Annotated in this window: 60 protein-coding genes (2 of these 60 only partly in view); 42 read left to right on the top strand and 18 right to left on the bottom strand. The window is 68.4% G+C overall.

Features of this window, described 5'->3' with window-relative positions:
- The 3 genes in view from ABT294_RS08330 to ccsB are tightly spaced (each overlapping or abutting the next) and all read left to right on the top strand, a layout consistent with a single transcriptional unit that may run on beyond the window.
- Positions 1–547, top strand: partial view of a cytochrome c biogenesis CcdA family protein gene (locus ABT294_RS08330; protein WP_350804429.1) — the 3' portion only. Its footprint begins 176 nt before the window's first position; the window shows 547 of its 723 coding nt (coding positions 177–723); the start codon falls outside the window, past its left edge; the stop codon is at positions 545–547.
- Positions 548–2113: a cytochrome c biogenesis protein ResB gene (gene resB / locus ABT294_RS08325; protein ID WP_350804428.1), complete on the top strand. Its 1566-nt coding sequence runs from the start codon at positions 548–550 to the stop codon at positions 2111–2113.
- Positions 2103–3158 (top strand): c-type cytochrome biogenesis protein CcsB, encoded by a 1056-nt coding sequence (gene ccsB, locus ABT294_RS08320; RefSeq protein ID WP_350804427.1) that lies wholly within the window; start codon positions 2103–2105, stop codon positions 3156–3158. Before resB ends, ccsB begins: the two co-directional genes overlap by 11 nt.
- A 71-nt stretch (positions 3159–3229) precedes the next feature.
- Here ccsB and ABT294_RS08315 read toward each other — a convergent pair whose 3' ends face one another.
- Complete coding sequence (locus ABT294_RS08315; protein ID WP_350804426.1) at positions 3230–3529, bottom strand: PLD nuclease N-terminal domain-containing protein; 300 nt, start codon at positions 3527–3529, stop codon at positions 3230–3232.
- A 148-nt stretch (positions 3530–3677) separates the two neighbouring features.
- On the opposite strand from ABT294_RS08315, the gene ABT294_RS08310 reads away from it, so the two are divergent.
- Complete coding sequence (locus ABT294_RS08310; protein WP_350804425.1) at positions 3678–4622, top strand: hypothetical protein; 945 nt, start codon at positions 3678–3680, stop codon at positions 4620–4622.
- Between the two features lie 10 nt (positions 4623–4632).
- Entirely contained in the window at positions 4633–4875 is a 243-nt protein-coding gene (locus ABT294_RS08305; protein ID WP_350804424.1) for a hypothetical protein, read from the top strand.
- Positions 4876–4942: 67 nt separating this feature from the next.
- Here the strand turns inward: ABT294_RS08305 and ABT294_RS08300 are convergent, their stop codons facing one another.
- Positions 4943–5164 carry a BldC family transcriptional regulator gene (locus ABT294_RS08300; RefSeq protein WP_181616591.1) on the bottom strand — a complete coding sequence of 74 codons (222 nt, stop codon included), beginning with the start codon at positions 5162–5164 and terminating at the stop codon, positions 4943–4945.
- 255 nt (positions 5165–5419) lie between these two features.
- Here ABT294_RS08300 and ABT294_RS08295 point away from each other — a divergent pair, with 255 nt between their 5' ends.
- Positions 5420–5638, top strand: a complete 219-nt coding sequence (locus ABT294_RS08295) for a DUF4229 domain-containing protein (RefSeq protein WP_350804422.1) — start codon at positions 5420–5422, stop codon at positions 5636–5638.
- On the opposite strand, the gene ABT294_RS08290 is transcribed toward ABT294_RS08295, so the two are convergent.
- Positions 5635–6825: a hypothetical protein gene (locus ABT294_RS08290; protein WP_350804421.1), complete on the bottom strand. Its 1191-nt coding sequence runs from the start codon at positions 6823–6825 to the stop codon at positions 5635–5637. The genes ABT294_RS08295 and ABT294_RS08290 overlap by 4 nt on opposite strands.
- Before the next feature lie 78 nt (positions 6826–6903).
- Between ABT294_RS08290 and ABT294_RS08285 the strand changes: the two genes are divergently transcribed.
- From ABT294_RS08285 to ABT294_RS08205, 17 genes are all read left to right on the top strand, one after another.
- Positions 6904–7620, top strand: coding sequence for a demethylmenaquinone methyltransferase (locus ABT294_RS08285; protein ID WP_350804420.1), 717 nt, complete (start codon positions 6904–6906; stop codon positions 7618–7620).
- A gap of 161 nt (positions 7621–7781) precedes the next feature.
- Positions 7782–9035 carry a geranylgeranyl reductase family protein gene (locus ABT294_RS08280; protein ID WP_350804419.1) on the top strand — a complete coding sequence of 418 codons (1254 nt, stop codon included), beginning with the start codon at positions 7782–7784 and terminating at the stop codon, positions 9033–9035.
- A gap of 76 nt (positions 9036–9111) precedes the next feature.
- Positions 9112–9507, top strand: a complete 396-nt coding sequence (locus ABT294_RS08275) for an NADH-quinone oxidoreductase subunit A (RefSeq protein WP_350804418.1) — start codon at positions 9112–9114, stop codon at positions 9505–9507.
- A 2-nt stretch (positions 9508–9509) separates the two neighbouring features.
- Positions 9510–10061, top strand: a complete 552-nt coding sequence (locus ABT294_RS08270; protein ID WP_350804417.1) for a NuoB/complex I 20 kDa subunit family protein — start codon at positions 9510–9512, stop codon at positions 10059–10061.
- Positions 10058–10735 (top strand): NADH-quinone oxidoreductase subunit C, encoded by a 678-nt coding sequence (locus tag ABT294_RS08265; RefSeq protein ID WP_350804416.1) that lies wholly within the window; start codon positions 10058–10060, stop codon positions 10733–10735. Before ABT294_RS08270 ends, ABT294_RS08265 begins: the two co-directional genes overlap by 4 nt.
- A complete protein-coding gene (locus ABT294_RS08260) occupies positions 10732–12057 on the top strand; it encodes an NADH-quinone oxidoreductase subunit D (protein WP_350804414.1) in 1326 nt (441 codons plus the stop codon). The genes ABT294_RS08265 and ABT294_RS08260 overlap by 4 nt, the downstream gene beginning before the upstream one ends.
- Positions 12054–12710, top strand: a complete 657-nt coding sequence (nuoE, locus tag ABT294_RS08255) for an NADH-quinone oxidoreductase subunit NuoE (protein ID WP_350804413.1) — start codon at positions 12054–12056, stop codon at positions 12708–12710. The genes ABT294_RS08260 and nuoE overlap by 4 nt, the downstream gene beginning before the upstream one ends.
- The gene (gene nuoF, locus ABT294_RS08250; RefSeq protein ID WP_350804412.1) at positions 12707–13996 is read left to right on the top strand and encodes an NADH-quinone oxidoreductase subunit NuoF; all 1290 of its coding nucleotides are present in this window, start codon (positions 12707–12709) and stop codon (positions 13994–13996) included. Before nuoE ends, nuoF begins: the two co-directional genes overlap by 4 nt.
- Positions 13993–16368, top strand: a complete 2376-nt coding sequence (locus ABT294_RS08245) for an NADH-quinone oxidoreductase subunit G (RefSeq protein ID WP_350804411.1) — start codon at positions 13993–13995, stop codon at positions 16366–16368. The genes nuoF and ABT294_RS08245 overlap by 4 nt, the downstream gene beginning before the upstream one ends.
- Positions 16365–17717 (top strand): NADH-quinone oxidoreductase subunit NuoH, encoded by a 1353-nt coding sequence (gene nuoH / locus ABT294_RS08240; protein ID WP_350804410.1) that lies wholly within the window; start codon positions 16365–16367, stop codon positions 17715–17717. Before ABT294_RS08245 ends, nuoH begins: the two co-directional genes overlap by 4 nt.
- Positions 17704–18219 carry an NADH-quinone oxidoreductase subunit NuoI gene (gene nuoI / locus ABT294_RS08235; RefSeq protein ID WP_350804409.1) on the top strand — a complete coding sequence of 172 codons (516 nt, stop codon included), beginning with the start codon at positions 17704–17706 and terminating at the stop codon, positions 18217–18219. The genes nuoH and nuoI overlap by 14 nt, the downstream gene beginning before the upstream one ends.
- Positions 18212–18985: an NADH-quinone oxidoreductase subunit J gene (locus ABT294_RS08230; protein ID WP_350804408.1), complete on the top strand. Its 774-nt coding sequence runs from the start codon at positions 18212–18214 to the stop codon at positions 18983–18985. Before nuoI ends, ABT294_RS08230 begins: the two co-directional genes overlap by 8 nt.
- 47 nt (positions 18986–19032) lie before the next feature.
- Complete coding sequence (gene nuoK, locus ABT294_RS08225; RefSeq protein ID WP_235994921.1) at positions 19033–19278, top strand: NADH-quinone oxidoreductase subunit NuoK; 246 nt, start codon at positions 19033–19035, stop codon at positions 19276–19278.
- Positions 19279–19351: 73 nt separating this feature from the next.
- Positions 19352–21196, top strand: coding sequence for an NADH-quinone oxidoreductase subunit L (gene nuoL / locus ABT294_RS08220; RefSeq protein ID WP_350804593.1), 1845 nt, complete (start codon positions 19352–19354; stop codon positions 21194–21196).
- Positions 21196–22761, top strand: a complete 1566-nt coding sequence (locus ABT294_RS08215) for an NADH-quinone oxidoreductase subunit M (protein WP_350804405.1) — start codon at positions 21196–21198, stop codon at positions 22759–22761. Before nuoL ends, ABT294_RS08215 begins: the two co-directional genes overlap by 1 nt.
- 44 nt (positions 22762–22805) lie before the next feature.
- A complete protein-coding gene (gene nuoN, locus ABT294_RS08210) occupies positions 22806–24341 on the top strand; it encodes an NADH-quinone oxidoreductase subunit NuoN (RefSeq protein ID WP_350804591.1) in 1536 nt (511 codons plus the stop codon).
- A gap of 9 nt (positions 24342–24350) precedes the next feature.
- Positions 24351–25340 carry a polyprenyl synthetase family protein gene (locus ABT294_RS08205; RefSeq protein ID WP_350804404.1) on the top strand — a complete coding sequence of 330 codons (990 nt, stop codon included), beginning with the start codon at positions 24351–24353 and terminating at the stop codon, positions 25338–25340.
- On the opposite strand, the gene rarD is transcribed toward ABT294_RS08205, so the two are convergent.
- Entirely contained in the window at positions 25308–26228 is a 921-nt protein-coding gene (gene rarD / locus ABT294_RS08200) for an EamA family transporter RarD (protein WP_350804402.1), read from the bottom strand. The two genes, ABT294_RS08205 and rarD, sit on opposite strands and share 33 nt — an antisense overlap.
- A 121-nt stretch (positions 26229–26349) precedes the next feature.
- On the opposite strand from rarD, the gene msrA reads away from it, so the two are divergent.
- Both msrA and ABT294_RS08190 read left to right on the top strand, forming a co-directional pair.
- Positions 26350–27012: a peptide-methionine (S)-S-oxide reductase MsrA gene (gene msrA / locus ABT294_RS08195; protein WP_350804401.1), complete on the top strand. Its 663-nt coding sequence runs from the start codon at positions 26350–26352 to the stop codon at positions 27010–27012.
- Between the two features lie 989 nt (positions 27013–28001).
- On the top strand, positions 28002–28493 hold the full coding sequence (locus ABT294_RS08190) for a hypothetical protein (protein WP_350804400.1): 492 nt from the start codon (positions 28002–28004) through the stop codon (positions 28491–28493).
- A gap of 55 nt (positions 28494–28548) precedes the next feature.
- Here the strand turns inward: ABT294_RS08190 and ABT294_RS08185 are convergent, their stop codons facing one another.
- Entirely contained in the window at positions 28549–30360 is a 1812-nt protein-coding gene (locus tag ABT294_RS08185) for a sensor histidine kinase (RefSeq protein ID WP_350804399.1), read from the bottom strand.
- Entirely contained in the window at positions 30357–31043 is a 687-nt protein-coding gene (locus tag ABT294_RS08180; RefSeq protein ID WP_350804398.1) for a response regulator transcription factor, read from the bottom strand. Before ABT294_RS08180 ends, ABT294_RS08185 begins: the two co-directional genes overlap by 4 nt.
- A gap of 90 nt (positions 31044–31133) precedes the next feature.
- On the opposite strand from ABT294_RS08180, the gene ABT294_RS08175 reads away from it, so the two are divergent.
- Positions 31134–31883, top strand: a complete 750-nt coding sequence (locus ABT294_RS08175; RefSeq protein WP_350804397.1) for a L,D-transpeptidase — start codon at positions 31134–31136, stop codon at positions 31881–31883.
- A 30-nt stretch (positions 31884–31913) separates the two neighbouring features.
- Entirely contained in the window at positions 31914–32117 is a 204-nt protein-coding gene (locus ABT294_RS08170) for a hypothetical protein (protein WP_350804396.1), read from the top strand.
- A 286-nt stretch (positions 32118–32403) separates the two neighbouring features.
- Here ABT294_RS08170 and ABT294_RS08165 read toward each other — a convergent pair whose 3' ends face one another.
- The 4 genes from ABT294_RS08165 to ABT294_RS08150 all read right to left on the bottom strand — a co-directional run bounded on the left by ABT294_RS08165 (position 32404) and on the right by ABT294_RS08150 (position 36983).
- Complete coding sequence (locus ABT294_RS08165; protein WP_350804394.1) at positions 32404–33354, bottom strand: DUF5829 family protein; 951 nt, start codon at positions 33352–33354, stop codon at positions 32404–32406.
- 141 nt (positions 33355–33495) lie between these two features.
- The gene (locus ABT294_RS08160; RefSeq protein WP_350804393.1) at positions 33496–34911 is read right to left on the bottom strand and encodes an oxygenase MpaB family protein; all 1416 of its coding nucleotides are present in this window, start codon (positions 34909–34911) and stop codon (positions 33496–33498) included.
- Positions 34908–35645, bottom strand: a complete 738-nt coding sequence (gene uppS / locus ABT294_RS08155) for a polyprenyl diphosphate synthase (RefSeq protein WP_350804392.1) — start codon at positions 35643–35645, stop codon at positions 34908–34910. The genes ABT294_RS08160 and uppS overlap by 4 nt, the downstream gene beginning before the upstream one ends.
- A 384-nt stretch (positions 35646–36029) precedes the next feature.
- Entirely contained in the window at positions 36030–36983 is a 954-nt protein-coding gene (locus tag ABT294_RS08150; protein WP_350804391.1) for an aldo/keto reductase, read from the bottom strand.
- Positions 36984–37322: 339 nt separating this feature from the next.
- On the opposite strand from ABT294_RS08150, the gene ABT294_RS08145 reads away from it, so the two are divergent.
- The 6 genes from ABT294_RS08145 (at position 37323) to ABT294_RS08120 (ending at position 41923) form a co-directional block, all read left to right on the top strand.
- Positions 37323–38495 carry a glutathione-independent formaldehyde dehydrogenase gene (locus ABT294_RS08145; protein ID WP_350804390.1) on the top strand — a complete coding sequence of 391 codons (1173 nt, stop codon included), beginning with the start codon at positions 37323–37325 and terminating at the stop codon, positions 38493–38495.
- A gap of 17 nt (positions 38496–38512) precedes the next feature.
- Positions 38513–39568, top strand: a complete 1056-nt coding sequence (locus ABT294_RS08140) for a Dyp-type peroxidase (protein ID WP_350804389.1) — start codon at positions 38513–38515, stop codon at positions 39566–39568.
- Positions 39565–40362 (top strand): family 1 encapsulin nanocompartment shell protein, encoded by a 798-nt coding sequence (locus ABT294_RS08135; RefSeq protein WP_350804388.1) that lies wholly within the window; start codon positions 39565–39567, stop codon positions 40360–40362. Before ABT294_RS08140 ends, ABT294_RS08135 begins: the two co-directional genes overlap by 4 nt.
- A gap of 75 nt (positions 40363–40437) precedes the next feature.
- A complete protein-coding gene (locus ABT294_RS08130) occupies positions 40438–41064 on the top strand; it encodes a transposase family protein (protein ID WP_350804386.1) in 627 nt (208 codons plus the stop codon).
- Positions 41065–41196: 132 nt separating this feature from the next.
- Entirely contained in the window at positions 41197–41532 is a 336-nt protein-coding gene (locus tag ABT294_RS08125; RefSeq protein WP_350804385.1) for a hypothetical protein, read from the top strand.
- 130 nt (positions 41533–41662) lie between these two features.
- Positions 41663–41923 (top strand): hypothetical protein, encoded by a 261-nt coding sequence (locus tag ABT294_RS08120; RefSeq protein WP_350804384.1) that lies wholly within the window; start codon positions 41663–41665, stop codon positions 41921–41923.
- Between the two features lie 130 nt (positions 41924–42053).
- On the opposite strand, the gene ABT294_RS08115 is transcribed toward ABT294_RS08120, so the two are convergent.
- The 3 genes from ABT294_RS08115 to ABT294_RS08105 form a co-directional block, all read right to left on the bottom strand.
- Entirely contained in the window at positions 42054–42818 is a 765-nt protein-coding gene (locus ABT294_RS08115; RefSeq protein ID WP_350804383.1) for an AfsR/SARP family transcriptional regulator, read from the bottom strand.
- A gap of 187 nt (positions 42819–43005) precedes the next feature.
- On the bottom strand, positions 43006–43269 hold the full coding sequence (locus ABT294_RS08110; protein ID WP_350804381.1) for an IS66 family transposase: 264 nt from the start codon (positions 43267–43269) through the stop codon (positions 43006–43008).
- The gene (locus ABT294_RS08105) at positions 43214–43633 is read right to left on the bottom strand and encodes an ISAs1 family transposase (RefSeq protein ID WP_350804380.1); all 420 of its coding nucleotides are present in this window, start codon (positions 43631–43633) and stop codon (positions 43214–43216) included. The genes ABT294_RS08110 and ABT294_RS08105 overlap by 56 nt, the downstream gene beginning before the upstream one ends.
- A 614-nt stretch (positions 43634–44247) precedes the next feature.
- Between ABT294_RS08105 and ABT294_RS08100 the strand changes: the two genes are divergently transcribed.
- The 6 genes from ABT294_RS08100 to ABT294_RS08075 all read left to right on the top strand — a co-directional run bounded on the left by ABT294_RS08100 (position 44248) and on the right by ABT294_RS08075 (position 48177).
- Entirely contained in the window at positions 44248–44544 is a 297-nt protein-coding gene (locus tag ABT294_RS08100; RefSeq protein WP_350804378.1) for a hypothetical protein, read from the top strand.
- Positions 44545–44620: 76 nt separating this feature from the next.
- Entirely contained in the window at positions 44621–45373 is a 753-nt protein-coding gene (locus tag ABT294_RS08095) for an ATP-binding cassette domain-containing protein (protein ID WP_350804377.1), read from the top strand.
- Positions 45374–45378: 5 nt separating this feature from the next.
- A complete protein-coding gene (locus tag ABT294_RS08090) occupies positions 45379–46632 on the top strand; it encodes a DUF7224 domain-containing protein (RefSeq protein WP_350804375.1) in 1254 nt (417 codons plus the stop codon).
- Entirely contained in the window at positions 46625–47242 is a 618-nt protein-coding gene (locus ABT294_RS08085) for a hypothetical protein (RefSeq protein WP_350804374.1), read from the top strand. Before ABT294_RS08090 ends, ABT294_RS08085 begins: the two co-directional genes overlap by 8 nt.
- Positions 47242–47475, top strand: coding sequence for a group II intron maturase-specific domain-containing protein (locus ABT294_RS08080; protein ID WP_350804590.1), 234 nt, complete (start codon positions 47242–47244; stop codon positions 47473–47475). The genes ABT294_RS08085 and ABT294_RS08080 overlap by 1 nt, the downstream gene beginning before the upstream one ends.
- 402 nt (positions 47476–47877) lie before the next feature.
- The gene (locus ABT294_RS08075) at positions 47878–48177 is read left to right on the top strand and encodes an encapsulin (protein WP_350804373.1); all 300 of its coding nucleotides are present in this window, start codon (positions 47878–47880) and stop codon (positions 48175–48177) included.
- Positions 48178–48228: 51 nt separating this feature from the next.
- Here the strand turns inward: ABT294_RS08075 and ABT294_RS08070 are convergent, their stop codons facing one another.
- The 3 genes from ABT294_RS08070 to ABT294_RS08060 form a co-directional block, all read right to left on the bottom strand.
- Positions 48229–48594: a DoxX family protein gene (locus ABT294_RS08070; RefSeq protein ID WP_350804372.1), complete on the bottom strand. Its 366-nt coding sequence runs from the start codon at positions 48592–48594 to the stop codon at positions 48229–48231.
- An 82-nt stretch (positions 48595–48676) separates the two neighbouring features.
- The gene (gene sigJ, locus ABT294_RS08065) at positions 48677–49561 is read right to left on the bottom strand and encodes an RNA polymerase sigma factor SigJ (protein WP_350804370.1); all 885 of its coding nucleotides are present in this window, start codon (positions 49559–49561) and stop codon (positions 48677–48679) included.
- 196 nt (positions 49562–49757) lie between these two features.
- Positions 49758–50561 (bottom strand): NBR1-Ig-like domain-containing protein, encoded by an 804-nt coding sequence (locus tag ABT294_RS08060; protein WP_350804369.1) that lies wholly within the window; start codon positions 50559–50561, stop codon positions 49758–49760.
- Positions 50562–50893: 332 nt separating this feature from the next.
- Here ABT294_RS08060 and ABT294_RS08055 point away from each other — a divergent pair, with 332 nt between their 5' ends.
- Entirely contained in the window at positions 50894–51238 is a 345-nt protein-coding gene (locus ABT294_RS08055; protein ID WP_350804368.1) for a hypothetical protein, read from the top strand.
- Between the two features lie 78 nt (positions 51239–51316).
- On the opposite strand, the gene ABT294_RS08050 is transcribed toward ABT294_RS08055, so the two are convergent.
- Complete coding sequence (locus tag ABT294_RS08050; protein ID WP_350804367.1) at positions 51317–52123, bottom strand: class I SAM-dependent methyltransferase; 807 nt, start codon at positions 52121–52123, stop codon at positions 51317–51319.
- A 390-nt stretch (positions 52124–52513) separates the two neighbouring features.
- Between ABT294_RS08050 and ABT294_RS08045 the strand changes: the two genes are divergently transcribed.
- Both ABT294_RS08045 and ABT294_RS08040 read left to right on the top strand, forming a co-directional pair.
- Entirely contained in the window at positions 52514–53011 is a 498-nt protein-coding gene (locus ABT294_RS08045; protein WP_350804366.1) for a GNAT family N-acetyltransferase, read from the top strand.
- Between the two features lie 71 nt (positions 53012–53082).
- Positions 53083–54276 (top strand): MFS transporter, encoded by a 1194-nt coding sequence (locus ABT294_RS08040; protein ID WP_350804365.1) that lies wholly within the window; start codon positions 53083–53085, stop codon positions 54274–54276.
- A 28-nt stretch (positions 54277–54304) separates the two neighbouring features.
- On the opposite strand, the gene rplK is transcribed toward ABT294_RS08040, so the two are convergent.
- Positions 54305–54547: the 3' portion of a 50S ribosomal protein L11 gene (gene rplK, locus ABT294_RS08035; protein ID WP_350804364.1), read on the bottom strand. Its footprint extends 183 nt past the window's final position; the window shows 243 of its 426 coding nt (coding positions 184–426); its start codon lies beyond the right edge, outside the window; its stop codon occupies positions 54305–54307.

Raw genomic sequence — 54547 nt, 5'->3', positions numbered from 1 at the left:
GTTCGTGGCCGGGTTCGCGGCCGTGTTCGTGCTCAGCGGCGCGCTGTTCGGCGGGCTCGGCTCGGTCCTGCTGGGCCACGCCGAGGTCATCACCAGGGTGCTCGGCGTGCTGACGATCCTGCTCGGGCTGGCCTTCCTCGGCGTCCTGCCGGGGCTGATGCGCGACGTGCGGATCCACAAGCTGCCGAACGCCGGGCTGGCGGGCGCGCCGCTGCTCGGCGTGGTGTTCGGACTGGGCTGGACCCCGTGCATCGGGCCCACCCTGGCCGTCGTGCTCGCGCTCGGCCTCAACGAGGGCAGCGCCGCGCGCGGCGCCCTGCTCGCGGTGGCGTACGCGCTGGGGCTCGGGCTGCCGTTCGTGGCCGCCGCGCTCGCCTACAGCAAGGCGCTGCGGACCTTCCGCGTCATCCGCCGCCACTCCCAGCTGATCACCAGGATCGGCGGCGGGATGATGGTGGCCGTGGGGGTCCTGCTCGTGACCGGACTCTGGGGAGAGATGATCGCCACCCTTCAGGGGCTCATCGGCACGTACCGGCCGGTGATCTGATTGAGCGTCGACGAACTGCGCAAGGAGCAGACGTCCAAGCCGGTCGGTATGGGCGTGGTGGGCTGGCTGCGCTGGGGCTGGCGCACGCTCACCTCGATGAAGACGGCGCTGATCCTGCTCTTCCTGTTCGCGCTGGCGTCCGTGCCCGGTTCGCTGGTGCCGCAGCGCGGCGTCGAACCCGACAAGGTGGCCCGGCTCTACCAGACCGACCCGACGCTCGCCGAGTGGTACGACCGGTTCCAGCTGTTCGAGGTCTTCACCTCACCCTGGTTCGCCGCGATCTACCTCCTGCTGTTCACCTCGCTGATCGGCTGCATCATCCCGCGCACCGCGACCTACCTGCGCGAGCTGCGCCGCAGGCCCCCCGCCGCGCCGCGCAACCTGTCGCGGCTGCCGCACCACGCGCGGATCGACGGGCCGCTGACGGTCGAGGAGGCCGCGCGCAGGCTGCGCAAGCTCCGCTTCCGCGTCGAGGTCGGCGACGGCTGGGTGGCCGCCGAGAAGGGCTACCTGCGCGAGACCGGCAACCTGTTCTTCCACATCGCGCTGCTCGGGCTGCTGGTCGCCGTCGGCGTCGGCTCGCTGTTCGGTTACCGGGGCAACGTCCTGGTCGTCGAGGGCGACGGGTTCGCGAACACCGTCGCCGCCTACGACCGGTTCATCCCGGGCAGCCAGGTGTCGGCCGAGTCGCTGGAGCCGTTCTCGTTCCAGCTGACCGACTTCAAGGCCACCTACCAGGTGGGGGGCGACCCGAAGAAGAGGGGCCAGGAGCTCGACTACTCCGCCTTTCTGAAGGTCAACGACTCCCCGGGCGCGCCGGCCCGCGACTACGAGCTCAAGGTGAACGAGCCGTTGGAGGTCGACGGCACGCAGACGTACCTGATCGGCCACGGCTACGCGCCCGTCTTCAAGGTCACCGACGGCAAGGGGCAGGTCGCGTTCGACGGGCCGGTGCCCTGCCTGGTCGAGAACAAGCCCACGCTCACCTCGGGCTGCGTGGTCAAGGCGCCTGACGCGCAGCCGTCCCAGCTGGGGTTCCTGCTGCGCTTCCTGCCGACCAGCGCGCGGCTCACCGACGGCAGCTACGCCTCGGCCTTCCCCGGCGAGCTCAACCCCGAGGTGCAGCTCCTCGGGGCCTTCTCCGGCGACCTGGGGCTGCGTTCCGGCGAGCCGCGCTCGGCGTACGAGCTGGCGCCGCCCGAGCTGATGAAGAAACTCAAGCCGCTGATCATGGGTACCAGCGTGCCCAAGCCGCTCGCCGTCGGGCAGTCGCTCGACCTGCCGCAAGGGGCGGGCAAACTGCAGTTCACCGGGGTCAAGGAGTGGATGACGCTCCAGATCGCCTACGACCCGGGGCGGGTCCCCGCCCTGGTCGCCGCCGCGACAGCCGTGATCGCCATCGCGCTGTCGCTGATGATCCGCCGCCGCCGGGTGTGGGTGCGGGTCAAGGACGGCACGGCCGAAGCCGGCGGGCTGACCCGCACCGAGGGCTCCGCGGCGGGCTTCGCCGAGGAGTTCGCCGAGATCGTGAAGGTCCTATCAGCAGGAGCCAAGGATGTCCGCTGAGCAACTGGCCGGGCTGAGCGACCTGTTCGTCGTCGCCGCCGTACTGCTCTACCTCTTCTCCATGATTGCGTTCGCCGCGGAGCTGGCCTTCGGGCGCGCCCGCACCAACACCGCGGCAGGGGCCGCCGTCCCGGCGAGCACGTCCGACGCCGCGGTCTCCGACGGCGCCGCCCTGGACGCGGCCCTGGAGGCCGTGACCACGGAGGCCGCCGTCAAGGTCGGGGCGTCGGTCTCGGCCGGTGCGGCGCGCGGCGCCGGGCTGCCGGCTGAGCCCGGCGGCGTGCCCGCCACCGACGGGCCGCACGAGGTCGAGCCGCCGCGCTGGGTGGCCAGGGCCGGGCAGGTCGCCGTCGCGCTCGGGTGGCTCGGCTGGGCCGCGAACCTCGGCGCCATCGTCACCCGCGGCCTGGCCGTCGACCGGTGGCCGTGGGCCAACATGTACGAGTTCGTGGTCGCGATCTCCTTCGCCGCGGTGACCGCCTTCCTCGCCACCCAGCTCCGCCAGAACGTGCGCTTCCTGGGCCCGTTCGTCATGGTCATGGCCACGCTCGGGCTCGGCTTCGCGGTCAAGGTCCTCTACACGGCGGCCGGGCCCGTGGTGCCGGCACTGAACTCGTACTGGGTGGCGATCCACGTCACGGCGGCGATCCTGTCGAGCGGGCTGTTCACCCTGGCCGCCGTGGCGGGCATCCTCTACCTGCTGCGCGGCGACGGCCTGTCGCGCCTGCCCGCCCGCACGGATCTGGAGCGGGTGGCGCACCGCGCGATCGTGCTCTCCTTCCCCATCTGGACGTTCGCCGTCATCGCGGGCGCCCTCTGGGCCGACAAGGCGTGGGGCCGCTACTGGGGCTGGGACCCCAAGGAGGTCTGGGCCTTCATCACCTGGGTCGTCTACGCCGCCTACCTGCACGCCAGGGCCACCGCCGGCTGGCGCGGGCGGGCCGCCATGATCGTGCAGCTCGTCGCGTTCGGCTGCCTGCTGTTCAACCTGGTCGGCGTGAACATCTTCCTCGGCGGTCTGCACAGCTACGCCGACGTGCCGTAAAGGCGGCCGGCCCGCTGTTCGTCACGGCCACCCGCCAGCAGCGGGGCGGGCGGCCGTCGCGCGGTGCGGAGTCAGTCCTCGCCGCGCATCCGGCGGTCGAGGTCGCGGAGGAAGTCGGGGTCGTCGTCGGGGCCCTTGGGAGCGGGCTGCCTCGACGCGGGCTGCCGCTGCGCCTGCCAGGCTTCGCGCGGGCCGTGGGGACGGCCGTGCATCAGCCAGAAGATGCCACCGAGCAGCGGGACCAGGGCGACGATCAGCAGCCACAGCGTCTTTGGCACGTTCCGCACGTCGTCCTCGGGCGTCGTGATGACGTCGAACACCGAGTAGAGCCAGAAGGCCAGCAGCGCCAGGCCGATTAGCACACCTGCCATGCCCGAACTGTAAGCCATCCGCGACGTGATCGTGTCGGCCTCATGCCCCATTTCAGATGACTGGGATACATCCGCGTCGTACGGTGGAACACAATCCTGCCCGGCCTGGACGTCTCGGGTGTGGGCGCCACGGGCGTTGAGGGGTGCGATGGCGTTTTCTAACGACAAGGGCCGCCATCGGCGGGGTCGTTGGTGGCGGCGCGGGTCGTACCTCTTCTCCCGCCGCAAAGAGGCGCCCCCCGACGCCGACCGCTCGTTCTGGTCCCTGGACCGCGCCAACGGCTCCGGTGCGGCCCCTGAGCGCCGTCCCGAGGGCACGGGCCGCAGGGAGCCCGGACGGCCCCAGGAACGGCTCGCCCGCTGGGAGCGGCCTGAGAAGCCCGAGCGGCTGTCCGCCGCCGTGGCGGAGCGACCGCAGTACACCTGGCAGGACTTCGAACTGGACGACGCGCGGCCCAGGGCGCGGCCCAACCCGCCGGACGCCCCACCGCGGGGCGACGGGTTACGGCACTGCGGGAGGCTGGAGAGCATCCTGCACCGCCAGTGGGACGCCCGGCTGGGTCCCCCCTCCGCCGACGTGGTACGGGCCGTGGAGAGCCTCGCCAGGCTTCCCGAGGGGCTGAAGGAGAAGCTCGCCAACGGGCTGAAGGGCATCTACGTCGGCGCCGGGGGCGTACCGGACCTGGACGACATGGGGTACCTGCGCGGCGCCCCGCTCCCGTCCGGCAGGGCCACCTGGGACGTCTGCGCGGGAGCGTACGGCGAACGCAAGATCGTGGTGGGCGACCGGCCCTCCCCGACGCCGGACGTGATGATGCACGAGGTCGGGCACGCCATCGACGACGTCGACTCCGCATACGGCGATTGGGTCTCGGACTCGCCGGAGTTCGTGAGACTCTACGAACAGGCCATGCCCCTGCTGGTCTCGGCGTTCCACCGGCAGCAGGGTGGGCTGGGGCGCAAGGAGTTCTTCGCCGACGCGTTCGCCGCGATCGCCTCACGCCAGCGTCCGGCGCTCGTCGACATGCTGGGCGGCGACACGCGGATGGCGCTCAACGTCATGCTGTTCTTCAACCGCCGCTACGGAATCTAGGTGATCGGCCATGTACGTCATCCGGCTCGCTGACGGGACCCTGCGCGTGCCGCAGAGCCTGACCAGCGAAGACGGGCGTCTCATCGGCAACGCGTACCTGGAACTGGAACCCGGCCACCCCGACTACGCGAGATGGCTGCCCGAATCGCTGACAGAGGAGGAGCTGGCCGAACGGCAGCGGCGCTGGCAGGCGGAGAACGACGACCTGGAGCGCGAGTTCCTGGCCTTCAAAGCGGACCAGGACGAGGCTTGAGGCACGCGAGCGGTTGAGGTCCCGCCGCGGTGATCCTGGGTTACAGGATCACCGGCTGGACGGAACGTCAGACTCGCGGGGACTCACCCGTCGGCCTGTCGGCCGTAAGAACGTCCTCGCCTCGAAGAAGGGCGTGCACTTCCGACTCGCGGAAGCGCCGGTGCCCTCCGGGGGTGCGGATACTGCTGATGCGGCCTGCCGCAGCCCAGCGCGTAACCGTCTTTGGATCTACCCGGAAGAGGGCGGCAACCTCTCCTGGGGTCAGCAGACGCTCGCTGCTACTCTCCACCAATCTCTCCCCCTCGCATCCCGCTTCCTGCCAGCGGGCGGACAGGTACCAGTGTGTCGAGCGAAGCCTGATTTATCCGTGGTTTTCGACAAAGATCACGGGTTGTTATCAGCTGACTGCCCGATTGTTATATGATAGAGCCTCTTTGGGGCTCTCGTGGGTGTTTCTTTACGAAACTCCCTGACTGGGAACACTAGCAGCGCTCGCGCCTGATGCGAAGAGCGACCGGTGCACTCGGGCGAGTAACCTCGACCTGTGCGTCCTGTTCTCGTTTACACCGCGTCGCGGATCGGGCTGTTTCTCGTGACCCTCGGTGTTCTGTACCTACTTGGCATGCAATACATCCCGGTGCTGATCCTGGTGTCTTTCGTGATCAGCGGGATAGCCAGCTACGTCCTGCTGTCGAAGCAGCGTGACGCCTTGAGCACACGTATCAGCGGCAAGATCAACCACCCGAAGCCGCACGGCGACTAGGGGAGGGGGAACATGCCAATCCGGGCATGGTACTCCCGTCCGAGTCTCGTTGTGTCGCTACCAACGAGTAGTCCGCCGTTGTGCGCCAGAAATGCCTTGACCCCGATCCCGCGCTCTCGTCCGGGATTCCAACTCAGCGCCTTTCCCGTGCGCGGGTGAATGGCGCCGATCCCCTCGCGCGGCACCGCCCCCGGCCCGGCCGAGTCGTGGCCCTGCGGATTGTCCAGCCACCGCTGGTGCCCGCCGACGTAGACCGCCGCGCCGGTGACCGCGACCGAGTAGAGCGAGTCGCCCCCCGTCTTGTTCACCCACGTGGGCTTGACCTGCTGGCTCGTGGCGTACGTCTCGAACCGGGCGGCGCTGTCGCACAGCCGGGCGCCCCCTTTGGGGCCGCCCGTGGTGACGACGACGAAGTAGCTGCTGTCGGGCGCGAAGTCCAGGCCGCGCACGTACGACGGGAACGTTCCCATACAGGCCGGGACGTACGCCTCGGTGCGCCAGCCGGCCACCTTGGCCGTCGCGCCGCCGATGTCGATCAGCCCGACCTGGGGCCTCGACCGGCCGCCGAGCGTGGTGAACGAGCCGTCGACCAGCAGTCGGTCGCGGGAGACCGCGAGCGCGTTGACCTTCACCCTGGGGGTCAGCGGCGCTCCCGGCGTGATCGCGAACCCCGGGTCGGCGGCGCCCGTGGTGGCGTCCAGTCTGGCCAGTGCCGTGCGCGGCCTGGTGAAGTCGCCGCCCGCGTAGAGCCGCGAGCCCTGCCTGGCCAGGCTGGTGACGGTGCCGCCCGAGACGTCGGGCGCGAAGCCCGCGACGGGCGAGCCGTCGGCCAGGCTCAGCCGGGTCAGCGCCCCGGAGAAGTCGCCGCCCGCGTAGACGGAGCCGCCGTCGCCCGAGGCGAGCCCGTACACCGCGCCGTCGAGGTCCGGCGCGAAGTCCGGCAGGACCTGCCCGGTGGCCAGGTCGTAGGCGAACAGGTTGTCGCGGGCGTAGGTGGTCGTGCGGGCGGAGTCGGCGACCTCACTGAACGAGCCGCCGACGACGACGGTGCCGCCGACCAGGGCGATGGCGTTGACGATGCCGTCGAGGACGTGAGGGGTGTTGTCGACCGGATCGGCGGAGACGACGCGGGGGTGCGCGGTCGGCGCCATGGCGATGATCGCCGCAAGGGTGGCATGCGCAAGCATTTGCCAAGTTCTAGCAGACACTACGTAGCAGTACCGCTACTTTCCGTTGATTGTCTGAGATAGCCCTAGGCTTGGGGCATGACGCGCGCTCAGTTGGACAAGCAGCCCGGCGAGGTCGCCGCGATGTTCGATCGCACAGCCCGCCGCTACGACCTGGTGAACGATGTGATCTCGATGGGCCAGGTGCGCTTCTGGCGCAAGGCGGTGGCCGCCGCCGTCGACGCCGGCCCCGGCGAGGTCGTCCTCGACCTGGGGGCGGGCACGGGCACGTCCACCGACTCCTTCACCACGCTCGGCGCGCGCGCGATCGCGTCGGACTTCTCCCTCGGCATGCTCCGCACCGGGGTCCAGCGGCACGGCGGCAACGCGCTGAGCGGCCCGGGTGTCCCGTTCGTCGCGGGTGACGCGATGCGGCTGCCGTTCGCCGACGACGCCTTCGACGCGGTGACGATCTCGGTGGCGCTGCGGAACGTGCACGACACCGGGCAGGCGCTGCGCGAGATGCTGAGGGTGACCAGGCCGGGCGGGCGCCTGGTGATCCTGGAGTTCTCGCACGTCACGTGGGGCGCGTTCGACCTGGTCTACCGCGAGTACCTGATGCGGCTGCTGCCGAAGGTGGCCAAGGTCTTCGGCTCCAACGACGACTCCTACGAGTACCTGGCCGAGTCGATCCGCGACTGGCCCGACCAGCCCACGCTGGCCCGCGAGATCCAGAAGGCGGGCTGGGAGCGGGTGGCCTGGCGCAACCTCACGATGGGCATCGTGGCGATGCACAGGGCGTTCAAGCCAGCGTAGCGGGTTCGCCAGGCCTCTGTTTGGTCAAAGCACATGCCCCCGACTGCCACTATGTACGGGAAAAGGGTTAGACTGCGGGCCGACAAGTTTGTGAAGGGGTTCACAAAGGAACGAAGGCGCGACACCCCGAGGCCTTCGAGCGTGTAGGACAGGACAGTCCAGTGACCGTGCCAACAGCCATACAGGCTGACGCCGACGTCATCGTCGTCGGCGCCGGTCCCGCCGGTTCCGCAACCGCCTTTTACCTCGCTCAGGCCGGCCTCGACGTGCTGCTCCTGGAGAAGACCCGGTTCCCCCGGGAAAAGGTGTGCGGCGACGGCCTGACCCCCCGAGCGGTCAAGCAGTTGCTGCAGATGGGCGTCGACATCGACGCTCCCGGCTGGATCAGGAACAAGGGCCTGCGCGTCGTCGGCGGCGGCCACAGGTTCGAGCTCGACTGGCCGAAGCTCGAACGCTTCCCCGACTTCGGGCTGGTGCGCACCCGCCAGGACTTCGACCAGATCGTCGCGGCCAACGCCGTCAAGAACGGCGTGCGGCTGATGGAGGGCGTCACCGTCACGTCCCCGATCCTGGACGACCGCAGCGGTCACATCGTCGGCGTGACCACCAAGAACGGCCAGGAGTACCGCGCCCGGCTGGTCGTGGCCGCCGACGGCAACAGCACCAGGCTGGCCCTGGGCATGGGGCTGCACAAGCGGGAAGACCGGCCGATGGGCGTGGCCGTGCGCACCTACTTCGAGAGCCCGCGCCACGACGACGACTACCTCGAGACCTGGCTCGAACTGTGGGACGGCGACACGCTGCTGCCCGGCTACGGCTGGGTGTTCGGCGTCGGCGACGGCACCGCCAACGTGGGGCTCGGGCTGCTCAACACCAGCGCCCAGTTCAAGAACATCGACTACCGCGACCTGCTGAAGCGGTGGTGCCGGGCCATGCCGGCCGACTGGGGCTTCACCGAGGAGAACATGACGGGCCCCATCCGGGGCGCCGCGCTCCCCATGGCCTTCAACAGGCAGCCGCACTACACGCGCGGCCTCATGCTCGTCGGCGACTCCGGCGGTTCGATCAACCCGTTCAACGGCGAGGGCATCGCCTACGCCATGGAGACGGGTGAGATCGCGGCCGAGGTCATCGTGAACGCGCTCAGGAACACCACTGCCGCGCAGCGGGAGCGGATCCTGCGCACCTACCCGAGGGTGCTCAAGGACGCCTACGGCGGCTATTTCACCCTGGGCAGATGGTTCGTCGAGGCGATCGGGAAGCCGGGCGTGATGAGCTTCGGGACGAGGCACGGGCTGCCTCACCCCAGGCTGATGCGCTTCGCGCTCAAACTCCTTGGTAACCTCACCGACCGGCGAGGCGATGCGTCGGACCTCATCATCAACGCGCTCTCGAAGGTCGCCCCACCAGCATGAATCCCACACTCACCCGGCAAACTCACAGATCTGGCTGCGCGCCCGCGCGCGTGGCGACTCCAGAGGAGGCGTAGCGATGGACCTGTACGTGCCCATCCTGGTGCTCGCCGTTCTCGCGGGGGGTTTCGCGATCTTCTCGGTCGCCATCGCCCCCTTCACCGGTCCCAAGCGCTGGAACCGCGCCAAGCTTGACGCCTACGAATGCGGCATCGAGCCGACGCCCCAGCCGGTCGGTGGCGGACGGTTCCCGCTCAAATACATGATCACCGCGATGCTCTTCATCGTGTTCGACATCGAGATCATCTTCCTTTACCCGTGGGCCGTCTCCTTCGCGCCGCTCAAGAACGACGCGGGCAGCGTGATCTCCTCGGGTCTCGGGGTGTTCGCGCTCGTCGAGATGCTCCTGTTCATCGTCACCGTGCTCGTCGCGTACGCGTACGTCTGGCGTCGCAAGGGTCTGGACTGGGACTGAAAATGGGACTTGAAGAGAAACTCCCCAGCGGGTTCATCCTCAGCACGGTCGAGCAGGCCGCCGGGTGGGCGCGCAAGAACTCGGTGTGGCCGGCCACGTTCGGGCTCGCCTGCTGCGCCATCGAGCTGATGGCCACCGGTGGCCCGCACTACGACCTGGCGCGCTTCGGCATGGAGCGCGCTTCGGCGTCTCCCCGCCAGGCCGACCTCATGATCGTCGCCGGGCGCGTGTCGCAGAAGATGGCTCCCGTCCTGCGGCAGATCTACGACCAGATGGCCGAGCCCAAGTGGGTCATCTCGATGGGCGTCTGCGCGTCCAGCGGCGGGATGTTCAACAACTACGCCATCGTGCAGGGCGTCGACCACATCGTGCCTGTCGACATCTACCTGCCCGGCTGCCCGCCGCGCCCGGAGATGCTGATCGACGCGATCGTGAAGCTGCACGACAAGATCCAGAACATGAAGTTCGGCGCGCACCGGGCCAAGCAGATCGACGACCTCGAACTGCAGGCGCTGCGCTCGCTGCCGCTGATCGACCAGGGGGTGTCCAAGTGACCTCCGACAACCTCCCCGAGGTTCCCGAGACCCTCGAGGTTCCCGAGACCCCCGTCGCCCGCCACGGCATGTTCGGCGCCAGTGACTCCGGCGACACCTCCGGCTACGGCGGCCTCGTCGTCCGGCGGGCGCCCCAGCTGGCGACGCCGCGCCCCTACGGCGGCTACTTCGACGAGCTCGTCGACACCCTCGGCCTCGACGACGCCATCGAGCGCGTCGTCGTCGACCGGGGCGAGCTGACGCTGCACGTCAAGCGCGAGCGGCTGGTCGAGGTCTGCCAGAAGCTCCGCGACGACCCGGCGCTGCGCTTCGAGCTCTCGCTCGGCGTCTCCGGCGTGCACTACCCGCACCTGGTGGGCGAGGAGCTGCACGCGGTCATCCACCTGTGCTCGATCACGCACAACCGGCGCGTCCGCGTCGAGACGAGCGCGCCCGACGCCGACCCGCACATTCCATCGACCGTCGGGGTTTACCCTGGTCACGACTGGCATGAGCGCGAGACGTACGACTTCTTCGGAATCGTTTTCGACGGGCACCCCGCGCTCACCCGCATCATGATGCCGGACGACTGGGACGGTCACCCGCAGCGCAAGGACTACCCGCTCGGCGGCATCCCGGTCGAGTACCGCGGCGCCACGATCCCCGCGCCCGACCAGAGGAGGTCCTACTCGTGACAACGGGTTATGACGAGGCGACCGAAGGCAAGGTGTACTCGGTCACCGGCGCCGACTGGGACGAGGTCGTCACCGGGGTCCGCGACTCCGAGGAAGAGCGCCTGGTCGTCAACATGGGCCCGCAGCACCCGTCGACGCACGGAGTGCTCAGGCTGGTGCTGACCCTCGACGGCGAGACGGTGACCGAGGCGCGCAGCGTCATCGGCTACCTGCACACCGGCATCGAGAAGAACATGGAGTTCCGGACGTGGACGCAGGGCACCACGTTCGTCACCCGCATGGACTACCTCTCGCCGATCTTCAACGAGACCGCCTACTGCATGGGCGTCGAGAAGCTGCTCGGCATCGAGGACCGCGTCCCTGACAGGGCGCAGGCCATCCGCGTGATGATGATGGAGCTCAACCGCATCTCCTCGCACCTGGTCGCGATGGGCACGTTCGGCATGGAGCTGGGCGCGACCACGCCGTTCCTGTTCGGGTACCGCGATCGCGAGATGATCATGGACCTGTTCGAGTACATCACCGGGCTGCGGATGAACCACGCCTACGTCAGGCCGGGCGGCGTCAGCGTCGACCTGCCCGCGGGCGCGGTCGACAAGGTGGGCGAGTTCCTCAAGGAGATGCCCAAGCGGATCAAGGACATCCGCAAGCTCCTCGACGCGAACCCGGTCTACGTGCGCCGCACCAAGGACGTCGGCTACCTCGACCTCACCGGCTGCATGGCGCTCGGCATCACCGGCCCCATCCTGCGCTCCGCGGGCCTGCCGTGGGACCTTCGCAAGTCGCAGCCCTACTGCGGCTACGAGACCTACGAGTTCGAGGTGGCGACGGAGCGCGGCTGCGACGTGTACTCCCGCTACCTGGTCCGGATGAAGGAGATGGAGGAGTCCCTCAAGATCATCGAGCAGGCCCTGGACCGGATCGCCGGCCCGCTCAAGGGCGACCCGGTGATGATCGAGGACAAGAAGATCGGCTGGCCCGCGCAGCTCGCGCTCGGCCCCGACGGCTTCGGCAACTCCCCCGACCACATCGCGCACATCATGGGCAGCTCCATGGAGGCCCTCATCCACCACTTCAAGCTGGTGACCGAGGGGTTCCGGGTGCCCGCCGGGCAGGCGTACGCCTCGATCGAGTCGCCCAAGGGCGAGCTCGGCGCGCACGTGGTGAGCGACGGCGGCACCCGCCCCTACCGCGTCCACTTCCGCGAGCCGTCCTTCACGAACCTGCAGGGCTTCCCCGCCATGGCGGAGGGCGGGCAGGTCGCCGACGTGATCGCCGCGGTGGCATCTATCGACCCCGTCATGGGAGGTGTGGACCGGTGACCTACTCACCGGAAGTCCGGGAGCGTCTCGAGCGTGACGCCAAGGAGATCATCGGCCGTTACCCCAAGGCGCGGTCGGCCCTGCTGCCGCTGCTGCACCTCGTGCAGTCGGAGGACGGCCACGTCTCCGACGCCGGGCAGGAGTTCTGCGCGGAGATGCTGGGCCTGAGCAAGGCCGAGGTCGTCGGCGTCGCCACGTTCTACACCATGTACAAGCGCAAGCCGGTCGGCGAGTACCACGTCGGCGTGTGCATCAACGCGCTGTGCGCGGTCATGGGCGGCGACCAGATCTGGGACGAGCTGTCGGAGCACGTCGGCGTCGGTCACGATGAGGCGACCCCCGACGGCAAGGTCTCGCTGGAGCGCCTCGAGTGCAACGCGGCCTGCGACTTCGCCCCCGTCATGATGGTCAACTGGGAGTTCTTCGACAACCAGACCCCCGAGTCGGCCAAGCAGCTCGTCGACGACCTGCGTGACGGCAAGGACGTACGGCCGACCCGCGGCCCGAAGAAGCTGTGCACCTTCAAGGAGGCCTCCCGCGTCCTCTCCGGCCTGCCCGACGAGCTGGCGGGTGAAGGCCCGTCGGCCGCGGGCCCCTCGCTGGAGGGCCTCAAGGTCGCCAAGGCCCACGGATGGAAGGCCCCAGAGGCATGAGCACCACCCTTACCCCGGTCCTCACCGCCAACTGGGACCTGCCCAACTCCTTCACCCTCGACGGCTACGGCCCGTACGAGGCGGCCAAGAAGGCGCTCGGCATGGACCCCGACGCCGTGATCCAGGCCGTCAAGGACTCGGGCCTGCGCGGCCGCGGCGGCGCCGGCTTCCCGACCGGCATGAAGTGGGGCTTCATCCCGCAGGGTGACGGCAAGCCGCACTACCTCGTCGTCAACGCCGACGAGTCGGAGCCGGGCACCTGCAAGGACATCCCGCTGATGATGGCCAACCCGCACTCGCTGGTCGAGGGCGTCATCATCACCGCGTACGCGATCCGCGCCAACCACGCCTTCATCTACGTGCGCGGCGAGGTGCTGCACGTCATCCGACGGCTGCACGCGGCCGTGCGGGAGGCGTACGAGAAGGGCTACCTCGGCGCCGACATCTTCGGCTCCGGCTACGACCTCGAACTGGTCGTGCACAGCGGCGCGGGCGCCTACATCTGCGGCGAGGAGACGGCGCTGCTCGACTCGCTGGAGGGCTTCAGAGGTCAACCGCGACTCAAGCCCCCCTTCCCGGCCGTGGCGGGCCTGTACGCCTCGCCGACTGTTGTGAACAACGTGGAATCTGTGGCCAGTGTTCCCTCGATCATCGCCAACGGGGCCGACTGGTTCGCCGGGATGGGCACCGAGAAGTCGAAGGGCTTCGGCATCTTCTCGCTGAGCGGGCACGTCACCCGGCCCGGCCAGTACGAGGCGCCGCTCGGCATCACGCTGCGCGAGCTGCTGTCGATGGCGGGCGGGATCCGCGCGGGGCACCGGATCAAGTTCTGGACCCCCGGCGGCTCGTCCACACCGATCTTCACCGACGAGCACCTGGACGTGCCGCTCGACTTCGAGGCGGTCGGCGCGAAGGGCTCCATGCTCGGCACCCGCGCGCTGCAGATCTTCGACGAGACCACCTGCGTGGTCCGCACGGTGCTGCGCTGGACCGAGTTCTACGCGCACGAGTCGTGCGGCAAGTGCACGCCGTGCCGCGAGGGCACCTACTGGCTCAAGCAGGTGCTCAAGCGGCTCGAAGCCGGACAGGGCACCGAGGACGACCTGGGCACCATCACCGACATCGCCGACAACATCCTGGGCCGTTCGTTCTGCGCCCTCGGCGACGGTGCGACCAGCCCGATCCACTCCTCGGTGAAGTACTTCCGCGACGAGTACCTCAAGCACTTCGAGATCGGCGGCTGCCCGTTCGACGCGAAGAAGTCCACTCTCTGGAGTGACCAGTGACCGTTGTTGAGACCGAAACCACCCTGGTGACCCTGACGATCGACGGGTTCCAGGTGAGCGTGCCCAAGGGCACGCTCATCATCAGGGCCGCCGAGCTGCTGGGCATCCAGATCCCCCGGTTCTGCGACCACCCGCTGCTCGACCCGGCGGCCAACTGCCGCCAGTGCCTGGTCGACATCCCCGACGCCGGCAACGGGCGCGGCTTCCCCAAGCCGCAGCCGTCCTGCGCGATCGAGGTCGCCGAGGGCATGGTGGTGCAGACCCAGCTCACCTCGCCGGTCGCCGAGAAGGCGCAGCGCGGGGCGATGGAGCTGCTGCTGATGAACCACCCGCTCGACTGCCCGGTCTGCGACAAGGGCGGCGAGTGCCCCCTGCAGAACCAGGCCATGTCGAACGGCCAGGGCGAGTCCAGGTTCCAGGAGCAGAAGCGGACCTTCCCCAAGCCGCTGCCGCTGTCGACCCAGGTGCTGCTCGACCGCGAGCGCTGCGTCCAGTGCGCGCGCTGCATCCGCTTCTCCGACCAGATCGCCGGTGACCCGCTCATCGACTTCTTCGAGCGCGGGGCCAAGGAGCAGGTGGGCGTCGCCGACGGGAAGCCGTTCGACTCCTACTTCTCCGGCAACACGGTGCAGATCTGCCCGGTCGGCGCGCTGACCGGCGCCGCCTACCGGTTCCGGGCCCGCCCGTTCGACCTGGTGTCCACGCCAAGCGCGTGCGAGCACTGCGCGTCCGGGTGCAGCATGCGCACCGACCACCGGCGCGGCCGGGTCACCCGCCGCCTGGCGGGCAACGACCCCCTGGTCAACGAGGAGTGGAACTGCGACAAGGGCCGCTGGGCGTTCTCCTACGCCACGCAGCCCGACCGGCTGAAGACGCCGCTGGTCCGCAACGAGGAGGGCGTGCTCGAGCCCGCCTCCTGGCCGGAGGCGCTCAGCGTCGCCGCGCAGGGCCTCGCCGCCGCCCGCGGCAAGGCCGGCGTGCTGGTCGGCGGCAGGGTCACGGTCGAGGACGCGTACGCGTACGCGAAGTTCGCCAGGCTCGCCCTCGGCAGCAACGACATCGACTTCCGCTCCAGGCCGCACTCCGCCGAGGAGGCGCAGTTCCTGGCGCACGCGGTGGCCGGCAGAGGCATCGAGATCTCCTACACCGAGCTGGAGAACGCGCCCGCCGTCCTGCTCGTCGGGTTCGAGCCCGAGGAGGAGTCGCCCATCGTCTTCCTGCGCCTGCGCAAGGCCTGGATGAAGAAGGGCCTCAAGGTCACCGCGATCGCGCCGTTCGCCACCAACGGCCTGGCCAAGATGGGCGGCACGCTCATCCGCACCGCGCCGGGCGCCGAGGCCGACGCGATCGGCGACCTCGTCGGCTCGCTCGCCGAGGGCACGATCGTGCTCGCCGGTGAGCGGCTCGCCACCGTCCCCGGCGCGCTGTCGGCGCTGGTGCGGCTCAGCGCCGCGTCGGGCGCCAGGATCGCCTGGGCCCCGCGCAGGGCAGGGGAGCGGGGCGCCGTCGAGGCGGGCGCGCTGCCCAACCTGCTGCCGATCGGCCGCCCGGTCGACGACGAGACCGCCAGGGCCGAGGTGGCCCGGGTGTGGAACGTCACCTCGCTGCCCGGCACGCCCGGCCGCGACACGGCGGGCATCCTCGCCGCGGCCCGCGACGGAGAGCTCGACGCGCTGGTCGTGGCCGGGGTCGACCCGTACGACCTGCCCGATCCCGCCGCCGCGCTCGACGCGCTGGAGCACACGCCGTTCATCGTCAGCCTGGAGATCCGGGCCAGCGCCGTCACCGACAGGGCCGACGTGGTCCTGCCGGTCGCCGCCGTCCAGGAGAAGGCCGGCACGTTCGTCAACTGGGAGGGCCGCGGTCGCTCCTTCGACGCGCCGCTCAGGGTGCCCGGCCTGCAGAGCGACCTCGCGGTCGTCGGCAGCCTGGCCGACCGCATGGACGTCCACCTGGCCCTGCCCGATGCCAAGGCCGCCCGCCGAGAGCTGAGCAGCCTCGGCTCCTGGCGCGGCACCCGCATCGCCGCGCCCAGCACCGCCACCCGCTCGGTGCCCGCCCCCGCCACGGGCGAGGCCCTGCTGGCGACCTGGCACCTGCTGCTCGACGACGGCCGGCTGCAGGACGGCGAACCATACCTCGCGGGCACCGCCCGCGCCGCCGAGGCGCTGCTGTCCGAGAGCACGGCCGCGGAGATCGGCGTCACCGACGGCGACAAGGTCGTCGTCGGCGGCACCGTGACCCTGCCCGTCCGTGTCGCGGACCTGCCCGACCGCGTGGTCTGGGTGCCCGCGAACTCCGGCGGCTGCTCGGTCACCCGCGACCTGCGCGCGGTGGCTGGCGACATCGTCACGATCGGGAGCGCCTCATGATCCACGTTCTCGCGGCCGATCCGACCCTCGCCGACTTCGGCAAGGACCCGCTCTGGATCACCATCATCAAGGCCGTGCTGCTGTTCGTCTTCCTGATGCTGTGCATCCTGTTCGGCGTCTGGTTCGAGCGCAAGCTCATCTCCAGGATGCAGAACCGCTACGGCCCCAACCGGGCGGGCAAGTTCGGCCTGCTGCAATCGGTGGCCGATGGTCTGAAGATGGGCCTGAAGGAAGACCTGTTCCCGCGGACCGTCGACAAGGTGCTCTACCTGCTCGCCCCGGTCATCATGGTGATCCCGGCCTTCCTGGCCTTCTCGATCACCCCGTTCGGGCCGATGGTGAACCTGTTCGGCGTGCAGACGCCGCTGCAGCTGGTCGACCTGCCGGTAGCCGTGCTGTTCATGCTGGCCATGGGCGCCATCTCGGTGTACGGGGTGGTGCTCGCCGGATGGTCGTCGCGCTCGCCGTACGCGCTGCTCGGCGGGCTGCGGTCGGCCGCGCAGGTGGTCTCGTACGAGATCGCGATGGGCCTGTCGTTCGTCGGGGTGTTCCTGTTCGCAGGGACGCTGTCGACGTCCGAGATCGTGAAGGCGCAGGCGTCGGGCGGCGAGTTCTTCGGGATCTCGATGCCGTCGTGGTACGTCGTGCTGCTGCTGCCGTCGTTCCTGATCTACGTGGTCTGCGCGTTCGGTGAGGCCGCGCGTATCCCGTTCGACCTGCCCGAGGGCGAGGGCGAGCTGGTCGGCGGCTTCCAGACCGAGTACTCCTCGTCGCTGAAGTTCGCCCTGATCATGATGGGCGAGTACCTGCACACGTTCATCGCCTCGGCGATGGCCATCACGCTGTTCCTCGGCGGGTGGCGGGCGCCGTTCCCGATCTCGCTCTGGGCGGGGGCCAACGAGGGCTGGTGGCCGCTGCTGTGGTTCTTCATCAAGTTCGTGGTGGTGTTCTGCTTCGTGGTGTGGGTGCGCGCGTCGCTGCCCCGCGTCCGCTACGACCAGCTGATGAAGCTCGGCTGGAAGGTCCTCATCCCGCTCAACCTGGCCTGGATCATGCTCGTGGCCGCCGTCAGGGCCGTCATGTACGCCAGGAACGGCGAGGCGGGCTTCCAGGACCACATGGGCGCCGTCCTGACCATCACCGCGATCGTGGTCATCTGCGCGCTCGGCATCTGGGCCCGGTTCGACACCGTGAACCAGCGCCGCAAGGAAGCCAGGAAGGCCGAGATCGAGGCGGAGTTCGAGGAACTGTCCATCGAGCCAACGGCCGGCGGCTTCCCGGTGCCGCCGCTCGACCTGCCGCACTACCACGGGGTGCAGCACAAGGAGGTTCCCAGTGGGACTAACTGATTGGCTGAACCCCGTCAAGGGCTTCGGCGTCACCTTCCACACCATGTTCAAGAAGCCCGTCACGACGAACTACCCGGAGGTCAAGAAGCCGACGGCTCCTCGCTTCCACGGTCGTCACCAGCTCAACCGCTGGCCCGACGGGCTGGAGAAGTGCGTCGGCTGCGAGCTGTGCGCCTGGGCCTGCCCCGCCGACGCCATCTACGTCGAGGGCGCCGACAACACCGAGGAAGAGCGCTTCTCGCCCGGTGAGCGGTACGGCAGGACGTACCAGATCAACTACCTGCGGTGCATCCTCTGCGGGCTGTGCATCGAGGCGTGCCCGACTCGCGCGCTCACCATGACGAACGAGTACGAGCTCGCCGACACCAACCGCGAGAGCCTGATCTACACCAAGGAGATGCTCCTCGCGCCGCTGACCCAGGGCATGGAGCAGCCGCCGCACCCCATGCGCCTCGGAGAGACGGAAGAGGACTACTACCGGCTGGGACGGACCAATGGGTGAGACCATCACATTCTGGGTGCTCGCCGTGGTCTCGGTCGGCGCGGCACTCGGCATGGTCTTCAACCGGAAGGCCGTCTACTCCGCGCTGATGCTCGGCACGGTGATGCTCTGCCTCGCCGTCCTCTACGCCGTGCAGGACGCGCCGTTCCTCGCCGCCGTGCAGATCATCGTCTACACGGGCGCCGTCATGATGCTCTTCCTGTTCGTGCTCATGCTGGTCGGCGTCGACTCGTCCGACTCGCTGGTCGAGACGCTGAGAGGGCAGCGCTTCTGGGCCGCGGTCGCCGCCATCGGCTTCGCGGTCCTGGTCGTCCTGGCCTTCGGCAACGCGATCTTCACCGCCCCGACCGGGCTCGCCGCGGCCACCCAGCAGGGCGGCTACGTCCGGTCGCTGGCGCTGCTCCTGTTCACCAAGTACGTGTTCGCGTTCGAGATCACCTCGGCGCTGCTGATCACGGCCGCGCTCGGCGCGATGGTGCTGGCACACCGCGAGCGGCTCACCGCCAGGCCCTCGCAGAAGGACCTGGCCCGGGAGCGGTTCGTCACCGGCCGTCCGGCGCTGCCCGGCCCCGGCACCTACGCCAGGAACAACGCCATCGACATGCCGGCGCTGCTGCCCGACGGGTCGGTCTCGGAGGCCTCGGTCAACCGCTACATCGCGCGGTTCGACGTAGAGAAGGGCCACCTTCCCGAGGACGCCAAGCTCGCCGAGGCCATCAAGCACTCGGTCGAGTCGGCCGAGTCGGTTGAGGAGGAGTCCAAGTGACGACCCAGTACCTCGTCCTGTCGGGCCTGCTGTTCGCCATCGGCGCGATGGGCGTGCTGATCCGGCGCAACGCGATCGTGGTGTTCATGTGCGTCGAGCTCATGCTCAACGCCTGCAACCTCGCGTTCGTCACCTTCGCCCGGCAGAACGGCAACCTCGAAGGCCAGATCATCGCGTTCTTCGTGATGGTGGTGGCCGCGGCCGAGGTCGTCGTCGGCCTGGCCATCATCGTGACGATCTTCCGAACCCGCAGGTCCGCGTCCGTCGACGACGCCAACCTGCTGAAGTACTAAGAGGTGACTGGTGGAATCTCCTGTTGAGATCGTCCAGCACACCACCGGTGGCGTGATCGGTGTCTCCTGGCTGATGATCCTCCTCCCTCTGCTGGGGGCGGGCATCATGCTGGTGTTCAACCGGTTCACCAACCGGTGGGGCCATCTGCTGGGCGTGGCCATGTCCCTCGCCTCGTTCGTCGTGGCGGTGCTGGCGTTCTTCGAACTGATCGGCCTGCCTGCTGAGCAGCGCCGTCAGGCCGTACACCTGTACGAGTTCATTCCCGGCATGGTCGACATGGGGTTGCTCATCGACCCGCTGTCGATCAGCTTCGCGCTGCTGATCACCGGTGTCGGATCGCTGATCCACATCTACTCGATCGGCTACATGTCCCACGACCCCGAGCGGCGCAGGTTCTTCTCCTACCTGAACCTGTTCGTCGCCGCGATGCTCCTGCTGGTGCTGGCCGACAACTACGTGGGCCTGTTCATCGGCTGGGAGGGCGTGGGCCTGGCGTCCTACCTGCTCATCGGGTTCTGGCAGTTCAAGCCGTCGGCCGCGGTCGCCGCCAAGAAGGCGTTCATCGTCAACCGCGTCGGCGACCTCGGGCTGCTCGTCGCCATGTTCATCATCTGGACCTCGTTCGGCACCCTCGCCTTCGGCGACCTCGGCGCCAAGGTCGGCACCGCCTCCAACGGCACGCTGACCGCGATCGGCCTGCTGCTGCTTCTCGGCGCGTGCGGCAAGTCCGCCCAGCTCCCGCTGCAGTCCTGGCTGCTCGACGCGATGGAGGGCCCGACCCCGGTCTCGGCTCTCATCCACGCCGCGACCATGGTCACCGCCGGCGTCTACCTGGTGGTCCGCTCGGGCGCGTTCTTCTTCCCCGAGGGGTCGGCGCAGTCGCTGGCCGTCGCCATCGTCGGCGCCGCCACGCTGCTCGCCGGTGCCATCATCGGTTGCGCCAAGGACGACATCAAGAAGGGCCTCGCCGGTTCGACGATGTCGCAGATCGGCTACATGATGCTCGGCGCGGGCCTCGGCCCGGCGGGCTACGCCTTCGCGATCGGCCACCTGATCACGCACGGCTTCTTCAAGGCCGACATGTTCCTCGGCGCCGGATCGGTCATGCACGGCATGAACGACGAGGTGAACATGCGCAAGTACGGCGGGCTGCGCAAGGCGATGCCCGTCACGTTCGCCACGTTCATGGTCGGCTACCTGGCGATCATCGGCTTCCCGCTGCTGTCCGGCTACTTCACCAAGGACGGCATCATCGAGACCGCCGTCGAGCACAACCAGGTGCTCGGCTGGCTGGCCGTGCTCGGCGCGGGCATCACCGGCTTCTACATGTCGCGGATGGTCTTCATGACCTTCTTCGGCGAGAAGCGCTGGGACTCCGAGGCGCACCCGCACGAGTCTCCGGCCGTGATGACCTGGCCGCTGATCATCCTGTCGATCGGCTCGGTCTTCCTGGGCGGTTACCTCATCCTGAGCAACACGCTCATGAAGTTCCTCGGCCCGGCAGTCGGGCTGCCGGAGGAGCTGCCGAGCTTCCACTTCGCCAGCGTCCCCGGCCTCGCCACGCTGGCGCTGGTCGCGGTCGGCGCCGCGTTCGCCTGGGTGCGGTACGGCAGGGCCGAGGTGCCGGTCGTGGCTCCCCGCGGTTCGTTCCTCACCACCTTCGCCCGCCGTGACCTGTACGGCGACGCGCTCAACGAGTCGCTGCTCATGCGTCCCGGCCAGTGGCTGACGCGGCTGGCGGTGTTCTTCGACAACCGGGGCGTCGACGGCCTGGTCAACGGCCTGGCCGCCGGCATCGGTGGGAGCTCAGGGCGCCTGCGGAGGCTCCAGACGGGCTTCGCCAGAACGTACGCGCTGTCCATCCTGATCGGCGCCGCCCTGCTGACCGGCGCCCTGCTCCTCGTTGGGAACATCTGATGTCGTCACTCTGGCTCCCGATACTCATGGCGGTGCCCGTCCTGGGCGCCATCGTGGTGGCGCTGCTTCCCAAGGGCAGTGACAACCTCGCCAAGCAGGTCACGCTGGCGGTCTCGCTGGTCGTGATGGTGCTGACGATCGTCATGGCCGTCCTGTTCGCCCAGGACAAGAGCCCCGACAGGTTCAAGTTCGCGGCCGCCTACGACTGGATCCCGAGCTTCGGCGTGAAGTTCGGCGTCGGGGTCGACGGCATCGCGGTCGTGCTGATCGCGCTGTCCGCGGTGCTGGTGCCCATCGTGGTGCTCGCGTCCTGGCACGACGCCGACGGCGTCAAGACCGCCGACGGCACGCTCGTCACGCCCAAGCGGTCGGTCAAGACGTACTTCTCGCTGCTGCTCGTCCTGGAAGCGATGATGATCGGCGTCTTCGCGGCGACCGACGTCTTCCTGTTCTACGTCTTCTTCGAAGCCATGCTGATCCCGATGTACTTCATGATCGGGTCGTACGGCGGCGCCCAGCGGTCCTACGCGGCCGTCAAGTTCCTGCTGTACTCGCTGTTCGGCGGGCTGCTCATGCTGGTCGCGGTCATCGGCCTGTACGCGATCGCCGGCAAGCACACGTTCATGTTCCCCGAGCTGATCGGGGCCATCCAGGACCCGGCCACGCAGAAGTGGCTGTTCGCCGGCTTCTTCATCGCCTTCGCGATCAAGGCGCCGCTCTGGCCGGTGCACACCTGGCTGCCCGACGCCGCCGCGCAGGCCCCGGCGGGCGCGGCCGTCCTGCTCGTGGGCGTGCTCGACAAGGTCGGCACCTTCGGGATGCTCCGCTTCTGCCTGGAGCTGTTCCCCGACGCCGCCAAGGCGTTCACGATGCCGATCGTGGTGCTCGCGGTCATCAGCATCATCTACGGCGCGATCGTGGCGATCGGGCAGAGCGACATGAAGCGGCTCATCGCGTACACGTCGATCTCGCACTTCGGCTTCATCGTGCTGGGCGTGTTCGCGATGTCGCAGATCTCCCAGGCCGGCGCGACGCTGTACATGGTCAACCACGGCTTCGCCACCGGCGCGCTGTTCCTGGCGGCCGGGTTCCTGATCGCCAGGCGCGGGTCGCCGCACATCGCCGACTACGGCGGCGTCCAGAAGGCCGCCCCGCTGCTCGCGGGCTTCTTCCTGGTCGCCGGTCTGGCGGGGCTGTCACTGCCCGGCCTGTCGTCCTTCGTCAGCGAGTTCATGGTCATGATCGGCGCCTACTCGAGCACCGCCTTCGGCGCGGGCGCGCTGTCGGTCGCCTCGATCATCTCCGCGGTGGCCGTGATCCTCGCCGCCGTCTACATCCTGTGGATGGTGCAGCGGGTCATGAACGGGCCGACCGCCGAGCCCGTCAAGGCGTTCAAGGACCTGAACGTGCGCGAGGTGTTCGTGCTCGCGCCGCTCGTCGCGCTGATCATCGGCTTCGGGATCTTCCCCAAGCCGCTGCTCGACGTCATCAACCCCGCCGTGACCCACACGCTGACCAGCGTGAAGGTGGACACGGCCATCGCTGAGAAGGGGCCCGGACAGTGAACGAGATCCAGGCGCCGACGATCGAGTACGGCACCCTGGCGCCGATGCTGCTGGTCTTCGGCGCGGCGGTCATCGGCGTGCTCGTGGAGGCGTTCGCGCCGCGCTACCTGCGCAAGTCGATCCACGTGCCCATCACGCTGCTGAGCCTGGCCGGCGCGTTCGCGCTGGTCCTCCTGCAGGTCGTCAAGGGCGATGTGGCCACCGCACCGGTCGCCATGGGCGCCGTCGCGGTCGACGGGCCCGCGCTGTTCATCTGGGGCGTGATCCTCGTCCTGTCGTTCGTCTGCGTGCTGCTGATCAACGACGAGGGCCACTTCGTCGCCTCGGCCGCCGCGGTGCCCGGCAGCGCCGACGAGGAGGAGGCCGAGACCGCCGGTGGCGCGCACACCGAGGTGTACCCGCTGGTGCTCTTCGCGGTCGGCGGCATGCTGCTCTTCCCCGCCTCGCACGACCTGCTGACGATGTTCGTCGGCCTGGAGGTCATGTCGCTGCCGCTGTACCTGCTGTGCGGCCTGGCCCGGCGTCGTCGCCTGCTGTCGCAGGAGGCGTCGATGAAGTACTTCCTGCTCGGCGCCTTCTCCTCGGCGTTCTTCCTGTACGGCACCGCCATGATCTACGGCTACGCCGGCACCGTCAGCCTGACGGGGATCAGCCAGGCCATGGCCACCGGCGCCATGCTCGACCCGCTGCTGCTGCTCGGGTTCTCGCTGCTCGGCGTCGGACTGCTGTTCAAGATCGGCGCGGCGCCGTTCCAGGCCTGGAAGCCGGACGTCTACCAGGGCGCTCCGACGCCCATCACCGCGCTCATGGCGTCCGGCACGCTGGTCGCGGCCGTGGGCGCGCTGCTGCGGGTGTTCTGGGTCGCGCTGGGCAACCTCGACTGGAACTGGCGTCCGGTCATGTGGGGCGTCGCGGCGCTCACCATGGTGGTCGGCGCGGTGCTGGCGATCACGCAGACCGACATCAAGCGGATGCTGGCCTACTCGTCGATCGCGCACGCGGGCTTCCTGCTGATCGGCGTCATGGCGACATTCGACAAGAGCACCGGCAACGTGGTCTCGCTCCAGGCGATCCTGTTCTACCTGCTGGTCTACAGCATCGCCACGGTCGGCGCGTTCGCCGTCGTCACGCTGATCCGCGACCCGGGAGGCGAGGCGGGGCACCTGTCGCGCTGGGCGGGGCTGGGCAAGCGTTCGCCGGTGCTGGCGGGCGTGTTCGCCTTCTTCCTGCTCGCGTTCGCCGGCATCCCGCTGACCAGCGGCTTCTTCGGTAAGTACGCCGTGTTCGCCGCCGCGCTCGCGAGCGGCACCGAGACCGGCGACTCGCTGGGCGGCTGGATGACCGGGCTGGTCGTGCTGGGTGTCGTGGCCTCGGCCGTGGCGGCGTTCTTCTACGTCCGTGTCATCGTGCTGATGTTCTTCAGCGAGCCCGCCGCCGACGGCCCGTCGATCGCGGTGCCCACAATGGGGACCGTGGCCGTCATCGCCGTTTCGCTGCTGGTTACGGTAGGGGTCGGGCTCTACCCTGAGCCCGTGCTCAACCTCGCCCACACGGCCGCCAACGGCCTGTTCATCAGATAGGGGATCTGTATGTCCGCGCCTCCCGTTGTTGACCTTCCCATCGAGGACGAGCGGTTGGCGCAGGACGTGGCCACCGGACTGGCGGCGGTCGAGAAGCTGCTGCGCTCATCGGTCGAGAGCGAGGACGCCTTCGTCACGGAGGCGTCCAAGCATCTCATCGAGGCGGGGGGCAAGCGCTTCCGCACGCTGATGGTCCTGCTGGCCGCCCAGTTCGGCGACCCGTCGGCGCCGGGCGTGGTGCCCGGTGCCGTGGTGATCGAACTGACCCACCTCGGGTCGCTCTACCACGACGACGTCATGGACGAGGCCCCCGTCCGGCGGGGCTCCCCGTCGGCCAACGCCCGGTGGGACAACACCGTGGCGATCCTCACCGGCGACTACCTGTTCGCCCAGGCGTCGGACCTCCTCGCGGACCTCGGCCCCGAGCTGATCCGCATCCAGGCGCAGACCTTCTCCCGCCTCGTGCAGGGGCAGATCCGCGAGACCATCGGCCCGCGCGCCGGCGAGGACGCTGTTGCGCACTACATCGACGTGCTGGCCGACAAGACCGGGTCGCTGATCGCCGCGTCCGGGCGGTTCGGGGCGCTGCTGTCCGGGGCCCCCACCGACGTCGAAGAGCGGCTGAGCCGGGCCTGCGAGGCGATCGGGCTGGCCTGGCAGCTCGGCGACGACCTGCTGGACGTCGCCTCGACGTCCACCGAGTCGGGCAAGACTCCCGGAACCGACCTGCGCGAGGGCATCCGCACGCTGCCGGTGCTCTACGTGCTGGCCTCCGACACGCCGTCGCGGCTGTCGGAGCTGCTGTCGGGGCCGGTCGCTGAGGAGGACGTCGAGGAGGCGCTGACGCTGCTGCGGGCGCATCCGGCGATGGACCAGGCGCGGGCCGAGCTGAGGACGTGGGTGGACCGGGCCCGGCTCGACATCTCCGGCCTCCCCGACATCCCAGCCAAGGCCGCCTTTTCGGCGCTATGTGACTACGTGGTCGAGCGTTCGGGCTGATTTCCGGATGCGGGCCAAGCGGGCCGTCCGGATGCTGTCGTAGGTGAAGATCGCCAGCGCCAGCCAGACGATCGAGAACCCGATCCACCGGCTCGACGGCATCGTCTCCTTGGCGACCAGCACGCCGCAGAGGAACTGCAGCATCGGCGCGATGTACTGGAGCAGTCCGATCGTGCTCAGCGGCACCCTGATCGCGGAGGCCGTGAAGAAGAGCAGGGGAACCGCCGTGATCACCCCCGCCCCTGCCAGGAGCAACGCGTGGCCCGCCCCCTGGTGCCCGAACGTCGCCTGCCCCGCCTTCTCCAGGTAGACCAGGTACGCCAGCGCCGGGCCGAGCAGCACCAGCGTCTCGACCGTGAGGCTCTCTGCCGCGCCCACGTTGGCCTGCTTCTTGACCAGCCCGTACAGGCCGAAGCTCAGGGCCAGGACGAGCGCGATCCAGGGCAGGCGGCCGTAGTCGAAGGCCAGCACGAGCACGGCCAGCGTCCCGAACCCGACGGCCGTCCACTGCAGCGGACGCAGCCGCTCCCGCAGCAGCACCACTCCGAACACCACGTTGACGAGCGGGTTGATGAAGTACCCGAGCGCGCCCTCGACGACGTGGTTGCTGTTCACGGCGTAGATGTAGACACCCCAGTTGACCGTGATGATCAACGCGGCGAGCGCCAGCAGGCCCAGCTTCCTGGGCTGTGCGAGCAGCCCTCTGAACCACGCCCAGTGCCTGCGCACGGCGAGCACCACCACGACGGCCACCAGGGACCAGGCCATCCGATGGGCCAGGATCTCCACGGCTCCCGCTGGTTTGAGCAGTGGCCAGTACAGGGGGAACAACCCCCACATCGAGTAGGCAGCGATCCCGAACAGCACACCACGTCGAGTGTCAGGCATGTCCCCTATTTTCGGGCATTACCACCTTTAAACACAAACGCGTATTGCTATCTGGGATGATGTAGCAGCTCTTAAGCGTTACAGCCTCTGTATCGTAGGCAGGAGCTGTGGAGGTGGCACGATGGGTTGGCTGTTCGGCGGCAACAAGACATCGATGGTTCGTCCCGAGGAGGCCCTGCCGGGGCGCTCGTCGATGATCCCCGTCCCGTCCAGGCACGCGGTCCTCGACGCCCCGCTCGCCCCGCCGTACCCGGAGGGGCTGGAGATCGCCGACTTCGCCCTCGGGTGCTTCTGGGGCGCCGAGCGCAAGTTCTGGCAGACGCCGGGCGTCGTCACGACCGCGGTCGGCTACCAGGGCGGCTACACGCCCAACCCGACCTACGAAGAGGTCTGCACCACCCAGACGGGCCACGCGGAGGCCGTCCGCGTCGTCTTCGACCCCGCCAAGATCTCGTACGAAGAGCTTCTCAGGATCTTCTGGGAGGCCCACGACCCCACCCAGGGCATGCGCCAGGGCAACGACGTGGGCACCCAGTACCGCTCGGCCATCTACTACCACTCGCCGGAGCAGCAGAAGGCGGCGGAGGCGTCACGCGACGCGTACCAGCGCGTCCTGACGGCGGCGGGCTACGGCCCCATCACCACCGAACTCGCCCCCGCAGGCCCGTTCTACTTCGCTGAGGGGTATCACCAGCAGTATTTGTTCAAGAACCCGAACGGCTACTGCGGCATCGGTGGCACGGGCGTCTCCTGCCCAGTCGGGCTGACGTCCGGTGAGGCGTGATCGGCCTGGCCTGATCCACGCTGGATGGATCAAAGAAGAGAACGCGAGGGTCTTCTGCGAGATCCTCGCGTCGCTCGTTGGATACGAGTTCGATGATCTCGACTGGCAGGCTGTCGAGAGTGCGCTGCCCGACACAGACGACGAACAGGAAGAACGCTGGTACGGGTACCCCTTGGTCGGTGAGGTGACCAGACTCGATCTCAGGCTCGCGCGGGCGGTGGGCGGGACAGAGATTTTGGTACCAGCGACGCGGTCAGGGGCTGGGAGGAGCTGTGCCGTCATGCCCTGGCCAATACGCGCCGATGCTTCGAGACGCTGCGGGCTGATCCCCGTTCAAGCTCCAACCGCGACCGGCAACATCGCCTACGCGGCGACCTCGCGACTCATCGTCACAACGGCAAGGACTTGGAGCAGTGGGAATTCGAGGTCACCAGCGGTGGGCGTGTGCGCTATGCCATCGATGATGTCGCCCGTACTGTCTGGGGGATCTATGCATCGCCTCGACACCCCAAGGACACCGAATAGCCAACTTATTGCTGCGCGAAACCAAGTGCTACCGCCAGTAATATCTCTTTAAGAATCCCGGAGGCTACTGCGGGATAGGCTGCACTGGCGTCATCTGCCCCGTCGGCCTCACGACCGGCGAAGCCAAGACCCAGTCGGGACGGTGAGCGTGCAAACGCTTTTCGGTTGCGGGCCCTGAAAAGCTGCTGGAAATTATCCCCCCGCGCTCGGATGTCGTTAACCGGGGGTCCTGCCCAAAGTCCGGGACGGGAGGGCGGCTTCTGGTCAAACGCTGCAAGAGGTCGCGGAAATCGTGGCGTTCTCGGGGATATCGTGCACGACCTTCTCTGGATGCCGAGGTCGCTGACTGGAACGGATGCGCAGCTTCGGAAACTCATTGAGAGCCGGCATGGTGGTCTGCGATCGGTGGGTCGTCTGCTCTGACCTGCATGTTCTTTGTCCAAGTGTCCATGGATGCCATTTGGATGAAGATCTCCTTGATGTTCGCGTTGCCGGCTGCGAGCGTGCTGGCAGTGGCCCCGGTCCGGTCAAGACGGGAATCGGGGCGTGGACCGAGACAGGAAGAGGAGAAGATGGGCTACAAGAGGCTTGTTTCCGCAATGGCAGGAACTGGCGTCGCCTTCGCGCTGCTGACCGTCCCCGCTGCCACGGCGAATGCTGAGACTTCTGTGGCGAAATCTGGTGCGCAAGCCGCGGATGTGCACAGGAAGTCAGCCGCATGCGCGAGCCCGAGGGGGAAGAAGATAACAGCTTCCTGGGGCGATGGAAACGTCTCCACGACTGTCTACTTCAACAACCACTGCAATCAGAAGCGCACCATCGAGCTGCAGTTCGTCTCGCAGCGAGATGTCTTCTGGAAGTGCATAACGGTTAACCCGCGGACGCAGGGAAGGAAGAAGATCGGCTATTCCAACCCCAACAAGGTGCTCCTGACCAAGTCGCCTACCTACTGCTAGGCACCTCGGACACGGTGCCGTCACCTTCCAGGTCGTCCTCGGGCCTTCATGCGCCTCATGACGACGGAAGACGCAGGGTGAACGTCGTGCGGACACCTGGCACGCTGGCGACCGTGGCTGTGCCGCCGTGCGCCTCGGCCAGGTTGCGCACGATGGCGAGCCCGAGCCCGCTGCCGCCGGTCTGGCGGTTGCGGGACTTCTCCGCCCGCCAGAACCGGTCGAAGACGTGGGGGAGGTGCTCGGCGCGGATCCCGATCCCCGTGTCGGTCACCTCGACGACGACCTGGTCGCCGTCCTGGCGGGCGCCCAGCGTGATGTGCCCGCCGGGTGGCGTGTAGCGCAGGGAGTTGGTGACCAGGTTGCCGATGGCCTGGCGGAGCCGTACCGGGTCCGCGGTCAGCGAGGGGTCGTCGGTGATCGCGGTGGTCAGTGTGAGCCCCGCGGCTTCGGCCCGGCCTCGGTGAGCGGTGGCCACCTGGTCGAGAAGGTCGCCGAGGTGGACGGGTTCGACGTGCAGACGGAGCTTGCCCGCGTCGGCGAGGGCGAGCTCCTGGAGGTCGTCCACGATGTGCTGCAGCAGGAGGATCTCCTCGACCAGCGAGGCGATCAGCGCCGGGTCCAACTCGGCGACGCCGTCCTGGGCTGCCTCCAGCCACCCTCTGAGGTTGCTCAGCGGGGTGCGCAACTCGTGGGAGACGTCGCTGACCATGGCCTTGCGCTGCTCCTCCATGCGCTGGAGGTGTTCCGACATCTCGTTGAACGCCGTGGCGAGCTCGCTGATCTCGCTGGTGGTCCTGACCGTGACGCGGGCGGAACTGTCCCCGTCACGCATCCGCTGCGCGGCGTGGGTGAGCGCGTTGACGGGCCTGACCAGGCGCCTGGCCGCCATGACGCTCACGCCCACGGTCAGCACGAGCACGAGGAGGGCGGCACCGGCGATCGAGGGGAGCGGGATGCGCTGGTCGGTGGCCTCGGCAGGGGAGCCGATGTACAGGTACGCCGCGGGGGCGACGTAGGGATCGAGTTGTTCCTTGCGGGCGGTGACGATGCAGGACGAGATCGTCTGATCGGGTTCAGCGGTCGGCGGCATCGGCTGCTTCTCCTTGGAGACCCAGGTGAAGTCGAGGCCGACTGAGCCCCGTTCCGCGCTCTTGCCCTTGAGGCACCTGCTGACCAGGAGGTTGAGTTGTTTCAACGCGGCCTTCTCGGTGCGCGTCGGCATGCTGAAGGTGGTGGCGTCGCAGACGCGCATCACCGTGGGGGCCTGGCTCGGCACCGGCCTCGGCTCCGGACTGGCCGCCTTGCTGGTCGTCGTCACGAGGGGCCTGCCGGCGTCGTTCGAGACGATGGGCCTGCCGGCGTTCGAGACGGTCACCTGTACGGCCTCCCCGGTACGGCCAGCGCAGGCGGCGTAGGTGTTGGCGGCTTTCATCAGCCGGGCGCGATCGCGGGCGGACAGCAGGAAGGGACCCACCGCGCGTGGATCGATACGGTCCCTGGCCGCCCCCGGCACCAGGGTCACGTCCACGGCCAGCGGGTCGACGACGGCCGACACCTTGGCGGGCAGTGGGGTCCCGGGGGTCGCCGAGTCCGCGATGACGGCGCCTTTCTCGGTGGTCAGCGCGATGCGACGGCTGTTGCGGGCGGCGAGATCGTGCACGGTGGTGGCCACGCCCGACCAGTCCGGATGGCGGGAGGCGAAGCCGAGCAGGCTGTTGTTGATCTGGGCGTCGCTGGCCAGCGTCTGACCCTGCTCGCGCTGAATGGCGCCGGAGGTGCTGCTGGCAGCCAGCCACGCCGTCGCCGTGATCGAGCAGACCGCCACGACAGCCGAACTCGTGAGCAACCTGACGAACAGCGACCTCATGCGTGGGTCAGTTTGTAGCCGACGCCGTACACGGTCAGCAGCCGGACCGGGCGGCGCGGATCAGGCTCGATCTTCTTGCGCAGGTTCATCACGTGCACGTCGACCGTGCGTTCGGTGATGAACCTGTCGAAACCGTGGATGCGCTCCAGCAACTGCTTCCTGGTGAACACCCGCTCCGGCTCGGCAGCCAGCGTCTCGATGATCCGGAACTCTGCCAGCGTGCACTCCACCAGCGTGTCCGCCGCGGTGACGGTGTGCCTGACCGGGTCCACGACGAGATCGCCCGCCTGGAACAGCTGCCGATCGGCGTCCTGGGCCTTGCGGGTACGGCGCAGCAGCGTCCGCACGCGGGCCATCAGCTCACGCGGGCTGTACGGCTTGGCGACATAGTCGTCAGCACCGAGGTCGAGCCCCAACAGCAGGTCATCCTCGGTGGACCTGGCGGTCAGCATCAGGATCGGCAGGTCGGACTCGGCACGCAGCACCCGGCAGACGTCCAGCCCATCGACCTTCGGCATCATCACGTCGAGCACCACGAGGTCGGGATCCGCCCGCCGCGCCTCGTCGATCGCGGAGCGCCCGTCGTGCACGACGAGGACCTCATGGCCCTCCCGCTCCAGATACCGCCTGAGCAGTTCGGCCTGCTTGGGATCGTCCTCGGCGACCAGTACGTACGCGCACATGGCCTGAGGCTATGTCCATGTCAGGGATGCATATGGGATCCGCATGACAAGCAAACAGGTTTCACACATTCTGTCGCCAGGCTGCGGCGGGTGAGAACCGACCTGCTTCGTATGGCTGCTGCGGCGACGCTCGCCTTCCTGCTGACCGGCTGTGTGAGCAGCGCGAGCGGCACCGTACGGCGCGAACCTGCGACCGGCGCCAGTTCCGCGAGCAGCGCCGTACGGCCCGAGCCGGCGACCGGCGCCAGTTCGAAGATCGCGACCGTCAAGGGATCTCGGATCACGGTCTACCGAAACAAGGAAGGGGTGGCACAGAGGACGATCACGAGCCCCAACGACTACGGCGCGGCGCGTGTCTTCCTGGTGGAACGTGACGAGGGCGAGTGGCTCCAGGTGCTGCTGCCGATCCGGCCGAACGGCAGCAAGGGCTGGATCAAGGCCGCCGACGTGACGCTCGCGGAGACCTCGTACCGGGTGGAGATCGATCGCGGGGCGTTCAGATTCACGGTCTACGACGGCGACCGGGCCGTCAGGACGGGCAAGGTCGCGACAGGCGAAGCGGGCACGCCGACACCTCCAGGTCGTTACTTCTTCACCGAGCTGGTGAAGCCCGCCGACCCGGGCGGGGCCTACGGCGCCTACGCCTTCGGGCTGAGCGGCTTCTCGCCGGTGCTGAAGAGCTTCGCCGGCGGCCCGGGCCAGCTGGCGATCCACGGGACGAACAAGCCCTCCGTCATCGGCACGCAGGCCAGCCACGGCTGCGTCCGGATCAGCAACGACGACATCACCTGGATGGCGAAGAACCTGGCGATCGGTACTCCGGTCGTCGTCCAGGGCTGAGGCCCGACATCAATGAACAGGGGAATCCATATGAAGATCAAAGCCACGCTCATCGGCATCAGTGCGGCACTGGCCGTGACGGCGGGCCTCGCAGGCTTCTCGGGCACGGCCGCGGCCGATCCCAAGCAGCCGTCCCCCGTGCCCTCCGCCGTGCGGGACGACCACCGGCCCAGGGTTATGCAGACACCGGGTCCGAAGGAGCCCGCCACCGCCAGGCCGGCCTACACCGGCTGATCGTCGTGCGGCGCCGCAGCCCCCGGGTCTGCGGCGCCGCACCTTGGCGCCCGCAGTCTCGCCGTGGTCGTACCTCCTCTCCTGCCCGCGGTCGCGTCAGCGACCAGGCCATCGCGGGCAGGAGCAGGATCCTGTGCGTCAACAGCGCCGGCGTGGGCTTGCCCGAACATGAAGAGACGCCGCCTCCCTGGACCGAGAGAGCGGCGAAAGGTTCGTTCCTCAAAGCGAGTGGATAAACCGACGTGGCCCTGGGGGAATCGCCCGCTGAAAGTGCCGAGCCGGTCCCTTACTCAGGGGCGTCGAAGGTCCACACGGCACGGGCGCCTGGGCCGACGACGAGGGTCGAGCGGCCGATCCGTTCCTCGTGCCGGTACGCCACGGGCCGGTTGAGCGAGAGGTGGACCTGCTTGAGGCCTGCCTGGTCGCGCGGAACGGAGTCCAGCTGGATGCTGGTGCCGCCACTCACCGCGACGGCGCCATCGCCCGGAAGGGACTGAACGGCGAACCCGCCGGCCCGCAGCAGCGGCAGCGTGTTGGCGAGGTCGCGTGCGGGGACCGCGATGCGGATGCCGGTCACGTCACGCATCAGGTGGTCGCGGTAGTCGTCGGGCAGATAGCGCTCCCGGCCGACGTCACCGGGGAAGCTTTCCGGCTCGGTCTTGCTGCGCGGGTCGGCGAAGTACTCCGGGAGGTATTCCATCGCCCAGGGGTCGAAGGCGTCGTACTGGTCGCCGGTGGTGCGGATGGTGTCGAACCACGGCACCTTGACGCCGTCGCCGAAGTCACGCGTCTGGCGGTACGGGAACGGGTTGGCGATCCCCAGGGCCTTCAGCCGCTCGGTCACTGTGGCCAGGTCGCCGGCCCGCTCGGTCGAGACGCCCAGCCCGGCGGAGCCGAATTCGGCGTCCTGTCCGGGCAGATCGCCGACCGCGAACAGTTCGAGGTAGGTCTCGCGGCCCTTCAGGTAGCGACCGGTCCAGGTCATTCCCCCGCCGGTCGTGGTGCGGAGCTCGAAGTTGGCGAACTTCCGCAGGTAGTCGGAGTGCTCGACCGCGTCGGCGGTCTCCTTGTCGACGACGCTGTAGGCGTGGTTGTAGAACAGCAGCTGCCGATCGGGTTGCGGCTGGCTCTCGTCGGCCCGCGCCGCCGTCGCGCCCCCCGCGACTGCGACAGCGAGTGCGACGGTGAAGGTCGCGGTGAGGGTTTTGACCATCCGTAATGTTCGGTAAATCAGCATGTAAGTGATCTTAGGAGGGGGAAGATCGCACTCACTGTTGATCTGTGGAAGCCAGAGACGTCGTGATCGAAAACACGTGCCATCTGTGCTCTTGTGCGGGCGCGGCAGGAATGTCAGCGGGGAGCGCGGCTGCACCTCCCACTAGGACAGGAGGGAGTTGTACGCGATCGAGCGCTGCTGCCCGGACATGAAGGACAGGAACTGCCTGACGAAAGCGCTGCGCGAGTAGCTGTCGGCTCTGCCGGTCAGATCACGGTGGAAGGCTGCGCGGAACAACCTCTGGTATTCCTGCGCGTCGATCGTCTGGTCGTCGTCGACGTCGGTGACATCGAACAGGACGTCGGCGATCTTGACCAGTCCGGAGCTGGGCAGAGAGGCGGCTGAGGCGGCGTATTCCTGGCGTGTGACGCGACCGTCGCCGTCGGCGTCGAGATGGGATTGCAACTCCCGCCACCAGGCGGCGTAGGCGTTGTAAAGCCGCTCCTCGTCCAGTTCGTCCAGGTCGAGCCGAGTGGCGATCTCTCTTGCCATGGCCGCCAGGTCAGGCCAGGCGAGATGGCCGTCGCCGGTCTGGTCCAAGACCTCGGCGAAGAACTGGTCAGCCGAGCGCGAGGCGTGGTTGACCTCGTCGGGAGCCGGGGTGATGAGTCTGACCATGGCCGCGGCCTGGCCCGCTTTGCGGCGTACGCTCTCCCACGGTCCAGAACCGCCGGCGTGGTCGGGATCCAGCAGGCTCATGAACGAGCCGGCGTTCACCCAGCCGCTTGGTAGCAGGCGGGCGGCGAATCCGGCGGTCAGGTAGGCCCCGTGCATGAGCGCCCGCGCCCCTGGGAGGTCAGGCAGGGCGAAACGTCGGCAGAAGGATTCCGGAAGCGACGCGATGGTGATCGCGGCGGCCACCGGGCCTGCCACGGCCCGGCCCGCGGCCCACACCGCGGGATGGTTGCGCAGCAGGGGCGGCGCGGGCACGTTGGCGAAGAGCCGATAGAGGATGACGCGCACCGCCTCGGTGCTTTCCAGGCGATGGTGGATCATGTCGTCGTAGTAGGGCCAGAACTCCTGCAACGTCGCGGGGAGCTGGTCGCTGTCGCCTTCGAGCAGGGCCAGAACCGTACGGAACTCGGCGTAGAGCCGTTCCATCGCGGGCCCGTCGAGCGACTCGCCGCTCAGCCGATACATCGTCACCGCCGATTCGAACAGGGTCGCCACCACCCAGGCGCGTGCTTCGGCGTCCGCCGCGTCGTAGCGGCGGCCTTGCGGGTCGGTGCCCGAGATGCGGGCGTGCAGGCGGTTGAGGCGAGCTGCCTCCCGGCTGCGAACGTGCTGGTCCGGGTCGAGTATCCGCTGCGTGCTCACCAAGGTGTTGCGCAGACGCCGCCACGGATGTGTCACGAACGTCGAGTTCCCGATCAACGCTGCGCCGATTTGCGGGTGCGCGGCTTCCAGAACCGTGGCACGGGTCACCGCAAGGCCCCACCGTGCCTCGTTGACGAGGCGGCGCAGCATCGAGTCCGGCCCGAAGACGTCGACGGTCTCCTCTGCGGTGGTCGGGGTCATCGAGATTCCTCTCCCGTAGTGGCGGTCGACTGGCGGACATCGCCGAACCGGCGCTGGCGCCATCGGTAGGCGTCAAGGCATTCCCAGAGGTGGGTCGCGCGGAAGTCGGGCCATAGCACCTGGGGGAAGACCCATTCGGCGTAGGCCACTTGCCAGAGCATGAAGTTGGAGATTCGTTGCTCTCCGGAGGTACGGATGACCAGGTCCACATCCGGCGTGTCGGGGTAGGGGAGATGCCGGGCGAAGGTGGCCTCGGTGACCTGCTCGGCGGGTACCGCGTCGCGGATCAGCGAACGGGTGGCTTCCACGATGTCGCGGCGTCCCCCGTGATCGAAGGCGACCGTGAGCGTCATCTGCCTGTTGTCGCTGGTAAGCGTCGTCAGATCGGTGATGTCCCGGACCAGGGGTGGAGGGATCCGCGGATCGGACATGCCCAGGAACCTGCACCGGACGCCGCGCGCGTGCAACGCCGGTGCATGCTTGCGGATGGCCCGGCGCACGAGCCTCATCAGGATGTCGACCTCGCCCGCCGGCCTCCGCCAGTTCTCGGTGGAGAAGGCGTACAGGCTCAACCACTTGATGCCGGCCGAGCGCGCCGCCTCGATGATGTCGATCACGGCGGCCTCTGCCGCCTCGTGGCCTGCGGTGCGCGGTAGCGATCGCTGCGCGGCCCACCGCCCGTTCCCGTCCATCACGCAAGCCACGTGACGCGGCAGTCCGCTGACGATTCTCATAGCTGAGTGTGACTGTATCATTACCAATCGTTGTTACCGTAGCCGTCGGCTGGCTCTGGTCGGCACCATCTCTTCGCGGGCGATCGAGTTGCTGCGGGATGCCCGCCTGCCTGGCCACAGCAGAGGGCCGATCTGGTGGTCACCCGTCGGCATCAGCCCACCGAGGAGGGCGCGCACGCCGCACTGCCGGCGGATGGTCGAGTAGCGGCTCTTCCCCTCCGAGCGGGCCGTGTTCGGCTACCTGAGCAGGGCGCGGGCGTAGTAATCCTGCTCGTCGGTCACGCCAGGCAGGGCGAAGGAGTACCCGCCGCCGGTCGGAGTTTTTTGTAGGTCGCTAGCCACGTCCGGGTCACGGCTTGGGGCGTCGAAGCCCTACGGCGGTCGTCACATGCCCTCAGGGGCGGGCCCTGCCACGGGGGAGGCGCCGGCCATGATCTTGTCGATCTCCGCCAGGTCGTCCGGTCCCAGGACGAGGTCCAGTGCGCCGAGGCTCTCGTCGAGGTGTCTGGGGCTGCGGGCGCCGACGATGGCGACGTGGACGGCCGGGCTGGCCAGCACCCACGCCACCGCGAGCTGCGCGATCGTGGCGCCGCGCCGTTCGGCGAAGTCGCGCAACTCGGCGACCACCGCAAGGTTGCGGCGGAAGGCCGGGCCGGTGAAGTCGGGGCTGTGCGAGCGCCAGTCGTCGCCGGGGAACGTGGTGTGCTCGTCGAAGCCGCCGCCGAGCAGGCCGTGTGCCAGCGGCCCGTACGCCAGCACGCCCAGATCGTGGTCGGCAGCGTAGGGGAGCACGTCTGTCTCGACGTCGCGGCGGAACAGGTGGTAGGGCGGCTGGACCGTCTCCACGCCCGGGAACTCGCGCAGCTGGTCCACGTCGAAGTTGGACACCCCGATGTGCCTGATGAGTCCCTCGTCGACCATCTCGCGCAGCGCGGCGGCGCTTTCCGTGAACGGGGTGCGCGGATCGGGCCAATGCACCTGGTACAGGTCGAGGTGGTCGGTGCCGAGCGCCTCCAGGCTGGACTCCACGCCCTGCCTCAGCCAGCCGGGGCTGGAGTCCCGGACCAGGTTGTCCCCGTCCATGCGCAGACCGCCCTTCGTGGCGATCACCACATCGTCCAGGTCGCGGGCCAGTGCCCGGCCCAGGATGCGCTCGGAGACGCCGAACCCGTAGCCCTGGGCCGTGTCGAAGAAGTTGACCCCGCGTTCACGGGCTTGCCGGATGCCGGCGACGGCCGCGCCCTCGTCGACCTGCCCCCAGTCCCCGCCGAACTGCCAGGTGCCGTAGCAGACCGGACTGACCTGCAGCTCCGTGCGGCCCAACCGTACTGTGTCCATGATTCGGGCGTTCCCTTTCGGGGGGCTGGGCCGGCTCACCAGGAGGCAAAGAGCGTTTGGTGCGGGCTGGTGATCGTGCCCGGAGCGGGGTGGTCTGGTAACCAGGATTCTCCTGGTGTCGGCACCCAGCGCAGGCGAGGAAGGTCGTGGCCGGGGCGGCGCGGGCCGTTGATGCCGGAGTCATGGCGCGCGAGAGGCCATAGACGGCGAGTAAGCAGGGTAGTGCGGTCAGTGACGGCCAAGTGGCCATGCGGCGCGCGTCGGCGCTGGTAGCGGGCGGTCCGGCCTGGGGAAGAGATCGTGGGGGTTGGCAGTGGCGAAGAGCTGCGGATGGCCGGTATGAGGGCCGTGGTCTTCGCAGGCACCCGTTCGGTCGCGGTGGAGGACGTCCCCGACGCGGTGATCGAGGAGCCTGACGACGTCGTCGTCCGGATCAGCTCGAGCGCGATCTGCGGGACCGACCTGCACATGTATGACGGGCGCACAGGAGCCACGCCGGGGCTGGTGCTGGGGCACGAGCCGCTTGGTGTCGTCGAGCAGGCGGGTTCCGCGGTCGAGATGGTCAAGCCGGGGGACCGGGTGGTGATCCCGACGCACGTGTACTGCGGTGTGTGCGTCAACTGCGCGCGGGGGCTGTCGGCCGCCTGCCTGCGGGTGCGCCCAGGTGGTTTCGGCGCGGCCTATGGCTACGCCGGCATGGGTCCCTACCGCGGCGCGCAGGCCGAGCTGCTGAGGGTGCCCTTCGCCGATGCCAACTGCATCGAGGTGCCCGGGGAGCCTGGCGACGATCTTGAAGACGACCTGGTCCTGCTGGCCGACGCGTTCGTGACTGGCTGGCACGCGACGGAGTTGGCGCAGGTGAGGGCGGGCGACACGGTCGCGGTGTTCGGGGCCGGCGCCATCGGCCTGCTCGCCGCCTACAGTGCCCTGATCAAGGGCGCCGCCGAGGTCTACGTCGTCGATGCGGTGCCCGAACGACTGGACAAGGCCGGCGAGATAGGTGCCGTTCCGGTCGATTTCCGGCAGGGGGATCCCGTTGAGCAGATCCGCGAGCTGCGCCGGGCCGGTGGTCTGGCGCCCGGCGAGGAGGCGATGCGCGGGGTTCAGGCGGGCATCGACGCGGTGGGGTTCCAGGCTCACGACCGCCTGGAGCCTGGTGTGGAGAACCCGACGCAGGTGGTGAGCGATCTCGCCCGGCTGATCAACCCGACCGGGCATCTGGGAATCATCGGCGTCTACGCCGAAAAGGACCTGCATCCGGCCCCTGAGGGCCACCCCGACGGCAGTATGACGGCGCCCTGGGCGACGTTCTTCTCCAAGGGGGTTTCGGTGCGCTTCGGCCGTACGCACGATCGCCGTTACACCGTGCTGCTGCGTGACCTGGTGCTGTCCGGGCGGGCCCGTCCCGGTGTGGTGGTCACCCATCATGGCCGGCTCGACGACGCGCCTGAACTGTATCGGGCCTTCGATCAGCGCGCCGACGGTGTCATCAAGGCCGTGCTGCGACCGTAACGGACAAGGGGGAAGCAATGGGACAGGCAGTCCCGCAGGCGGTGCTGAGCCCGCTGACGAGGGCGGCGCTCTTCCTCGTGGTGACGATCGACCCAGGAGGTGAATACCGCGTACGTGACCTGCTGTCGGAGTTGTCAGGCATACAGCGGGCCGTCGGCTTCCGGGCGCAAGAAGGCAGGCTGAGCTGCGTCACCGGGATCGGCTCGCAGGCCTGGGACCGGCTTTTCGCCGGGCCGCGCCCCGCCGAGCTGCACCCGTTCCGCGAACTGACCGGTCCAGTCCACCGCGCCCTGGCCACCTCCGGTGACCTGCTGTTCCACATCCGGGCACAGCGGCCGGACCTCTGCTTCGCGCTGGGGGCGGAGATCATGGACCGGGTGCGTGACGTGGTCACGGTCCGCGACGAGGTGCACGGGTTCAAGTACTTCGACGTACGAGACCTGCTGGGCTTCGTCGACGGCACGGAGAACCCGGTCGGCCCCACGGCCGCCGACGCCGTCCTGATCGGCGCGGAGGACCCGGGATTCGCAGGCGGCAGCTATGTGATCGTGCAGAAGTACCTGCACGATCTGCAGGCGTGGAACGCCCTGCCGGTCGAGGTCCAGGAGATGGTGATCGGCCGTCGGAAGTTGTCCGACATCGAACTGGACGACGCCGTCAAACCGGCCGACTCCCATGTCGCGATGACCACGATCGTCGGTCCCGACGGCACAGAGCACCAGATCCTGCGCGACAACATGCCCTTCGGCTGCGTGGGGCGCGGCGAGTTCGGCACGTACTTCATCGGCTACGCCCGCACCCCGACCGTCACCGAACGGATGCTGGAGCGGATGTTTCTCGGCGATCCGCCGGCCAGGCACGACCGGATCCTGGACTTCTCCGTCCCCGTGACCGGCTCGCTGTTCTTCGTCCCGAGTGCCGACTTCCTCAACGACCTGCCCGCTCCGCCGGCCATCGCCGCCGCCACCCGGACCGGGGACGAGGTGCGTGCGACTGGCGTGCCATCCGACCTGGATAGTCCGTTCCCGCAATCGCTGGGGATCGGCGACCTCAAAGGAAGCAACGTCCGATGAACAACCTGTACCGGGAGCTGGCGCCGATCTCCGCGGCCGCGTGGGCCGACCTGGAGGAGGAGGCACGGCGCACCTTCCGGCGTCACCTGGCCGGCCGCCGCGTCGTCGATGTCGTCGGCCCCCAAGGAGTGGACCTGTCGGGGGTCGGCACCGGGCATCTGCAGGCCATCGCCTCTCCCGCCGACGGCGTCATCGCCCACGCGTGCGGTGGCCAGCCGATCGTCGAACTGCGTGTGCCCTTCACCGTCGACCGGCAACAGGTCGACAGCGTCGAACGCGGCGCCAAGGACGCCGACTGGCAGCCGGTCAAGGACGCCGCCCGCCGGCTCGCCTTCGCCGAAGACCGCGCGATCTTCGAAGGGTACGCCCAGGCGGGCATCACCGGCATGCGCGCGGGCTCGTCCAACCCGGCGATCCCGCTCCCGGCCCACGTACGCGACTATCCAGGCGCCGTCAGTCAGGCGGTGACAGTGTTGCGGACGGCCGGCGTCGACGGCCCCTTCACACTGGTGCTCGGCGCCGACGCCTACACCGCCGTCAGCGGCGGCACCGACCAGGGCTATCCGATCCTCGACCACGTCACCCGCCTCATGGACGGCGAGATCATCTGGGCACCCGTCATCGACGGCGCGTTCCTGCTGTCGACCCGCGGGGGCGACTTCGAGCTGCACATCGGCCAAGACGTCTCGATCGGCTACCTCACGCACGACGCCACGAGCGTGCAGCTCTACTTCCAGGAAACACTGACCTTCCTCGTCTACACCGGCGAGGCCATCGTGACGATGTCGCAGTAGAGGAGGCCATATCAACCCTGGGCTGGTTCGAGGCCGTGGCCGTGTTGGTCCGCCTCACCGGAAACTGGTCGCTCAATGGTGACGCCGGTCTGCTGTGCTGGCCCGCTTTCGGCTTTGGATCGCGCCCGGGCTGACGACCGGCCTCAACTGATCTTGGACGGCACCCTGACAAGCATCGACCGAGTCGGCGAGAAGAAGACCAGCGTGAAAGGCAAGGAGATCGACGCCTGGTACTCCGGCAAAGCCCGAGCCTTCGCCGCCAACCTGCAAGGTCTCATCACACCGGGCGGCTTTCCGATATGGATATCCGACGCCCTGCCCGGGTCGACTCATGACATCACCGCCGCGCGAGAACAGGTTCTCGCCGCAATCCGCCCTTATCTCAAGGCCATGCCGGTACTGGCCGACTCGGGCTACGAAGGTGCAGGCGCCAGCGTTCATGCCCCGATCAGGCAGCCCGCAGACGGCCGGGAACTGGACGTTGACACGCGTACCAGAAATGCGCTTCTTCGGTCTCTTCGCTGTCTGGGAGAACGCGGCTTCGCACTGCTCGAGCAACGCTGGCGCACCCTTCAGCACGTCCACCTCAGCCCCAGCCGAGTCGGCGACCTCGCCAAAGCGGCGCTCGTTCTCTTTTACACCGCATCTCGGACGCGACCTCGACCGCAGGTTGTTCCTGCCTCGCGCGTGGACCGCCGATGAGGAGCGCCGCGAGTTGGCCGGAGTCCCGCAGGAGGTGATGTTCCAACTCGCCGTCGACATGCTCGCCCAGCTGCCCAGCTGCCCAGCTGCCCAGGCGTCGGCGTCGCCGACGCCTGGGTCGCCGTCGATGAGGTGTACGGTGGCCGGGAAACCCGCAGCGCGATCCGCCATCTGGGCTACCGCTATGTGGCCGCTCTCAAGAGCGACCACCGGGTGCGCACCCCGGCCGGCACCACCTACACCGTCACCGACCTGGCCGCACGCGTGCCCGCCCGCTCCTGGCAGCGGCTGCGGACCGGCCACGGAACCAAGGGGGACCGGCACTACGAATGGGCCATGATCGGCGTACTCGCCGACGACACCCCGACCACCAGCAGGACGGACACAGCACGCTGCTGGTCCGCCGGCACCGCTACACCCGCACTCTGTCGTTCTATCGGTGCTGGTCAGCGTCCTGTCGACCGTTAAGTAATCTGGTGGATGTGGTGTGCCGCAGATGGCGAATCGAGGAGGATTTCCAAGCGGCGAAAGGGCTGACGGGCTGGATCAGGGCCAGGTCACCGGCTGGACCTCCTGGCGTCGGTGGAGCCTGACCAGCATGATCGCCTACGTCCTGCTAGCCATCACGACCAGTCTGGAACGCGGCACCACCACCCACACCGACATCGAACTCGTCCCAATTAGCTGCCGTGAGCTGGTCAAACTCCTGCGCCGCTTCACCCTTCCCCGCCCCGGCAAGACATCGATCCCGAACATGCCCTGCACTGGTCCCTATGGCGACGCCGCCACCTATGCCGGGCAGTGGCCTGCCACCGGCGGTGGAACGAGATTACGGCGGCTTCCTTCCCGTGACTATTGACACAGCACTTAACGATCTACAACTGCCGTAACAGACCAGGGATGGATACCGCTTAACTTCGAAGAGCCAACATGGCTCGATCTTCAAAATCTCGGAGGCGGAATGGAAGATACTCAGGAACCTGTGTCCGTCAGGCGCGTTCGGCGTGGCCGATATCGTGCCGCAGAATTGCCGCGTGCAACCTTTGTAGGTCAGGGCCCGGATCGTGCCCGAGTTCCTCATTGAGGATCGTGCGGGCGCGGTCGAAGGCGATCAGGGCGCCCGAAGTGTCTCCAGACTCGTAGAGGGCTCGAATCAGGAGCCGATGACCCCGTTCCCTGAGGGGATGTTCGGACAGGAACGCTCGAATTTCGGCGATGACATGGTCCGGCGGTTCGCAGAGCAGGCGAGTCCTCAGATAGTCTTCTTGGACGTCGCTGTGTAGTTCGTTTAGGGCATGGAGGCGGTTTTGAAGCCTTCGAGAGCCGACACCGTCAATGTCGATAGGACCGTTCCACATTCGTAGGGCGACGCGAAACCGAGATACGGCGTTGACCGGATCGCCGTGTCTTTCGTACGCCCGGCCGGCGGTTACAAGGGCATTGAATTCCGTCAGATCTAGTTCATTCTCCGAAAGTAGCAGGCGATATGAGGTGCCGCTGCCGCGTAGTGTGCAGATTCGGCCTTCCAGCTTGTGTTCTGCGAGTATCTGGCGAAGTCGCATCAAGTGCTGCCGGAGATTGGCTGTGGCTGATTTCGGCGGATCATCCCATAAGAGCTGAGTCAGAGCCTCCCGCGAGAGAGGCGAGCCGTGTTGCAGGATCAACGCGAGAAGTGCAGCTTGCGGTAACGGAGCCATTAGTCGAAGAGCGGAAATACCTCGGATTCTCAGCGTGCCAAGAATGCAAAACAGCATTCCACCTCCACCGGCTACGGATAACCATAAGTCAAAGAAGACGATCTTCTCATATTGACTGGCCGATGGCAAGATGAGTTGTAAACATTCACGTCCTGCGCATTTCGGTATCGGCTGATTGCGCTATGTAATCGTCCCGGCGCGTGCAGAAGTACGGCTGCTGCCGAAGCGGCAGCCCGTAGCTGGATCAGGCAGTATTCAGAGCCTGCCGGCAAGCGCGTCGCGCAGGACGGTAATGACGTCGAGGCCGTGTTGATCGTGGTGGACAGGTATTCGTGGACGGCGTACCGAGCCGGGTGTGCTGCTCAAAGCGGAGTCTGCCGGAGATCTTCTGGCGGGCCTCGGCTGGTCGCAGGTCGCGCTCGGCCTGGTTGTTCGTGGGTGGGATCCGCAGGTCATGGGCGAAGCGCAGGACATCGTCGGCGCGGTCGCGCAAGACCTCCAGCAGCACGCGGCCGGCCGGCCGCGTGACGGCCGGGCCGGGCAGGCGTTCGACGTGCGACAGGCCGACGGCGACCCCGGCTGACCTGGGCGTACAGGCTGGGCTGGTTCTTCTTGACGATCAGGACGTAGTGAGCCCGTTTCCGCTCGATGAGGAAGGTGGCGTGCTCGCGCTGGGTGTGCAGGGTATCGGCGGTGACCACGCGATCGTGCAGGTCAAGACGCCCGAGTAAGGGCTGGAAGCGGGTGATCTCGTTGGTCTTGCCGGGCACGTCGGTCTGCGCGAGCACCAGGCCACTGCCGTGGTCGAAGGCGGCCAGCAGATGCACCGGCTCGCCGCGGTGGTGGCGTGCACCACGCAGTGCCTTTGCCATCGACGGCCACGCCCCGTCGGCGCGTTCGTGCCGCTGTATCCGCACAGGCGCTGGCAGCAGTGTTGGCTGTGGCGGCTCGCCCGGCCAGCCAGGAGCAGACCTCATCCAGCGCATCGGTGTCGATCTGCTCGAACAGGCGCCGCACGGTCGACTCGTCCGGCGGCTGCCATGCCCGGCTCAGCGGATCCCGCCGGACGTCGAGGATAGCCACTACCTGGGCAGGGGCATAAGTGATCCACTCACCGATCGCGGTGAACGAACGCGCACCGGCCAGCAAGTCCCCGAGAGTCCTCCGGCACACACCGCAACAGTCACTCCGCGAAACGGACACTCAGACCGCTATCGATACCTCGCCGAGGCCCTGGTTGCTGTTCGCACACAAGACGGTCTGGGCGGGATACAGTAACTGGACACTCCGCAACTGCTACGGCCCCCTGCTTACCGGCGATAAGCCTGAGCCTTTCCCCGGCTCGCATGAGCCTGCCAGGCAGCTCGGCGCCCATGCACTCGGCATATACGATGATTATGCGATCATGATCGTACGTTCTTCCTCGAACGGACGGCAGGATGCTCGAGCGGCTGGCTCGAGTTTCCAATCAAAGGGAGAGGAAACCATGCGAAGTATCACTCGGCGCATTGCCGCCGGACTGGTCACGGTCGCCGCGACCGCCAGCATGGCGGTCGCGTTGGGCGCAACGTCGGCGTCGGCGATGCCGTCGTGCTCTAAGTACGAGGGTAAGACGTACGGAAAGGTGAGCTGCACGGGTACGGGGCAGTGGCAGGGTGTCTGGGACTGTGACTGGCAGGCGGATTACTGGACCGGCTGGATCGCCATGCCGTCGTCGCAGAAGTCCTCCAGAGAGTTCACCTGCGACTCCCTGCTGATTCACATCGATGTTATGACCCGATAACGTCGAGATCGACGCCGGGCCTGGGCTGCGATACCGGGCTCGGCGTGTTCGCACGTTCTTTTCTGAGGAGTGTGATATGCGCGGGTTCGAAACGCGGGAACTGGTGCAGGGGTACGGGGCGCGTACGATCATCTCGGGACTCAGTATGCGGGTCGAGGGCGGCATCACCGCGCTTCTCGGTCCGAATGGCGCAGGGAAGAGCACCCTTCTGACGACGCTGGCGACAATCGCTCCGCACCGGAGCGGAGAATTACGTCTGCTGGGCAAGGTAATTACCGGCGACCGGGCGGCCAGGGAAGCGCGGAAGAAGATTGGCTTTCTGCCACAGGAATTCGGTTATCACGGCAACTTCTCCGTGTACGAGTTCGTCCGTTACTGCGCCTGGCTGAGGATGGTTCCACAGCCGTCCGCGCACTCCGACACCATGCGGGCGCTGGAGAGAGTCGACCTCGCGCGGTACGCCTCGCGCAGGATGCGTGAGCTGTCGGGCGGGATGCTGCGGCGGGCCGGGATCGCGCAGGCCATTGTCGGTGACGTCGAACTCGTACTGCTCGACGAGCCCACGGTCGGCCTCGACCCCGAGCAGCGACTGGAGTTCAGGGAACTAGTGCGGGGGCTCGCGGAGACCGCGACGGTCCTGCTCAGTACGCATCTCGTGGAGGACGTGGCGGCGGTCTGCACATCACTGCACGTCATCGCGGCTGGCCGGGTGGCATTCTCCGGAACCCCCGCCGAACTCGCGGCCCAGGCGGTCGCGGGGGTGCCGGGCGACACCCCGCTGGAAGCCGGATACATCACGGCCCTGCGTTCCGCGGCGGCGGCCGTATGAGCTGGATGATCTGGATCGAACTGCGCAGATCAATGATGCGGTGGGGGCTGCCAATCGTGCTGACTGCCGGTGGAGCGCTCGCCTGGGCGTGGTCGGACACTTGGCAGGTGTGGCCGGAGGTCAGCGCGACGACCGCGTTCGCGGCCACCCGGTTCGCCGTGGCGATCCTGGCAGGGGCGGCGGCCTGGTCGGCGCAGCGGGATCGTCGCGCGGGACTGCGCGCGCAGCTCGACGCCACCGCGCGTCGCCCCTGGCAGGTGGAATCCGTTCATCTCCTTGGGACACTCATCTATGCGTGGGCTGGACTCCTGCTCATCGCGGTCGTGATCGAGTTGGTGGTGATCGCGCGAATCGGGCCTGGTTTCCTTTGGCCCAGCTATCTGCTGCTGGCGTTGACCTCGCTGACGTTCAGCGTGGCAGTAGGGCACCTGGTCGGGCGGCTGACCACGTTCAGGTTCGCGGCGCCACTGGTGGGACTGGTGATGCTGGTCCTGGGGTTCGTCGCGCCCCCGAACGCCCCGTTTGAGCTGTCGGTCGTGACCGGGCCCGCCAAGTTGGTGCTCAGTCCAGGCGTTATGGCCGCCCGTTCAGTTTTCGCGGCGGTCTGCCTGCTGCTCGCGGTCACGCTGCCGTCGAGGGTCGCGGCGGCGCGGCGTGCCAGGGAGTCCGGTCGGCGAGGGGAGAGCCGTTGGCAGACGACGTCGGTCGTGCTGGCCGCCGTAGCGACGCTCGCCTGGCTGGTGTTTGCCGGACCGCTGCAGATGCCGCGGGCTCCGGTGGCCGATCCCGTCTGCGGGCAGGTCTCTGCCGGGCCCCGAGTGTGTCTGTGGCCGGAGAATCGGGCATATCTCGATGAGGCCCTTCTCGCCGCAACAGCGTTGCGGAAGGCGGCGGGCGAAACCGTTCCGCTGCCTGCGGTTTTCTACGACGAAGGACTGCGTGACGGCCCGAGCTTCACCGCGCTGGCCGTAACCAAGCCGATGATTGCCGACATGGCCATCGCCGCGATGCCTTCCTTCCGTGGGTGCACCGACGGCTCGCAGACGGAGGTCGAGCAGCGCCTGACCGCAGCGGGCCGCATCTGGGTGTGGCTCGCGGCCAGATCGAATGGCCTACGGTCGGTGGGCGACGAACCGTCGTTCATGCTCCCGCCCGAGGTGAGCACGGAGGTGGACGCGGCTCTGACCCGGCCCGAGCCGGCGCAGCGCGTCTGGATCAAGGAGCAGCTCGCGACGGCGAAGGCCGGTTGCCGTGCGTGAGGAATTCCGGCCGTGGCACGCGTTCGCGCGCAGCCGCGGCCTTCACGCGCTCGGGGCCTCGCTGGCCGTGCTCACCGTAGTCACTGGTCTGTGGGGCCGCTATTCGGTGAGCTTTCCCCAGGCGTTGACGCATCTGCCCACGCCGGTGCCGGTCTCGGTGCTCATGCCCCTACCGTTCGCATGCCTGACGGTCATGAGCCTGCACAGCGGAATGGGCGATTTCGAGGCGTTCGCCGTCCGTAGCGTACGACGGATGAACCTTGGCCAGCTCGCCGCGTTCCTCGCTCTCTCCGCCGCTGGGATGAGCCTCGGGCTGGCGGCCGGCGGAGCGTGGGACACGGCGGGCGCGGCACTCAGAAATCTCGCCTGGTGGGCGGGTGTGGGATGCCTGTCCGGTCTGGTGTTCGGCTGGCGGCTGGCTTGGGTGGCGCCACTGGTGACGGCGGTGCCCATGTATGTGTTTGCGGTGGCGGACGATGAGGTCCTGCCCTGGGCAGTGCCGAAGCTCGACGCGAGCGTGCCGTACTCGTGGTTCGCCTCGTTCCTCCTGCTGGCCACGGGCCTCGTTCTGGTCGCCTGGCGTGGGAGCCGGGTCAGGCGAGCTCGGTGATGAAGGTGTGGAGGTCGGCGGCGAGCAGGTCTGCGGCCTCTAGCATCGCGAAGTGGCCGCGCAGACGAACTCGCTACAACGGACCATTTGTGCGCCTGCCGGCTCACGATAAGGTGCGCACCTTGCGCAGCTCGAACGCGATGGCGGTCATCGCCAGGCTCAACTCGATCACCCGGGGCTGGTCCGCCTACTACCGAGGAGCGCATTCTTGCGTTCGGCGGGCAGAGTGCTGATCCAGGCGGCCAGGGCCTTCCGGTCATGCCGTACGGCTTGCGCTGGTGGGATGCCCTCGGCGGCCGGGAGGAGGTCGTCGTCCAGGCCCAGGAAGTCGGCCAGGGCACGTTGTGGCGCACTGAGTGAACTCAGTCCCGGTGGGATGGGCGGCTCCGACTGGTCCTCTTCGGCGTAGTCGAAGGCGTCCTCGTCGCGCTCCCACGTCCCGTAGGCCGACAGCCAGGCAAGGGAGAGCGGTCGCAGATCACCGGCGGCCAGTTCGGCACGGATGCCGGCGAGCGCCGACAGCGACCGTTCGACGTCCTCTTCCGCCTCGCTGGTGAGGCTGAGAATGAGGTGCTCACCGCTGGTCCAGGCGCTGCCTGGTCGTCCGCGCAGTAGCGTTCGGCCACGTCCCGGTCTTGCAGGGCGGCGGCCAGGCGTTGGAGGTGTTCCTTCCGCTTGGTCAGGATCAGGCTGTTCCTGCCCGGCTTGCCGCGTCGGCGACGTCGGCCCTCATGGACGGCGAGATCATCTGGGCACCCGTCATCGACGGCGCGTTCCTGCTGTCGACCCGCGGGGGCGACTTCGAGCTGCACATCGGCCAAGACGTCTCGATCGGCTACCTCACGCACGACGCCACGAGCGTGCAGCTCTACTTCCAGGAAACACTGACCTTCCTCGTCTGCACCGGCGAGGCCATCGTGACGATGTCGCAGTAGAGGCGCTCCCGATCGGCCATACCCGCGGGCTTGCCGGCCCGCCACTGGTGGTCATGCGCGGCCGAACGGCCCGTGGTAGGCCAGGTTCACGGCCAGAGCGGCTACCGCCAGGGAGAAGAACACGGCCCAGGGGCCGAAGTGGTGGTCGCGGACCCGCAGGTGGGCGCCGAACGCGCCGAGGAAGTACAGGACGAGGCCGGCGGCGGCGAGCGTCCCCAGCACCGGTACGGCGATTCCGGCCAGCAGCCCCAGCGCCCCCGCCCCCAGCAGCGCGCCCAACGGGAGCATCCAGGACCGGGGCACGCGCAGCATGTCCGCCTGGCTCTTGGGGTAGTCGTGGCCGATGACGTTGGCGATGGCGGCCAGGCCGTTGACGGCCGAGGCGAGGAGGGTGACCACGAGGTAGGCAGCGAACACGAAGGTCTCCTTGTACGTGAGAACGGTCGTCTCACGGACGAGGCAGCGTCCTACGGAGTGACGTGCCCTCGTGTGACATGGGTCACGGCGTGACGCCGGTCAGCTTCTCCGGGTTGCTGACCGCGTGTACCGTCTCGATCGCTCCGTTCAGCAGGTGCAAGGTGATCGCCAGCACCGGCGTGCGTCCCGAGTAGATGACGATCCCGGGGCCGCCGTTGACCTGGAGCACCTGGGCGTGCGAGTCGTCCGGTCTGCGCTTGGAAAGGACGGCGATCGCGCGGGCCACGTACTCGGGTCCATGGATCGGCTTGCGGGGCGCACCGGTGAGGCCGCCGCCGTCGCTCACCATCGTCACGTCCGGCGCCAGGACCTCCATCAGGGCCTTCACATCGCCGCCGAGGCAGGCGGCCAGGAACCGTTCGGTGGCCTGCTGCCTCGTCGCCTGGTCGGTGTCGTAGCGGCGGCGGCGCGCCTCGATCGCCTTCTTGGCGCGGTGCGCGGTCTGTCGCACCGTCGCGTGGCTGCGCCCGACGAACCGCGCTATCTCGACGTGGCTGTAGCCGAAGGCCTCGCTCAGCACGAACACCGCGCGCTCCATCGGGGACAGGTTCTCCAGCACGAACAGCATCGCGGTCGACACCGAGTCGGCGAGTACCGCGTTCTCGGCGACGTCCGGGATGGTGAGCATCGGCTCGGGCAGCCATGGCCCGACGTACGACTCTCGCCGCACGCGCGCACTGCGAAGCCGGTCGATCGCCAGCCTGGTGGCCACCCGAACCAGGTAGCCTTCCGCGTCCGCGACGGTGGCCACGTCGACGCGGCTCCAGCGCAGCCAGGCGTCCTGCACGACGTCCTCGGCCTCGGTGACGCTGCCCAGCACCCGGTACGCCACAGCGTGCAGCAGACCGCGGTGCTCGGCGAACGTCCGCTCGGCCGCGGGCCTGCGTACCGCCGTGTCGCTGGGCATCGCGGCCCCTCTCGTCGGTGGAACGCCAACGGCGGCGCTCGGACGCGGCTCTCAGGGAGCAGCCTAGTGACCCGCTCTCCAGGAGGGGGCAGTGGTCGGTGTCAGGCGGCGCTGCCGGACACCGACGACGAGCAGGACGGACGCCGGTACGGTCCGGAGAGTTCCCTCGCAACGGCCTGGACGATGAACCCGCAGGTCAGGGCGCGCCTACTCGAACGTCCAGGAACACCGGGCGCTTGTGCGGGAACAGCTCCTGGCCCTGCGCGTCGGTCATCTTCCAGTAGATGCGGCAGTTCCCTGGCTTGTCCGGAGCCTGCACCTTCACCGCGATGTCCGCGGTCTGGCCGGGCGGTGTCGGCGGTATGGCCACCGTTTTGGGTGATCGGCATGGCCCGGCGTTGATGCGAGCCAGATGCCTGCCCTCCCAGGTCGTCGTCCCGGTGTTGCGGATCCTCCACACCTTCGTGAACGGCAGGCCCTGCCGAACTTTCGAGCCGTCCGGGTACGTCACGTCGCCCACGAATTCGGAGTCATCCCTGGCGGGCGCGCTCGCTGTCGGCGCTGCTGGGGGAGCATCCTGGCCCGTGTTCGTCGTCAGATAGAAGAACGTCGATCCGGCCATGATGATCGCGGCCGCGGCCAGGCCTCCGACGAGGGCGCGGTTCCACCGCGCGGGCTTCGGCGAAGGCGCGGGTGCGGGCTGGTCGTTCGACGTGATGGCCGCCGTATCATCGGCAGCGCTGTCAGGGACGGCCTTGGCGCGTTCCCAACGTTCCCGCCACTCGCGTTCGGTCTCCTCGAGATCATGCCCCAGCCGATCAACCGCGAGGACCCGTACGAACTCCCACGTCGTCTCCCAGCTCGGGAGCTTGCGCCCCTGGGCGGCGCTGGCCAGCGACGACTTCGAGGCCGCCGCGCCGAGTCGGGAGGACATCTCGGCGTACGAGGGATCGCCCGCCTCCTCTTTCAGTCTCAGGAGCCGGTCGGCGAAGGCCCCCACCGCGCCCGACTCCGGATCGGGCCGTGTCGGCTGACGTCCCCGACGCTTCGCACGATCCTGAGCCTGCATCTTGGCTCCTCTTCCTCCGCTCACCGCAACCCCTGTTGGCGCCTCTGCGGCTGTCAGCGCCTCCAAACTATCCGACGACACAGATCGACAATCAGTTCAGATCACCGCAGGTCGACGCTCGGGAGTGATTTGTCCAATGTCCAACGGACCAACCTTGGACGGAGATCGCTCGGTGGCCCGCCCTGCCGGTGGCATCGTGGCGGATGCCCCCCTGATGCTCGCCTCGGCGAGGTGACCGCACCACTGCAGAGAGGGAGATTTTCATGTCCACCGGCTCTCGTAGGCCGAGCCTGCGCACCCGAGTCGCTGTCGTTGCCGCCGCGTCCTTCGCCGCCGCCAGTCTCGGCGCCGGCCTCGGCGCGGCTCCGGCCTCGGCGGACGTCCACCGCGGTGTCAACGGCTGCTTCGCCTGGTCCTGGGGGGACGGCAACACCTCGGTGACGGTGTACTGGCACAACCGGTGCCAGAACAAGCGCAAGCTGAAGATCAAGTACAGCCTTGGCTGGACCACCAAGAACTACACGGCGGTCGTGGGGTCCGACGGGAAGGGCCACAAGAGGTTCCAGACCGCTTCGATCGTGTCCATCACCGACGGGGGCCGCGCCTAGCCTGCCGGCGGCAGGCACTGGGGGTGCGGCGCGTAGCCGCGCCGCACCCCGGCGCGTACCAGGTCCACCATGTCCCGCTCAGGTGTGGGTGAGCGGCGCTGCGCGATTGCGTGCGGCCGTCGATGCCACAGGCTCAGCCTGCCCGGTGGCCGCGTGAACGGTTGCCGGGCGGCGGAACAGGGCGGTCAGGAGGAAGGGGACGCCGAAGTTGGGGGCGTCGGGCGGCTGCTCCTCCATCTGGCGCGTCTCGACCTCTGTGTAGTCGGAGAAGATCCAGCGCAGTTCGTCGAAGGTGTACGCCAGGCCGCCCTGGAGGTGGCCTTCGCGGTAGAACTCCTCGTCGCGCAGTTCGGAGCCCATGGCCCCGGCGGCGAAGCAGGTGAGAGCGAGGTGGCCGCCGGGGGCCAGCAGCCGGTCCAGCAGGTTCAGGTAGCTCACCCTGCGGTGCGGCGGCAGGTGGTGCAGGCAGCCGGAGTCGTAGACCAGGTCGTACCGGCCGGGCTGGAGGTCGGCGGTGAAGGCGTCGCCGCAGTGGAAGCGGACGTCGGCGCCCGTCTCCCGGGCGCGCTCCTCGGCCCAGGCGACAGCCGTGGGGGAGAGGTCGACGGCGTCGACGTCGAAGCCGAGCGAGGCCAGGTGGATGGCGTTGCGGCCGGGCCCGCAGCCCAGATCGAGAGCGCGTCCCGGTTCGAGCATCCCCCGCTCAAGGTAGGACACGAGGCTCTCGTCCGGCTTGCTCGCGAAGAACGGGACCGGTTTTGAGCGGTCGGCGTAGAAGCGGTCCCACCAGGGCGACGCGTTTCCCGTCCACCGGTCCGCGTCTGACGCGAACAGCCGATCGAGCAGGTCCATCACGTCATCCATGGTGCGGATGGTTCGGTTCACGCGGTCTCCCTCAAGAGCTGGTCGGCGCCTCTGATCTTATTGAGTGATCGCCGCATCGGTGCTGGTCAGTGGCGGTTTTTGCGTCCCTCCGGCAGGGGCGGAGAGGGCATTGGAGGGGTGCTCGTGACACCGCTGGCACACTCCATCAGGTGTGCGGCCCGCGGTCGGCAGGTCGCCGCTGAGGGGCGGCTGCGGGCATCTCAGAGTGCTCTCGGAAGCCGTCCAGGCAGGGCGAGAGAGTGTCCTTGGTCACAGGCCAAGGTGATCCTGTTATGATCTCGATGTCAGTTAAGCCTTCCGGGCTCGGATTCGTTCCGACCGGGAGGCTTTTTTCGTTCTGGGACGCCCGACGTCAACGCGGCAGTTCCCCTCGTCCTGTGAAGGAGTTCGATGTCTGACATCTCTGTGCGCCTCGCGAGCGCTGCCGACCATGCCACGTTGGAGCGTCTCTGGCTGATGTTCCGTCATGACATGTCGGAGTTCTACGGCCTGCTCCCCAACCCGGACGGGACGTTCCGCAGCGAACGGCTTCAGTCCGCGCTCCATGACGCCGACTGGGCGCCGTACCTGCTGATGAGCGGTGAGCGCCCGGTGGGGCTCGCGTTCGTCCGCAACCTCGCGGGCCCGACGCGCGTGTTGAACAGCTTCTTCGTGGTGCGCGGGGCGAGGAGGGCGGGGGTGGGGCTGCGTGCCGTCCAGGAGGTGGTCGCCAGGCATCCCGGCCCGTGGGAGATCGCCTTCCAGGACGCCAACGTGGCCGCCGTGCGGTTCTGGCGGCGCGTCGCCACCGAGATCGCCGGCGACCGCTGGACGGAGGAGCGAAGGCCGGTGCCGGGGCTGCCCGACGTACCGCCCGATGTGTGGATCTCGTTCGACGTGCCCGCGTGAACGGCGCGGGGGCCGGTCACGGTAGGGTTTGTGACTGACGTTAGGGATTTTGTCAGTTACAGGGGATGTGGATGCAGGTACTCGCGCAGGCCGAGCGGCTGCCGCGCAGCGTGCGGCTGCTCATCGTGGCACGGGCGGTCAACCGGCTCGGGGCGTTCTCCCTGTCGTTCCTGACCGTCCTGATCACCGCCGAGTTCGGCGTGAGCGCGACGACGGCCGGGCTCGTCTCGTCCGCGTTCGGGCTCGCGACGATTCCCTCGCGCCTCTTCGGCGGGCACCTCGCCGACCGGCTGGGGCGGCGCCGCACGATCGTGCTCGGGCTCTCCGGCTGCGCAGTCGCGCAGTTAGGCATCGCGGCCTCCGGGTTGCTGGCCCTGGTCGCGGTGTTCGCCGTCCTGCTCGGGCTGGCCTTCGAGCTGTACGAGCCGCCGAGCCAGGCGATGATCGCGGACGCGGTCGGCCCCGCCGCGCGGACGCGTGCCTACAGCCTGCTCAACGCCGCCCTGGCCGCGGCTGGCATGGGGGCCGGGCTGATCGCGGCCGGCGTGGGGCGATGGGACCTTCGCTGGCTGTTCGTCGTCGACGCGCTGACCTGCCTGGCGTGCGCGATCGTCGTGCGTGTCGTCCTGCCGGCGGACCGTCCCGGAGCCCGGCGCGCACAGGCCCCGGCGCCCGCCCCGGCCTCGCCCTGGACGGACCCCGCGCTGATGGTCATGCTCGCCTGCGGCACGCTGTTCGCGCTCGTGTACATGGGGATCATGGTCGCGCTCCCGCTCTCCCTGCCGCGTCTCGGCCTGGACGCCGCGGACGCCGGCATCCTGTTCACCGTCTCGGCCGTCATCACCGTCGCCGGGCAGCCTCTCCTGCGGCTGAGAAAGATGGCGGCGTTGTCGGCGCCCGCGGCTCTGGCCGTGGGCGCCGCCGTCATGGCCGTGGGCCTGGCCGGGTACGCCGTCGCCCACACCCTGTCGGCCTTCGTGGCCGCGACCGTGGTGTGGAGCGTCGGCGACATCGTGATGGTCGGACGCGCGTTCGCGATCGTCGCGGACCTGGCCCCAGAGGATGCCAGGGGACGCTATCTCGCCGTCTACGGAACCAGCTGGGGCGCCGCCACCGTCGCCGTGCCCGTCGCGGCGGCGCAGCTCCTCGAACGCGTGGGCGCGGAGGGCCTGTGGGGAGCCATGGCGGCCGTCTGCCTCGTCCTCGCCGCCGCCCAGCCGGGCGTCAGACGGCTGCTGCGGAACCGGGCAGGCGGATCCCGCTAGACGGTGAGAAGGCTCCGGTCGAGAGCCGTCAGTCGCGGACGGTCAGGCCCATGGACCTGGCCGTGCCCGCGACGATCTTCTCGGCCTGGTCCAGGTCGGAGGTGTTGAGGTCGGGCAGCTTCGCCTGGGCGACCTGGCGGAGCTGGGCGCGGGTGATCGTGCCGCCACTCTGGTGTCCCGGACGCGGGCTGCCGCCGTCGAGCCCGGCGACGCGCCGGATCAGCGACGCGGTGGTCGGCTGCTTGGTGGTGACCTCGAAGGAGCGGTCGTC

Source organism: Nonomuraea sp. NPDC000554, from assembly GCF_040300065.1.
Lineage (GTDB): Bacteria > Actinomycetota > Actinomycetes > Streptosporangiales > Streptosporangiaceae > Nonomuraea.
The sequence above is the reverse complement of the archived record's forward strand: the minus strand, read 5'-3'. Positions and strand labels throughout refer to the sequence as shown.

Excerpts from the sequence above, each read along its gene's own strand:
- ccsB (WP_350804427.1), top strand. The coding sequence starts at position 2,103 with ATGTCCGCTGAGCAACTGGCCGGGCTGAGCGACCTGTTCGTCGTCGCC.
- ABT294_RS08315 (WP_350804426.1), bottom strand. The coding sequence starts at position 3,529 with ATGGCAGGTGTGCTAATCGGCCTGGCGCTGCTGGCCTTCTGGCTCTAC.
- ABT294_RS08310 (WP_350804425.1), top strand. The coding sequence starts at position 3,678 with ATGGCGTTTTCTAACGACAAGGGCCGCCATCGGCGGGGTCGTTGGTGG.
- ABT294_RS08305 (WP_350804424.1), top strand. The coding sequence starts at position 4,633 with ATGTACGTCATCCGGCTCGCTGACGGGACCCTGCGCGTGCCGCAGAGC.
- ABT294_RS08290 (WP_350804421.1), bottom strand. The coding sequence starts at position 6,825 with ATGCTTGCGCATGCCACCCTTGCGGCGATCATCGCCATGGCGCCGACC.
- ABT294_RS08285 (WP_350804420.1), top strand. The coding sequence starts at position 6,904 with ATGACGCGCGCTCAGTTGGACAAGCAGCCCGGCGAGGTCGCCGCGATG.
- ABT294_RS08275 (WP_350804418.1), top strand. The coding sequence starts at position 9,112 with ATGGACCTGTACGTGCCCATCCTGGTGCTCGCCGTTCTCGCGGGGGGT.
- ABT294_RS08270 (WP_350804417.1), top strand. The coding sequence starts at position 9,510 with ATGGGACTTGAAGAGAAACTCCCCAGCGGGTTCATCCTCAGCACGGTC.
- nuoF (WP_350804412.1), top strand. The coding sequence starts at position 12,707 with ATGAGCACCACCCTTACCCCGGTCCTCACCGCCAACTGGGACCTGCCC.
- nuoH (WP_350804410.1), top strand. The coding sequence starts at position 16,365 with ATGATCCACGTTCTCGCGGCCGATCCGACCCTCGCCGACTTCGGCAAG.
- ABT294_RS08230 (WP_350804408.1), top strand. The coding sequence starts at position 18,212 with ATGGGTGAGACCATCACATTCTGGGTGCTCGCCGTGGTCTCGGTCGGC.
- nuoK (WP_235994921.1), top strand. The coding sequence starts at position 19,033 with ATGGGCGTGCTGATCCGGCGCAACGCGATCGTGGTGTTCATGTGCGTC.
- nuoL (WP_350804593.1), top strand. The coding sequence starts at position 19,352 with ATGATCCTCCTCCCTCTGCTGGGGGCGGGCATCATGCTGGTGTTCAAC.
- ABT294_RS08215 (WP_350804405.1), top strand. The coding sequence starts at position 21,196 with ATGTCGTCACTCTGGCTCCCGATACTCATGGCGGTGCCCGTCCTGGGC.
- nuoN (WP_350804591.1), top strand. The coding sequence starts at position 22,806 with ATGCTGCTGGTCTTCGGCGCGGCGGTCATCGGCGTGCTCGTGGAGGCG.
- ABT294_RS08205 (WP_350804404.1), top strand. The coding sequence starts at position 24,351 with ATGTCCGCGCCTCCCGTTGTTGACCTTCCCATCGAGGACGAGCGGTTG.
- rarD (WP_350804402.1), bottom strand. The coding sequence starts at position 26,228 with ATGCCTGACACTCGACGTGGTGTGCTGTTCGGGATCGCTGCCTACTCG.
- msrA (WP_350804401.1), top strand. The coding sequence starts at position 26,350 with ATGGGTTGGCTGTTCGGCGGCAACAAGACATCGATGGTTCGTCCCGAG.
- ABT294_RS08190 (WP_350804400.1), top strand. The coding sequence starts at position 28,002 with ATGAAGATCTCCTTGATGTTCGCGTTGCCGGCTGCGAGCGTGCTGGCA.
- ABT294_RS08185 (WP_350804399.1), bottom strand. The coding sequence starts at position 30,360 with ATGAGGTCGCTGTTCGTCAGGTTGCTCACGAGTTCGGCTGTCGTGGCG.
- ABT294_RS08180 (WP_350804398.1), bottom strand. The coding sequence starts at position 31,043 with ATGTGCGCGTACGTACTGGTCGCCGAGGACGATCCCAAGCAGGCCGAA.
- ABT294_RS08170 (WP_350804396.1), top strand. The coding sequence starts at position 31,914 with ATGAAGATCAAAGCCACGCTCATCGGCATCAGTGCGGCACTGGCCGTG.
- ABT294_RS08165 (WP_350804394.1), bottom strand. The coding sequence starts at position 33,354 with ATGCTGATTTACCGAACATTACGGATGGTCAAAACCCTCACCGCGACC.
- ABT294_RS08160 (WP_350804393.1), bottom strand. The coding sequence starts at position 34,911 with ATGACCCCGACCACCGCAGAGGAGACCGTCGACGTCTTCGGGCCGGAC.
- uppS (WP_350804392.1), bottom strand. The coding sequence starts at position 35,645 with ATGAGAATCGTCAGCGGACTGCCGCGTCACGTGGCTTGCGTGATGGAC.
- ABT294_RS08150 (WP_350804391.1), bottom strand. The coding sequence starts at position 36,983 with ATGGACACAGTACGGTTGGGCCGCACGGAGCTGCAGGTCAGTCCGGTC.
- ABT294_RS08145 (WP_350804390.1), top strand. The coding sequence starts at position 37,323 with ATGAGGGCCGTGGTCTTCGCAGGCACCCGTTCGGTCGCGGTGGAGGAC.
- ABT294_RS08140 (WP_350804389.1), top strand. The coding sequence starts at position 38,513 with ATGGGACAGGCAGTCCCGCAGGCGGTGCTGAGCCCGCTGACGAGGGCG.
- ABT294_RS08135 (WP_350804388.1), top strand. The coding sequence starts at position 39,565 with ATGAACAACCTGTACCGGGAGCTGGCGCCGATCTCCGCGGCCGCGTGG.
- ABT294_RS08130 (WP_350804386.1), top strand. The coding sequence starts at position 40,438 with ATGGTGACGCCGGTCTGCTGTGCTGGCCCGCTTTCGGCTTTGGATCGC.
- ABT294_RS08120 (WP_350804384.1), top strand. The coding sequence starts at position 41,663 with ATGATCGCCTACGTCCTGCTAGCCATCACGACCAGTCTGGAACGCGGC.
- ABT294_RS08115 (WP_350804383.1), bottom strand. The coding sequence starts at position 42,818 with ATGCTGTTTTGCATTCTTGGCACGCTGAGAATCCGAGGTATTTCCGCT.
- ABT294_RS08105 (WP_350804380.1), bottom strand. The coding sequence starts at position 43,633 with ATGGCAAAGGCACTGCGTGGTGCACGCCACCACCGCGGCGAGCCGGTG.
- ABT294_RS08100 (WP_350804378.1), top strand. The coding sequence starts at position 44,248 with ATGCGAAGTATCACTCGGCGCATTGCCGCCGGACTGGTCACGGTCGCC.
- ABT294_RS08095 (WP_350804377.1), top strand. The coding sequence starts at position 44,621 with ATGCGCGGGTTCGAAACGCGGGAACTGGTGCAGGGGTACGGGGCGCGT.
- ABT294_RS08090 (WP_350804375.1), top strand. The coding sequence starts at position 45,379 with ATGATCTGGATCGAACTGCGCAGATCAATGATGCGGTGGGGGCTGCCA.
- ABT294_RS08080 (WP_350804590.1), top strand. The coding sequence starts at position 47,242 with ATGAAGGTGTGGAGGTCGGCGGCGAGCAGGTCTGCGGCCTCTAGCATC.
- sigJ (WP_350804370.1), bottom strand. The coding sequence starts at position 49,561 with ATGCCCAGCGACACGGCGGTACGCAGGCCCGCGGCCGAGCGGACGTTC.
- ABT294_RS08055 (WP_350804368.1), top strand. The coding sequence starts at position 50,894 with ATGTCCACCGGCTCTCGTAGGCCGAGCCTGCGCACCCGAGTCGCTGTC.
- ABT294_RS08045 (WP_350804366.1), top strand. The coding sequence starts at position 52,514 with ATGTCTGACATCTCTGTGCGCCTCGCGAGCGCTGCCGACCATGCCACG.
- ABT294_RS08040 (WP_350804365.1), top strand. The coding sequence starts at position 53,083 with ATGCAGGTACTCGCGCAGGCCGAGCGGCTGCCGCGCAGCGTGCGGCTG.